The organism is Halovulum sp. GXIMD14794, assembly GCF_054457455.1.
The window spans coordinates 269,827-325,466 of record NZ_JBTLNF010000002.1 but is presented as its reverse complement, the minus strand read 5'-3'; the positions used below and the strand labels follow the sequence as shown (position 1 = coordinate 325,466).

Sequence of the window (55,640 nt, the reverse complement as noted above, 5' to 3'; positions counted from 1 at the left end):
CGGACGCTCTCTCGCGAAGTCACCAATCTGCCGGACGGGATCCGTACGGTGACAACATCATCCGACCCCGACGTGATGGAGGCACTTGTCAGCCACGTCATCGGAATGATCGGCCGAGTGGAAGCCGCGGACGATCCCCGGATCTTCATCCAGAGCCCGACGCTGGACATCTTCTTCGATCGCGGCGCTGAGATCGAGACCGAGATCGACGTCACCGACGAGGGCATTGTAGTCGTGCAGACCGCGAGCGACCCGGAACTGATCGAAGCGCTCCATGTCCACGCGGCCGAGGTCTCGGACATGGTCGACCGCGGCATGCAGGCGGTACACAAACGCATGATGGGGCGCGCCGGAAACTGAGCGTTCCTTTGCGACGGATCGGCCTCCCAATCGCCGAACCGCCGGCCTCGGTGATCATGTCACCTCCGAACCATTCCGACTCATGGCATGTCTCAGCGAAGCTGAAAGGAGACAGCCATGCGTACAGTCACCTCTCGTCCGGCGGACCAATGGTCTCCGCTCTACTTCCTTGCATCGGTCGGGGCTGGCGGCCTTGCCGTGACCTTCTTCATGTACCTGATGTTCTGGATACCGCATCCTGGCCGCCCTGTGCCGATTTTCGAAGATATCGCGGCAAGCTTCTCCACTGCGTCCCCCGCGTTAGGAACGGCCATCGTCATCGCGGTGCTCGGCATCGCCGTGTTCGGGGCGATGAACCTCTACTACTTGGCCTGGAACCTGCGGCGCACCCGCGGCTTCCAGCTGTCAGACCGGGGGATCGCGCTCGCGAGCTCAAACGGTCAGACGCAGATGATGGCCATGCCGCTGGCGTTCGCCATGTCGGTCAACGTCGGTTTCATCCTCGGGCTGGTGTTCGTGCCGGGGCTCTGGAACGTGGTCGAGTACCTGTTCCCGGCGGCCCTCGCGGCCTTTACCATCATCGGTGTGCTGGCGCTGCGTCAGTTGGGCGGGTTCGTCGCACGGGTCATCGGCTCGGGCGGATTCGACTGCCGCGCCAACAACTCCTTCGCACAGTTGCTGCCCGCCTTCACGCTGGCCATGGTCGGCGTCGGCCTTTCCGCCCCCGGCGCGATGAGCGGCACGGCCCTGACAGCCGGTATCTCGATCGTTCTGTCGACCTTCTTCCTGGTCTCGGCAGCCGTGATCGCCGCGATCGGAATCGTCCTCGGCCTGAGGGCAATGCTCGAGAACGGTGTCGCCGTGGAGCAGTCGCCGACACTGCTGATCGCTATCCCACTGATCACCGTGCTGGGCATCTTGTTGCTGCGACAGGACCACGGGCTGCATGTCCATTTCGACGGCCACGGCGCGGCGGGAGACATGCTGGTGCTGCTGACCCGTCTGTTGTCGGTCCAGGTCCTGTTCGCGCTTTTCGGACTGACTGTGCTGCGCGCCAGCGGGTACATCCGCCGGTTCGTCACCGGGCACGAGACCTCGCCCGGTAGCTACGCCCTGATCTGCCCCGGCGTTGCGCTCTCGGTGATGCTGCAGTTCTGGATCAACAAGGGCCTGGTCGGCGCCGGTCTCGTCGCAAAGTTCGGCGCGGCATACTGGACCGTCACCGGTTTCGCGCTGGTCGCGCAGGTCGGGATGGTCGTGCTGATGCTGGTCCTGAACCAACGCCACTTCGGACGCGGCCGGCAGCACGCTGTGCCAGCAGCGTGATCCCCGGTCGACCGGGCGGCTATTGAGAAAATTGTGGGCGCGGCCCGGGCTAGTATGTCCCAGCCACCGCTGAGCTTGCCCGGGCCAGAAGCCGGCTACAGCCCCCCTGCCCCAACGACCGACAGAGGATCCGCGATGACCACCACTGAACCAACAGGCGCCCCCGCCCCCACGTCGCGGCTCGAGCATTTCCCGATCAGCTTCTTCGGCGTCACCATGGGGATCTTCGGCCTCGCGCTCGCGCTGCGCGTTGGGGGCTTCGCCACAGCCTCGCAGATCATCGTCTGGATCGGGGCGACTGTGCTCGCACTACTGCTCGCCACCCTAGCGGCAAAGGCGTTGCGCTACCCTTCAGCCCTAGCCGCGGAGTGGCGCCACCCGGTGCGACTGGCCTTCTTCCCGGCAACCAGCATTTCGCTTCTGCTGCTTGCGACCGCACTCCGAACCGCCTGGCCCGGGGTGGCCGAGGTCATTTGGATCGTCGGCGCGACCATCCAGGCCGGTTTGACGCTGGTCGTCATCTCAACCTGGATCGGGCATACCGCCTTCGGCCCCGAACACTTGTCGCCCGCCTGGTTCATTCCCGCCATCGGCAATGTCGTCGCGCCGCTTGCCGGCGTGCCGCTCGGCCATGTCGAGCTGAGCTGGTATTTCTTCTCGGTCGGTCTGCTGTTCTGGCTCGTGCTGCTCACACTCGTCTTCAATAGGCTGGTGTTCCACGATCCGCTGCCGGGCAAGCTTCGACCCACGCTGGTAATCCTGGTCGCGCCCCCGGCGGTGGCCTTTCTTGCCTGGGTGCAGTTCAACGGCGGCACGGTCGATGCCGCGGCACGCCTGTTGATCAATGCGGCCTACTTCTTCGCAGCGCTGGTGTCGCTGCAAGTGCCCGCCCTTCTACGCCTGCCCTTCGCGCTGTCGTTCTGGGCGCTGTCTTTCCCGCTTGCCGCGTTGACGACCGCAAGCTTCCGCTTCGCGGAATTAAGCGGCTCCGGCCTCCACCACGGGCTCGGCCTGGGCCTCCTGGCATTGCTTGCTGCTGCCATCGCTTCGTTGGTGGCACGCACATTACGTGCGGCAAAGGCCGGAGAGATCTGCCAACCCGAGTGAACCCGACCCGGGAGGCGCCTTTCCGGAAAGGCGGAAAGCGCCTCAACTGACTCAGATCAAGGCCTTGGAGCATTGAGAGCTCTATTCCTCGTCCCCGGACCCGGCTTCGGGTCCTTCGCCATGGAGATTTCGATGAAGCACACCGTTCCCCGCCACTCCAGGAAGCGACAGCTTGCGACGGCCGCCACCAGTCTAGCCACGCTCGCGCTGGCGGCTTCCGGCCTTCATGCGCAGGTCCGGCCCTCCGCCGAGGATATCGCCGGGCTGCCCGAGACCTACTCACCCTATGTCGACGTTACCGCACGCGAAGGCGGGTTTGCCGAGAACCTGCTCTGGGGCGACACGCATCTGCATACGAGCTTCTCGATGGATGCGGGAATGATTGGCACGGCTCTCGGGCCCGAGGACGCCTACCGCTTCGCCCGCGGCGAGACGGTTACTTCCAACACCGGGCAGCGCGTGCGCGCGGTGCGTCCGCTCGACTTCCTCGTCGTCGCGGACCATGCCGAGAACCTTGGCGTTCCGCTGCTGCTGGCGGAAGGCAATGCGGCGCTGCTTCAGACGGAGTACGGCCGTCGTTTCTACGACCTGATCCAGTCCGGCGACGCCTACGGAGCCTACGATCTCTGGGGCCGTGAAGGGATGACGCAGTTCACCGACGTTATCGATGACGAGCGCATCCAGAGAACCACCTGGGATCGACAGATCGAGATCGCCGAGCGATACAACGAGCCCGGCACCTTCAGCGCGATGCTGGGCTTCGAATGGACGATGAGCGGCACGCTGCAGGATCCTGGCAACCTGCATCGCGTCGTCGTGTTCCGGGACGGCGAGGATCGCGTCTCCGAGGTGCTACCCTTCTCGCTCTTCGACGGGCAGGACGTCGAGGAACTCTGGGCCTACATGCAAGGTTACGAGAATCAGACCGGCGGCCAGGTCCTGGCGATTCCCCACAACGGCAACGTCTCGAACGGCAAGATGTTCGCGGTCGAGCGCATGAACGGCGAACCGATCGACGCGGACTATGCACGGATGCGCATGCGCTGGGAGCCGCTTGTCGAGAGCACGCAGATCAAGGGCGACAGCGAGGCTCATCCGCAGCTTTCGCCCGATGACGAATTCGCCGACTACGGCACCTGGGACAAGGCCGATATCGGCGGCATAATCCCCAAGACACCCGAGATGCTGCCCCATGAGTACACTCGGACGGCGCTGCAACTTGGTCTGCAGCAGCAGCAGAAGCTGGGCGAGAACCCGTTCAAGATGGGCCAGATTGGCGCCTCCGACAGCCATACGGCGCTGTCGACGACGCGGGACGAGAACTTCTTCGGCAAAATGTCTTCGGGCGAGCCGAGCCCCGAACGCTGGAAGAGCTACGTGATACAGGCGTTCGGTGGTGACGAAGCCCTCTCGACGTTCGAGTATGACGTGCTCGCCTCGGGTCTCGCTGGGGTCTGGGCGCACGAGAATACCCGCGAGGCGATCTTCGATGCCATGAAGCGAAAGGAGGTCTACGCAACCACCGGCACGCGCATCGCCGTCCGGTTCTTCGGCGGCTGGAACTACACCGAGGATGAGGTCTACAGCTCCGACGTGATCGCGACCGGTTACGCCAAGGGCGTTCCGATGGGCGGCGACCTGCCCGCCGCCCCGGACCGCGCCGCCGCTCCCGTCTTCATGGTCGGCGCGCTGAAGGATACGTGGTCGGGTAACCTCGACCGGATCCAGATCATCAAGGGGTGGGTCGATGCAGCGGGCGAGCGGCAGGAACGGATCTACGACGTCGCCGTCTCGGATGATCGCGAAATAGGCGAGGACGGCCGCGCGAGGACGCCCGTTGGAAACACGGTCGACGTCGAGAGCGCGACCTGGACCAACACCATCGGCGCCCCGGAACTCCGCGCTGTCTGGACCGACCCGGACTTCGATCCGTCTTTGCCGGCGGTCTACTATGCCCGCGTGCTTGAGATCCCGACCCCGACCTGGCAGGCCTATGACGAAGCGCGGTTCGACATGAAGATGACGCCCGAAGGCATCCCGCGCACGCATCAGGAGCGCGCCTATACCTCGCCGATCTGGTATACGCCTGAAGGCTAGGGGCGTTTGCGGGGCGAAGTGGGAAGGCCATCGCGAGCGCGCCTTCCTGCAACGGGGAGCGATTGATGGACGGATTGCGTTTCGCCGAAACGGTCGAGGTTTCAAGCTTCGCCGCCTTCACGCTCGGCATCATCGTCTACTTCATCGGCGCGCACCTGACCCGCGTCTTCCCGATCCTCGCCAGGTACAGCATCCCCGAACCGGTCAGCGGCGGCCTGATCGTTGCGCTGGCAAGCTTCGCCCTGTTCATCGTGACCGGTACCGAACTTACATACGACCTGCGGGCACGCGATTTCCTGCTGGTCTACTTTTTCACGACCATCGGGCTGAACGCCCGGTTGTCGGATCTGCGCAAAGGCGGGCCAATCCTCGCCCTGACGCTGGCGCTGACGGTCGGGTTCATGATCCTGCAGAACGCGGTGGGAATGGCGGGCGCCCTGATGTCGGGGATGCCCGCGCAGGCGGGTGTGCTTCTCGGCACCGCCGGTCTTATCGGGGGTCATGGAACCGCGATAGCCTGGGGGCCGGTCGTCGAGGAACGGTTCGGAATGGCCGGCGCAGCGGATCTGGGGATCGCGGCAGCGACACTCGGTCTGATCCTGGCAAGTCTGATTGGCGGACCGATCGCCCGGTTCTTGATAGAACGGCATGGGCTGAGCGCAACATCCGTTGCGGACGAGCTGGGGCCGACAGCGGCAGTACCCGAGCCGGGAAAGATGGACGGGATTACCCATGTCGACCTGATGCGCAGCATCCTCTGGATTCATGTCGCGATCGCCATCGGCTACATGATCTTCGAAGCGTTGCAGGCCGCCGGTGTCTTGCTGCCGCTTTTCGTGCCCTGCATGTTGTCGGGGATCCTGCTGTCGAACACGCTTCCGCTGCTGACGCGGGCGAAAAGTCCGGCGGGCAATCCGTCGCTCTCGCTGGTGTCAGAGTTCAGCCTGTCGGTCTTCCTGTCGATGTCCCTAATGAGCATGGAGCTTCAGACAATCGCGGGAAACGCCGGTGTGCTTATCCTGACGCTGGCGCTACAGGCGCTGGCCACCATCGCTTTCATCATCCTGGTGGTCTTCCGGTTCCTGGGCCGCGACTATTTCGCTGCGGTGATGTCCGCCGGCTTCGCCGGGTTCGCGCTTGGCGCCACGCCGACGGCAATCGCCAACATGACCGCGGTGACGCAGCGCTATGGCCCCTGCCAGTTGGCCTTCATCGTGCTGCCACTGATCGCCGCGTTCTTCGTAGACTTGGCGAATACGGTCCTGATCCAATGGACGCTGTGGCTCGGATCTGGGCTATGAAGGCGACCACGTCCTTGGCCGGACGAACGCTGGAGTCTCCGCGCCTTGCGATGGATCAAGGTCAACGACGCCGCGCCATTCCAACAACGCTCCACGAAGATGACGCCAACCCGGAGTTGGATCTGATCAACCCGAAGACTCCATAGTCATCGGGCGAAGCCGAGAAGGGACCTAAGGCATGCAGCAGGACAATCCGGCTTCTGAACGGGCTTATCTCCTGGACGCCGGGCGCGTTGCAGATGCCCTTGAAACGGATCTGCGGGACGGGCTGATCGCCGAAAAGGCCGTCAGCCGTCAATCAGCCTACGGACCGAACAAGCTGGCCGAGGGCAAGCGGACCACGGCGCTGGATCTGCTGCTGGAGCAGGCTAGAAACCCGCTTCTTATCATCCTGACCGTCGGCGCGATCATTTCTGCCTACACGGGGCATTGGGTCGATGCCATCGCGATCCTGATCATCGTGGTGATCAACGCCGCCATCGGCTTCTGGCAGGAATGGAGCGCCGAGCAATCCATGGCAGCGCTCTCCGAAATGTCCGCGCCCGGAGCCACGGTGCGCCGAGACGGCAACTGGAAAGACATCTCTGCGACCGAGGTCGTGCCCGGAGACATCGTGCGGCTCAAGGCCGGAGATATCGTCGCCGCCGACATGCGCCTGGCCGAGGCGGCGCGGCTCCAGATCGACGAGGCGGCGCTGACGGGCGAAAGCGAACCCGTCGACAAGCATGCCGATCCGCTGGCCCCCGAAAGCGAAGGCGACGTTCTGCTCGCGGATCGGCGGAACATGGCCTTCGCGAGCACACAGGTGGCAGGCGGCAGCGGTATCGGGATCGTCACCGCGACCGGCATGGCGACAGAAGTCGGGCATATCGCGAATCTCATGGCGTCGGCCGCAGAGCCGAAAACCCCACTTCAGGAGCGGATCGAAAGCCTTTCTCGGGTGCTGATGGGCGCGGCCCTTGCCGTGGTCGCAGTGGTCATCGGCATCGGCCTGAACACCGGCATGGACGCGATCGAGATGCTCAACACAGCCATCTCGCTGTCGGTCGCGGCGATCCCGGAAGGCCTGCCGACGGTCGTGACGATCGTGTTGACGCTCGGCAGCCAGACAATGGCGCGGAAGAACGCGCTCGCGCGCAAACTGTCCTCAGTCGAGACGCTCGGCACCACGACGGTGATCTGCTCGGACAAGACCGGGACACTGACGCAGAACCAGATGCAGGTGATGAAGGTCTGGGCCGGCGGACATACCTGGGAGGTGACCGGCGAGGGATTTGATCCGAGGGGCGCGTTCATCGGCGAGGACGGTGCTCCGGCACGGATCGAGGATCACGTCGACCTGCGGCGCATGCTCACCGTCTCGGCCTATTGCAACGAGGCCGAACTGACGGATATCGATGGCCGCCCCGGTGTGCAAGGCAATCCGACCGAAGGCGCCCTCGTGGTCGCTGCGGCCAAGGCGGGGATCGACCGGGCGGCACTCGAAAAGGAAGTCGGCATCGAGAAGCTGCAATCCTTTCCCTTCGACAGCACGCGCAAGATGATGAGTATCCTCTCGCGGGTGCCGAACATTGGCCACGCTCTCGGCGCCAAAGGCGCTCCTGATGTGATCCTGCGGCGCGCGAGCCACGTGCTGATCGACGGCGACATCGTCGAACTCGACGCTGCGCGGCGCGCCGAAATTGAAGCCGTGATCGCCAGGTTCGGCGCCGAGGCGCTGCGCACGCTCGCGGTTGCCTACAAGATCGTCGATGGGGATCCCTCGACCACGACAATGGACGATCACGAGACCGACGTGATCTTCCTCGGGGTCCATGGGATCATGGACCCGCCGCGCCCCGAAGTCGCGCCCGCCGTCGCCGATGCGACGAATGCAGGGGTTCGGACGATCATGATCACCGGCGATCATGCCGGGACGGCCGAAGCGATCGCGACCTCGATCGGGATCAAGACGAGACCCGAGCAGACTGTGCACACCGGTGCCGAGCTTGACCAATTGTCCGACGAGGAACTGCGCGAGGTGGTGCGCCATGCCGCCGTGTTTGCGCGCGTCACACCCGAGCACAAGCTGCGCATCGTCGAGGCCCTTCAGGCGAACGGCGAGGTCGCAGCCATGACCGGCGACGGCGTCAACGACGCGCCTGCCCTGCGCACAGCGGATATCGGCATCGCCATGGGGATCACCGGCACCTCGGTGGCGAAAGACAGCGCCTCGCTGATCTTGCTCGACGACAACTTCTCGACCATCGTCCGGGCGGTCCGCGAAGGCAGGCGGATCTACGACAACCTGCGCAAATTCGTACGCCAGGCGTTGACCGCGAACGTGGCGGAAGTTTCAGCGATCCTCTTCGCCTTCCTGCTGATGGGCGACGATCCGTTGCTGACGCTCGCACCGCTGATGATCCTCTGGATCAACCTGGTCTCGGACGGCTTGCCGGCCCTCGCCCTCGGCGTCGAGCCGGCGGAACTGGACGTAATGGCGAAAGCGCCCCGAGGTCGCGGAGAGTCGCTCTTTGCCGGGGGCCTCAAGGAGCGCATCCTGATACGAGGCCTGGCGATTGGCGGCCTCACCTACTATGCGTTTCAGGAGGCGCTCGGACAGGGCTACGAGGTGGCCTACGCCCAGACCGCCGCCTTCGCGACGCTGATATTCGCCCAGCTCTGGCACATCTTCGACTCGCGAACCGCCACGACGCTCTTCCAAAGCAATCCGCTCGAAAACCGGGTACTTCTGAGTGCCGTCGCGCTCTCTGCCGGCCTCTCCCTGCTGGCGATCTACACACCGCCGGGACATTTCGTGCTCGGCACGACGCCGCTGAGCGGGCAAGACCTGCTCGCCGCCTTCTTCCTCGCAGCCCTCCCAACCCTTGCGCTTTCGGGCCTCAAGGCGGTGTTCGGCTTCAGGTTCCTTTGAAAATTCGGGTTTATAGTGGCGCGGTCCAAGGGCGTCGATCCGATACCGCGGATATGCGTCTCACCACCGCAGCACCACGACAATTCCGAGCGTGGCAGGGTTTGAGCGGCCCTGAAATGCCGACTGCACATCGCGAATGACGCCAGACGACCCTAGTGAGTTAATAATGTGGTGTGGTTGGTGGGCCTAACGGGAGAAAGCTCGAACCAGCTTTTCCAGGCTCTTGAAGAGTGGAACCAGCATCTCGCACCTTTAGACTTCCATAGTCTGAGGTGCGAAGATGACACATTCGCGCCATAAATTCAATAAGATAGCTAAGCCAGAGGCGGAGAAGAAGAAGTATCCGCCGCCGTTCTCGCTGCGCCTTACCTATGAGGAGCGGGCGCGGTTGGATGCCGAACGGGGGGACAAGTCCCTTGCTGCCTATATCCGCGAGCGCCTGTTCGGCGCTGATGCTGCACCGCGCAAGCGGCGCGGCAACAGCCCTGTTCAGGATAAGGAAGCGCTTGGTCGTATGGCTGAGGCGCTCGGTCAGTCGCGGCTATCGCAAAACCTGAACCAGCTCGCCAAGGCCGTGAACTCGGGCTCGCTGCCCGTGACGCCCGAGACCGAAGCGGAACTCAAAGAAGCCTGCCGCGAAATTTAAGAGATGCGGGCTGAACTCATGGCGGCGCTCGCCAAAGCTCCAGGGAGTGAGCCATCCCCCTCCGCTAAAGCTACGGAGCGACTGCCGTGATCTTGAAAGCCAAAGAGCGCGGCAACACCCCGCAGCTCGCTCGCTACCTTCTGGCGATGCGGGATAACGAGCATGTCGAATTGCATGGCGTGCGCGGCTTCATCAGCGATGATCTGATCGAAGCGTTCGGCGAGGCCGATGCCATCGCGCGGGGTACACGCTGCGAAAAGCATCTGTTCTCGATGAGCTTCAATCCGCCCGAAGGTGCGAATGTCAGCATCGAGGATTTCGAGAAAGCCATCGAGCAAGTCGAAACAAAGCTCGGGCTGGAAAATCAGCCCCGCGCCATCGTCTTCCATGAAAAGGACGGAAGAAGACATGCGCATGCTGTCTGGTCACGGATCGACAGCGAGCGCATGCGAGCGCTGAACCTGAACCACTACAAGATCAAGCTGCGCGACGTATCGCGTCAGCTCTACCTTGAACATGGCTGGACTATGCCGCGCGGCCTGGAGGATTGCAGCTTGCGCGATCCGCTCGGATTCACGCGCGAAGAATGGCAACAGGCGAAGCGAGCTGGCCTCGATACGAAAGAATTGAAGGCTGTCTTCAAGACTGTCTGGGAGGCGTCCGACAATCGGGCAGCCTTCGAACAGGCGCTCAAAGAGCGTGGGTTTTGGCTCGCCAAAGGTGATCGTCGCGGCTTTGTCGCGGTCGATTATCGCGGCGAGGTCTATGCTGTCGCCCGCTACAGCGGCGTGAAGGCAAAGGACGTAGAAGCCAAGCTCGGCGATCCGCAAACGCAGCCGTCAGTCGAACAAGTGAAAGCTGAGATCGCGAGCGGCATCTCATACGAGCTGCAAGAATTCATCAAGGACGCGGAGCGCGATGCGAAGCGGCGCTCCGCGCAAATCGACTTCCGCAAAGCGGAGATCGTGCAACGCCATCGCGAAGAGCGCCGCCAGCTTACCGAATCCCATGAGAAGCGCTGGCAGGCCGAGACCCGCAGGCGGGCGGAGCGTCTGCCGAAAGGGTTCTCGGGCATCTGGCATCGCCTGACGGGCAAATATGCCAAGGTCAGAGCGCAGAATGAACATGAGGCGCTGGAAGCCCTACACCACGACCGCGCAGAGAAGGACGCGCTGATCTTCAAGCAGATTGAAGAGCGGCAGGCTGTTCAGCGGGATATTCGAGCGCAGAGGGAATCTGCTCAAGAAGACCTGCTATGCCTGCGCGAGGATGTTGCGCACTACATGCGCGATGATCGGCCTGATCCTGAGATCAGCCGTACTCGCAAACGTGAGAAGGATCGCGAGGAAGAAAGCCGCAAGCGCGAACGAGTCTCGCGCCCACGGCGCAGGCGTGGCTTCGAGCCTTAACATGAACAAATATCTGGAATGGCAAAGCCGCCGTATGCTTCCATTGGCAATGTAGCTTAATCTTCCGTGTATTGTCTGCTACTCGCTTTATTGGCTCACTGCTTAATATGTTATTCCAGTGTTTACTCGAAAAATTCCCACATCGCGCGGAGAACCCCTCACGGACGGCATCATCTATTTCTGCTTGGTATTCTTCAAACTTAGGAAAAATAAATGTTTAACTTCCTTCCATCGTGGCATTATGAATGCATTGATTTCTTTTTACCTCTCTCAATCATAGAACAAGTGCATCTCTCTTACTTCCATAACCCAGTCGCGTTTGGTAGAACTTAATAATATTCGGTAGCTCGTTCTGAATGTAGGTCTCACCTATAATCTGGAGGCCGCGGGTTATTAACGCCACTGCATCACGGTTGGCGGAAATGTAGTCCCCCTTCCGCCCAGGTAGATCAATTTCTGGTGATCCATACCAACGGTCAATCACATTTAGTGACGAAAAAGTAATTAAGGAATAGAAATTTCCACTTTTCGAGGATAACCATAGAAACTCTCACGCTGCTTGACAGGTGTTATCACTGTCATCCCCATTGCCGCGAGCATGATCGAGAACTCGCTTCTGAATCTTTGAGTGCTCTGTTTTTTATTTCTCGTCACGTCTTGATGACTCCGGTTAACTGCACTTTTGAGATGCCGATTCTTCTGAAAAACAGAGTCCGAATGGATTCACTGAAATCATAAAAGAGATCAAAATTAATACCTTGGTTATCGATTAATTATCGATAAATTCTTCATTAATCTGCTTTTTGTTTTACAACTTTATTAACCAGATGCCTTGAATTTCTTTAATTTCTTGTTTTAATTTGCAGGATCAGCAATGAGCATAACCGTTTTCCAAAGCTTTGTTGAATTGATAAAGGGCGCTCTAGGAGCACCCTTCCTCGTTTTGGGGTGGTGTATCATCCAGCGGGGCTCGCAGGACGATCCGTCCGTTGATCGGGCAAGTCTCAAGCTGATGCATGTCTCCAGGTCCTGCGAGTGGGTTGAGGGCGGCGCGATAGCCCCCTGATCGGGTTCAGCGCCGATGCGCTGGCGGCATCCAATCCGCGCAGGGTTGGTCAGGGTTCCAAGGGGCACGAAGGCTCAATGGTCGATGGGTTGGTTCCAAGGAAGGGTAGCGCGAAAGCTCCCTTCCTTTGGTCTCGATGAAGTCGCCTCCATGAAGTGGTCATGGGGGTATCGGGGGAGCAGGAACGCGCCCCTGATTGGTGATGCAAAGGCCAGACGGTGCGAGTGGTTTAAAGGGGCGCAATAGCCCTTTGATCGGTGGGTGCAGGGAGAGCGAAGTCTCCCGCGAGTGATTGAACGGCGATACGTTCTGCTGGCTCTGTATGGGGTCGATCCCCTGACTGAGCCATGGGCCGGAGGGATGCAACGGGAGCGCGCAGCGGGCTCCCTTGCCAAGATGGTTTTGTACTACAAAACACATCTTGCGGTTTCGCCTTACGGCTGCACTTTAGGCTTTGTACTACAAAGATTATTGCGGCGCATCAAGAAGCGCCAAGTCCATATGACAGCACCCTCAACTGGCGCTGAGGATGCTGGAAAGGCGCGGTTTCACCTTGTCCTTCAGGAGCGCCACAAGCTCGGGATCGCCCCGCTCATACTCGTCGGGGATGTGAAGCGTGATAATCCTGCTGTCGGCTGGGCGCTGCTTGTACTTCTTCCTGATGCGTTCGCGGTGGCGGGGCTCCATTGCGAAGATCAGATCGGCACTGGCGACAAGCTCCTTGGTCAGCAGTCGCGGCGCTTCGGCGTCCGCGCCTACTGACAGCGCCTCGATGCCAGGGACCCCCCCTGAACACGTCCTCGGCGGTCGGGCTCCGAAGCTTGTTGGCGGTGCAGACGAACAGGACCTTCATGAACGCAAACTTACCGCGTCGCGCGTGAACAAGGAATCCCCTACTCCGCGTTTTCGCCGTCGCCGATCCTGACCAGTTCGACCTGATAGTCGGGATGCAGAGGATCGGCGTGCGTCACATTGTATGTTCGCCCAATGCCGCCATTGAAGCTCAACTCGCCCCGCAGGGTCAGCGGCTCATCCGTAACCTCGAAAAGACGGTTGAGCCGTGTTTCCAGTACCGTTCGTGTCGTCATCAGATAGCGTGGCACGGCGCGGTCAGAGTACCCGAAGGCCACAAAGATCCCCGTATCGTGCTCGCGTGGCAGTTCCTTGGGAAAAGCGGTGATGTTTGGATTAAAGGAAATATTGACGATGGCTTCTGAAACCAGAAGCGCATCGGCCTTGGGCATGGGTTTCATCTCGATGATCGCATAGGCGATTTTCGAGGTCATTTCCTTTGGCGGCGGGGTCTCAAACTCGCCCACTGATTTAAGACAGTCATCTCTTTAAGACCGTCATCGGCCTCAGGTCGCCTATTCTCACTTACCCAGACTTGATAGCGTCCAATAAGCTCGTTGATCTCCACGGGGCGCGGGACGGTGCGCGCGAAGAAATGGGCAAGCATTGCCGCGCTCTGCTCGATATCCGGCGGCGGCACGCTCCCAAGATATTCGGCAATCGCGCCGATAAAGTCGTCAGTCTGGCGATGCGAAGCTTTTAGGAAGCGCTCCACCCGCTTTCGGCCACCATCGACGCTCATCGTATATTTTGTAGCGTCGGCGATGCGGTCAGCGAGTTGCTGCGGGCTCAGATCGAAATGCGCCGCATGATCGATAAGAGCGCTGCGCAGCCTGTCTCTATCATCATCTGAATAACTCGCCTTCGGGCCTGCCATCTTTTTTGCGTGTCCAGCTTGTGTCCAGGACAGGGCGTCCTGCGGTCCCTTTGTTGGAACCAGCACATCCATGTGCGCCAATCAAGGAGACCAGCACCATGACACCCCAAGAACAGCACGCTAAGCAAGTCGGTCAGAACGGCGGCACCGTTCCGACCAACGGCATGGCCCACCAGTAAAAAGAGCGCACCGATGCTGCTGTGAACAGCGGCAAGCAAGGCAAGTGATGCTCTCGGGCGCGGCGATCACCGCCGCGCCCAACTTCCCCAAAACCGATTTCCGCGAGAGACGACATGAGCAACGGTATGAACTCCAAGCCCACATCACCGACAGGAGCCCTGCTCCTGGGCGTGTCGTTCATCGCGCTTGGTCATTACACGCCCGCGCTGCTCGGCAGCACGAACGCAGCCGATGATCTCTATCTTGGCTTCTTCAAAGCCATTGGCAGCATCATCGCGCTCGGCGGCATGGCTGGCTACTACAACGTCTGGCGTCAGCGCGAGAAGTGCAAGGCCAGCGAACAGCCCTCGGGCATCTTCGGCGAAGCGCGCTTCGCTACGCTCGAAGACTGCGCCGACGCTGGCATGCTGACCATCCATCAGGCCTGTATCTCGGCCTGATGGATGGTCAGCCGCTCTTCCATAGCGGCAAGGCGCATCTTCTGACGGCTGCACCCGCCCGTCAGGGCAAAGGCATCAATGCCGTCTTCCCGAACCTGCTGCACTACACGGGCTCGGTCGTCGTCACCGATCCCAAGGGCGACCTGGCGGCGGTCACGGCGGCGCATCGCCGCGGGCGGTTCGGTCAGCGTGTGGTCGTGCTGAACCCGTGGGGGCTGCACGGCCTGCCGCAAGACCGCATCAATCCGCTGGAAAGCCTGATCGAACTTGCGGGCGATCCGGCGCGTCAGCGCGGCCTGACCGATGAGGTCAAGGCCACTGCGCTCCAGCTCCTGCCCGAGCCTGAGGACACGCGGAATTTCTATTTCCGCGAGGGCTCGCGCACGATCCTGCGCGGCGCGCTGCTGTATCTCGCGCTTTGTCAGCCCAAGCTTTGCACGCTTCCCGAGGCATGGTGCATCGTCGCCAACCCGAAGCGGCTAGCGCGTGCTGTCGATGCGATGTGCCGCAGCGATGCGCTCGGCGGTCTTCTGGCCGTGCTCGTCGATGATCTCGCCTCCCAGATCGACGGGAACCCCGACCAATTCGCCGACTTCCGCGCGGGTGCGGTGCAGGCGCTCGATATCTTCGAGCCTGGCGGCTACCTCGCCGATGCCGTCAGCTTCTCGGATATCGCCCTTGCCGATCTGAAGAGCGGTGATGTGTCGATCTATCTTGCCTTCCCGCAGGATCGGATCGCCTCGCACGGTGCCGCGCTCGGCCTGATCGTGAACAAGGCCATCACCGCCGTGGCCCGCTTTGATGAGCGCGGCGAGGTGCTGTTCATACTCGATGAGCTTGCCAACATGGGCAAGCTCACTGGGCTCGCCGAAAGCCTGACCGCGCTGCCAGGTCTGGGCGTCCGTGTCTGGATGTTCGTCCAGGAGCTTGCCGAACTGATCCGCATCTACGGCCCCCATACCGCGCGGACGCTGCTCTCGCAGGCCGAAGTCACGCAGTCCTTCGCCGTGCAGGATTTCGAACTAGTGAAAACCCTCTCGCAGGCGCTCGGCCAGAAGACCGTCAAGACGCGCAACTACAACCTTGGCCGTCTCGACACCGATGAGGTCGGCGAAAGCCTGTCCGAAACAGGCAAGCCGCTCATGGCTGCCGATGAAATCAGATTGATGGGGCGCGATGAGCAACTGCTGCTCGTTAGCGGCCTGCCACCTGTGAAGGCGCAGCGCGTGCCCTTCTGGTTCATCGCTCCCTGGGCTGAGTGGGCAACGGACAACCCGCTGGCACCGCCATACCCGACCGAAAAGCCGCTCGTGCAGCTCAGCTACGCCCTCGAAAGCAAGACGCGAAGGAGAGACCGATGAGCAAATTCGACATCAAGGTTCTCGGAACCAAGCCGCCCAAACGCCCTGAAGGCCCGATCAAGCGGCTGTGCCGCAAGCTCGGCGGCGCGCTCAAAGCCGTCTTGCTGCGCCCGAGAATGATCCTCGTCTCCGGTATTGCGGGCTTGGTGCTCTTCGTCGGCACCCCGCACGTGGGCTGGGATTACCAGTGCCGCCACGCAACGCGGGGCATCGGCACATGCAGCTCGGTTTCCTAGTGCGCTTACTACGGCATTCAGGGCCGCCGCATTGAAAGACCCGAATACGGCGAGCACTGCAAGCTCGTGACCTTCCTGCCCGTCGATTGGGACAAGCTGACGGAAGGAGTTCTGTAATGACCAAGCATGCATTCAAGAAAGAGCTGGGAGCCTACCACTGGAAAAAACTTGTCTGTCTTGCCGATTTCTACGGCCACGAAAACAAGAACGAATACGCAGTCTTGCTCCTGAAACGTGCCATTGAAGAGTCCGAAAAGCGGAGGCGTTCCGATCTCTACGCGAAACACGAAATAGAGATAAAGTAACTTGAAGAGTAAGAGGAGCGGATATTGCGTGATATCGAAACCAATACATCGCCAAACAGCGGAGATATTAACGACGACCTGCGAGAAGTGGTAAAATGAAGATAGCTAGAAATAACATTCTTCAGGAGGACAACGCCATGAAGGATGAGCTAGACTTCGCAGGTCGCGACCTGCAAGAACGCTTCGATGCGTCCGCAAGACCCGTCGTTCGCGTTGATGTTGAGAAATACCAAGCCTATCTCGACGGCTCCGGCTTGAGCGATGCGCAGAAGGAAGACTTTCTGCAAGCCCTCTGGTCCATCATGGTATCATTTGTCGAGCTGGGGTTCGGGGTCAGTCCACTGCAAGAAGTCTGTGGAAAAACTTCCGAGATCAGCCCTCAGGGTGCCAAAGACACCTTCAATGCAGTATCCTCAAGCGAACCCAACAACCACGATAACAAGAACGGATTCAGCCCCTGACGGCAGGCTGGAGGTACGATGAACTAGAAAAATCATAACAATCAGGATAACACGAAGGCAGTCATCTACTGCCGCGTGTCCTCAACCAAGCAGAAACGGGAAGGCGCGGGCTCGACAGCCAAGAGTTCCGCTGCCGCCAGTATGCTGAGTTGCAGGGCTATGCCGTCGAGGCGGTGTTCCCCGACGATGCCTCGGGCGGCGGTGACTTCATCAACCGACCAGGCATGGTCGCGCTGCTGAGCTACCTCGATGCACAGGCCGACAAGGATTACGTGGTCATCTTCGATGACCTGAAGCGCTTTGCGCGTGATACCGAATTTCACATCAAGCTGCGCCGTGAATTCCAGACGCGCGGCGCGCGCATCGAATGCCTGAACTTCGAACTCGATGACTCGCCCGAGGGCAAGTTCGTCGAGACGATCTTCGCCGCTCAAGGTGAGCTTGAGCGCGAACAAAACCGCCGTCAGGTCATCCAGAAGATGAAGGCGCGGGTCGAAAACGGCTATTGGGTCTTCGCCCCTCCTGTCGGCTACAAATACGCCGAGGATCGCGTCCACGGCAAAATCATGGTCCGTGATGAGCCGATAGCATCGATCCTGGCCGAAGCTCTCGAAGGCTTTGCCTCAGGGCATCTGCAATCGCAGGCCGAGGTGAAGCGCTTCTTGGAAGGCAAGCCTGCGCTCCCGAAGGATACGCCAGTGGGCGAGATTCGCTGGCAGCGCGTTCAGCGGATTCTCTCGCACCTTACCTACACAGCTTACGTCGAAGCCCCAAAATGGGGCGTGTCGGCGCGTAGAGGGCATCACGAGCCGATCATCAGCCTGGAGACGTTCGAACGCATTCAGGAGCGGGTTCAGGGCAAGGCGAAGGCTCCCGCCCGCAAAGATATCAGCGAAGACTTCCCGCTGCGCGGATTCGTGCTGTGCGATGACTGCGGCGAGCCAATGACTTCGTGCTGGTCGAAAGGCCGCTCGAAGCACTACCCCTATTTCGACACACTCATTGAAAGAGGCTTCATCCACTCCACGCAGCAGCCCTACCTCGGACCGTCAGGCATAGGGCAAACCGGGAAATGGGCATTGGAAGAGTTTCCAACAACCGGAATGAAGCTTGCCGGGAAAGCATTCATGCGCTGGCGCCCGCCATCGAAACTAAGATCCCCGCACAATGATTGTGCCAATCCGTCACAAAAAATGTGCCGTGAACCGAAATAACACCCGAAATTTCAGCAAGAAGGTCACAATTATTGTGACGCGAATACCGCGAAATCGTAACAGAGCGTCACAGAAAAAAGGACATATATACATCTAGCCATAGGCGTTGCGGTTACGCGCATCGCCTATGGCTCTCTATACCTATCCTTGAGGCCAATCTCACACCCAGCCTTAGTGCGATGCTAGGACAATCCTACGTATCCGGCGTGCCGATCACGAGATCAACCGGCTCGACGGACTGCTGCCTTGGCGATGGAAGCCGACGGCGGGGTAGACACACAGTACGCGTCAACTACCCGCCACCGCGGTAGCTATCAGGCTCCTACAACATAGCCAGATCTCTCGCAGGATCTCTTGAGGTTTAGAACGCTCGCGCTAAGGCTTCCGCCTGCTTGATGACCAGCTTGACTGCTTCAGCCTGAAGATCCGGAGGGTATCCGTATTCCCGAAGAATACGCTTTACCGCCACTCGCATCTTCGCGCGGACATCATCGCGTTGCCACCAATCAACACCTGAGTTTTCGCGAACCGACCTGACGAGTTCGGCCGCGATCACCTTGAGCTGGTCGTTGTCCATGACTTCCACCGCGCTCTCGTTCTGCGCCAACGCGTCGTAGAAGCTTCGCTCTGCCTCCGACATGTTGTCCTCGGGCTCGGCACTCAGGTCTTTCGCCATGCCGATCAGTTCCTGGATCACCTGAAGGGCGTCGACGCTGCGGTTGTGGTAGCGTGCGATAGCGTTCGTAAGACGCTCGGAGAACTTCTGGTTCTGCACAATGTTGCCTCGCGTCCGCGCCTTGATCTCCCCGTTCAAGAGCTTCTTCAGGGCTTCCACGGCGAGGTTCTTGTGCTGCATGTGCTGGATCTCCAGGAGAAACTCCTCTGACAGAACGCTTATATCAGGGCGATCGAACCCGCACGCCTCGAGGATGTCCACGACTTCGGTCGAGGCAACGGCTCGGTTAAGCAGCTGCTCGATCGCGAAGCCCGGTAAGGAACTCCGCCCCCCGCCGCCCGTCACATCAAGCTTCTGCAGGGCGGACCTCACCGCTAAGAAGAACGCGACCTCTTCGGCGTGCTTCTTGGCTTCCGGCGACCCGGCCGCCAGTTTGAAGGCCTTGGCGAGCGCTGCGACGGCATCGAGGAAACGCTTGCCGAAGTCCTTGTGGTCCTCCTGGCCATCGGCACGCGCCTGGTGAAGAATGTAGTTCGCTGCCGCCGGCAGGATCTCGATGCGATCCGCCGCGGTTCCTCCAAGCACCAAGGAATAGTCGAAGCCGTGGAACAATCCGCGCGCGACATCCAGTGCACTGAGGAAGGCCGCGACAGCCTCTCGTTCGTCAACGCCCGTTTGGGCCTGGTCTCCTTGTGAGTAGTGCGCGAGAGCCCTCTTCAGATCGGCTGCAAGGCCAATATAATCGACGACGAGACCGGCTGGCTTACCGGCAAAAACCCGGTTCACCCTGGCGATCGCCTGCATCAATCCGTGCCCCTTCATGGGCTTGTCGACGTAGAGTGTATGCATGCAGGGCGCGTCGAAGCCGGTGAGCCACATGTCACGGACAATGACGAGCTTCAGCGGATCGCCAGTATCCTTGTAGCGCTTCCTAAGCGCCTCCAGTTTCGACTTGCTCCGAACGTGGGGCCGAAAATTCTGCGGATCTGTGGCGTTTCCGGTCATGACGACCTTCACGGCGCCGGTCGCGTCGGTATCTGAATGCCAATCCGGGCGAGCTGTGACGATGCGCTCGTAGACCTCGACGCAGATCCGACGGCTCATGCAGACGATCATCGCTTTCCCGTCTATAGCATCGAGGCGGGCGTCGAAATGCTCGAGGATATCAGCGACAACGGCGTCCAGGCGTGGACCAGCGCCTACCAATTTCTCGATCTGCGACCACTTCTTGGCCGCAGCCCCTGCCTCATCCTCAGCCAGCGCCTCGGTCGCCTCGTCAAACTCCTCGTCGAGGCTGTCGCGTAGATCCTCGGCGATCTCGACGCGGGCCACACGCCCCTCGTAGTAGATCGGCACCGTTGCGCCGTCCTCGACCGCCTGAGCGATGTCGTAGACGTCGATGTAGTCGCCGAACACCGACCGCGTGTTTGCGCCTACCAATTCCACGGGCGTGCCGGTGAATGCGACGTATACGGCCCTCGGCAAGGCTGTGCGCAGGTGATGGGCCAGGCCATGACGAACCTCGCCGGACTTCTGGTCCAGTCTGGCTTCGAACCCGTATTGCGTCCGATGCGCCTCGTCGACCATGACGATGACGTTGGAGCGGTCGGTGAGCACCGGGAAGTTCTTGCCGCGCTCTGGCCGGAATTTCTGGATCGTCGAGAAAACGATGCCGCCGACCTGCCGGTTCATCAGCGTCTTCAGTTCCTCGATGCTGTCCGCCTGCACCGGCGTCTCGCCCAGCAGATCCTTGCACCGACCGAACGTGGCAAACAGCTGGTTGTCGAGATCGTTGCGATCGGTGAGGACCAGCACCGTCGGATTCTCCAGACCCGAGAGGTGCATCGCTCGCCCGGCGAGAAAGGTCATCAACAGCGACTTCCCAGAGCCCTGCGTATGCCAAATGACACCGCCCTTACCGTCGTCGCCACGCGCACCGAGGATCGACTCCATGGCCTTTCGCACCGCGTGGAACTGGTGATAGCCGGCCGCCTTCTTGATCGGCCCCTTTCCCTCGTCCTCGAAAACCGTGAACCAGCGCAGCATGTCTAGCAGAACAGACCGGTTCAGTAGCCCCTCTGTCAGTGTGTTCAGAGCGAGGCCTTCGCGCTCCGACAGGATGGTCTCGCCATCGATGGTTCGCCACCGCATGAACCGGTCGAGGCCTGCCGAGAGCGTTCCGTATCGCGCGTTCAGTCCGTCGGAGATCACCGAGAAGACCGAGGTCCGGAACAGGTTCGGGATGTCCGCCTTGTAGGTCTCTACCTGATTGAAGGCCGCTTCGATGTCGGCTCCCTCGGTGCCCTTCAGTTCCACCACGACAAAAGGCAGACCATTGAGGTAGATCACGATGTCGGGGATGCGCGGGTTCCGCCCAACCATGTCGACTTGGTTGAAGGCGTGCCAGGCGTTGTCCTGATCACCCCAGTCGACGAGGCGCGCACGCTCATGCCGCTCTTCCCCTTGGCTGTAGTAAGTGATCGGGACGCCGCCTGTCATCAGCCCGTGTAGGCGGCGGTTCTCGGCCATCAGATCGCCGACGAAGACCTCGTCGGTGACGCGGGCTATCACCTCCTGCACCGCACCGTCCGGAAGCTCTGGATTCAAGCGACGGACAGCTTTCTCGAAGACCTTCCGCAGAACCGCCTCGTGAAAACTGCGTCGCTCCGGGTCACGCTTCTCGGGCGATATCTCGGCCCCAGAGGCGGTGGCGTAGCCAAGCCCCGCAAGCTTCCCCATCATCCAGTCTTCGAGATCGGACTCGGATATCCAGGCCATCAGGCGCCTCCACCGGGCTTCATCTGAGCGGAGAGCGCTCGCACCCTCTCCGAGAAGGCCCGGTCCATCCTTTGGTAGTGGTCAACCAGCCAGGCGTTGATTTCCGGCCAGTTCTCCTTGCTGTGAGCCTGCACTGCGTACCTGCAACTCACTAAGCTTAGCTTCCTGTGATCCAGCCTCCTCCAATCGAGGTCCGCTTGAACCTTGGATTGGATTTCCTCTCGCGCCTCCGACAGCCGGTCGAACAGCCACTTGTTCTCACTCGCGTCCGAGCGCATCAACGCCAAGTCGACCCGCACCTCATCCCGAACTATGCAGATGTTGATCGAGCATCCGCTGACCCCGGTAGCAGATACCAGCCAGTTCTCCTTGGTCGGACTGATATTCTGCCATCTCTCGCACCCGGCTTCGCGAAGCTGCGGCAGCAGCTGTTCCCAGAATGCCAAGCGGATCTCATGGCGGGTACGCAGGGCGCCTTTGGCCGATTTCTCCTCGCTGTCCTTTTCGGCCATGCGGATCATTTAGTCGGCCGCCTCGGGCGTCGGGATCACCTGCTGGAGGTCGACGAAGATCTCCTCGCCGAACCGGTAAGGCACAACCTTCACGCAGCGCGCGTCAATCTGGTGTTCGCGCAGCCAGAGCACCGTCGCCGTTACCTCCCGCCGGAAATTGGCCGCGATGAAAACAATGCGCTGGTCGGTCCCGTCATTAAGGACGACTTCGTCCAGCGTATCCTCTCCGAGGAACTCGCAGATCAGGCCGGCCGCGTCCCCACCGCCTTGACGTTCGAGGTACTGCTGGAAGATCCCCACGATCTCGGCTTTCTTAAGGCTCGAGCAATAGGCGGCATACTTCAGCGCCTGCCAGACGACATCGCGACCGGAGTCGTCCAGCTTGTTCTCGATGACGACAAGCTGCCCGTTCCGATCAAGCGCCAGGAGGTCCAGCCGCTCCCGGGTGCCGTCGAACCCATCGAACTCCTTCTGGATGATCAGAAGGCTGTCCTCGCCCTCGCTCATCGCCTCGCAGAGCGCATCCGGCATAGAAGCCAGCCATTCCTGGAGATGCTCCCGCTCCCGAAACCCGACATCGGAGAAGCTGGTGCGTTCGAGCTTGCTCAGGCGGTTGCTGGTGCGGTCTATGCGGAACATGCCATGAATTACTCTTCTGAAAACCCGAAATAGGCGACGCCCTTCAAGCCTCGTCTCGTGAGATAGGATTGAAGGCCCGAACTATCATCAAAGAGTGCAGCTTCTTCCGGATGTAGGAGCATCGGCAACCATTCGGGCCGAGGGGTTTCAGATTGAAACTCCTGCTCGCTGCTCAATATTCTGAAAGCGTTCTGGGCGCCGCAGCCCGGCTCAAGCTTGAAGAAATGGTCCCATGGCATCATGTGCGGAATAAGAGCCGATAGTCGGTTGTCCATGAGATCGCGGACAGCGGTCGCCGTAGCCACAGAACACCCCCAATCGGTGCGGGCGCCAGGAAAGGTGCTGTGGGTCGCGGAGAACAGGTAGCGGTTCGCAACCCATGGGTGATTGTAGAAGACATAGATCGGATTGTAATTGTCTGCCCTCGCCGCGTTGATCAGATCTTTTGCTTGTTCACCGTCCTTCTTGAGGCCGGCATATATCCCTCTTGAGAGAGCCCTCCTGGATGGGGTTAACTCATAGGACAGCACCTTAGCCTGGATCCTGAAGCCGATCCGGCAATATGGCGTTTCAAAATACCATTCCCAGTCCGCACCAATTCCGACAATTCCATGCTGCGAACTTCCGCCTTCCTCTGTCTTATTGAACATCCGGATTTTCAAAGGAGACCCGACCGTTTCTCGTGCCATCCGTAGCAGCAGCATCTCGGTGATGGTCTCTTCCTGGAGTCTCAGGCCATAATGGAATGCATCGTCTTGCTCGGTCCAAACCAATTCCGCTAACTCACGGAGATAAGGTTGAATGATGTGTCGAGTTGATCGCATCAGAAAGGTTCCTCGACCAATTTTTCGACCGCTCGCACGCGGAGTTCGCCGGACATGAGGCGAGGGAGGAGGGTGTCGCGGAGTTCCGAAATGAGACCAGCCTCCGCCTCAACTTGATGCTTGCGTGCGAAAAGTGGCTGAGCACTAGCATCAAACGCAGTGATAATATCCCGCGGCGGGACCGCAGACGGCAGATTGTGAACATTATTTCGGTTCAAAGAGGGCACCGCCGATCCCGAGTTCAAAGCCTTCAAGTCCAGAGCCTCGAGAAGGAAATACGCGTAGTAAGGGGAACAGCCCCTAAACTCCTTGATCCACAAAGATGTGTTGAGCGGCCAGAAATCTTCGGGCACGAGATAAACTTGTCCGATGACGCCACTTCGGCCGGTGGTCACACCCGGGCCTTTCACTTTGAACTCGGAATGAGTGCCATGGAGCCCTCCGGCCGCCACCACCGGAAACGGGCCGTCTTGTCGTTCCTTCTTCGGTAAGTCGAATCCGCGCTGAAGCGTGATTAGATTGCCGACCTCTCCGCTCCGCCACCCCTTCGGCAGGCCGTCGGGGCCGAAGCTGTCGGGGAAGAGGGCGGCGGTGGTGGCGTCCATGTGGGCGGGGGGGTGCCCGAGGGCGCGGGCGTGGACGGGGTCGAAATCCACGAACCACGACCGATAGAGCGCCCGCGCCATCTCCTCCAGCGTCGCGCTCATCCGGCGGTTCAGATCGATCTTGTCGTCGAGGGCGCCGAGAAGTGCGGCGATGGCCTCTTGTTCCGCATAGCCTACGAGTGGCAGGGGTAGGTCTCGCAGCTGCTTCTGGCTAATGCCGAGAACCGTCGTCCCAGTGGCTCGTGCTTCCAGTCGCGCCTGAACCTCAGGACTCATGAGCAAAAATTTCAGGTATCCGTTGTGAAGGACCCCTGGCTTGCCACGCAGCGTCACGATGCGCTGTCCTAAGGCATAGCTGGAGGTGCGGGCATCAAGTTGCGCAACCTCCCCCATGGGCCCCTCGGTCGTCATTACGACATCGCCGATCTCAGGAAGTCCGCGCCGCATCCACTCATCGTAGTATTCAGGTGCGATGGTTTGCTCGATATTCTCGAGAATACGACCGGACTTGACGACTTTCGCAGAGATAACCGGGATTCCGGTTGCCGACTTTTTCGGCGACTTTCCCCGATAGTCTATCAGCTTCTCCACAACATCGTAGAGCGGGAGGTCGATGCGATCAGCCACGTTCCAGAGCCTCCAGCCGCGCCTCGATCTCAGTCTCCAGCCGCCGCCCCTCGGCGAACTGAGCCCGGAGCTCCACCGTGAGCCGGTCGAACTTCTCCTCGAAGGGCTCGCCGTCCTCCTCGGCCGCGCCGGCGCCGACATAGCGGCCCGGGGTCAGGACGTAGTTGTGCTTCGCGATCTCCTCCATTGAGGCCGCCTTGCAGAAGCCCGGCTCGTCGGCATAGACGCCCGCGTCCGGCTCTCCGCGCCAGGCATGGTAGGCGGTGGCGACGCGCGTGATCTCTTCGCGCGACAACTCCTTCTGCTTGCGCGAACCCTGAACCAGCGCGCCCATCTTGCGTGCGTCGATGAACAGCACCTCACCGCGCCGGTCGCGCAGCTTGGCGTCCTTGGCCACGCCGTTCGATTTGTCCTTTGCCAGGATCCAAATACAGGCCGGGATTTGGGTGCCGTAGAAGAGCTGCCCTGGCAGGGCAATCATGGCATCCACCGCCCCGCCTTCGACCATGGCGCGGCGGATGTCGCCCTCGCCCGAGGACATGGACGACATGGAGCCGTTGGCCATGACCACGCCCGCGATGCCGGTGCTGCCCAGCTTGTCGTAGATGTGCTGCATCCAGGCGAAGTTCGCGTTTCCAACCGGGGGCGTGCCATACGTCCAGCGCTTGTCCTCGGCGAGGATGTCACCAGCCCAGTCGGACACGTTGAACGGCGGGTTTGCCATCACATAGTCGAATTTCTCGTCCGGGAACGCGTCACGCAGAAGCGTGCCTTCGGCGTTCCACTGGATATTCGCAACGATACCCCGAATGGCGAGGTTCATGCGGGCCAGTCCGTAGGTCGTGTGGTTCCGCTCCTGCCCGTAGATCGCGAGGTCGGCGCGCCGGCCAGCGTGATGCTCCAGGAACCGCTCGGACTGCACCATGAAAGAGCCGGAGCCGCAGCAGGGCTCGTACAGGCGGCCCTTCATCGGCTCGATCATGTCGACGATCAGCTCGACCACCGGCTTCGGCGTGTGGAAGTCCCCGCCGCGCTTGCCCTCGTTCGAGGCGAACTCGGAGATGAAGTACTCGTAGATCCGTCCGATCAGGTCGAAGTCCTTGGGGGTGCCATCGAACTCGATGTTCGAGAAAAGGTCGATCAGACCGGTGACGATGGCAGGGTCGAGCGCTTCCCGCCCGAAAACCTTGGGCAGCGCCCCCTTGAGCTGTTCATTCTCGGCCTCGATCGCCCGCATGGCGTTGTCGACCTGAACACCGATCCCCTTGTCCTTGGCATTGGCGGATAGAGTGCGCCAACGCGCGGGCTCGGGAACCCAGAAAATACCATCAGCGAGGTACTCGTCCACATCCTCGGCGACGTCCTGTCCTTCCCGCAGCAATTCGTCGTACTTCCGCTGGAAGGCGACGCCGATGTATCTGAGGAAGAGCAGTCCCAACGCGACATGCTTGTACTCCCCGGGGTCCATCGACCCGCGCATCTTGTCTGCCGCCGCAAATAGCGTTTTCTCGATCGTCATGATCCGCCCTCATCTGGCGTTGGTTCGCCAGTCAGTTGAATTGTCGTCCGCTTCTACAGTCGGGCGCTCCGGCAGATCAATTGCGCGGATGTCCCGTAGGATGCCGACGCAGGGACGCAGAAGGTTTTCCTTGGGAAGTTGTCCGAAATGCGGCACTGCGGTCAATGCCATGCCGCCTGCACCTTTGAAGGAAACGGCCCTCGAGCTCACGGCCGCGCCCGCTGCCAATCCTATCAGTTGCAGTATGCAGCCTGATGTGAACGGCTGTGGGGCACTCGGACATTCATGCATGTCCGGTGATGCAGGCGCCGAACTGAACTCAATCTGCAAACTCGTGCAGAGCGAACCGAAGGCCCTTCGAAGGGCACTCAAGTCAACGAAACAGAGAGCCTATGCTCCGGATTGTGCCCTGTGCGCTTTCGGCGTGTGGCCGTATACACGCCGAAACTCACGACTGAAATGCGCAGCGTCCGAGAACCCCGCGTCTGCCGCAATACCCGAGATGCGGTCCATCGTGTGCGTCAGCCGCCATGCACCGTAGCGTAGCCTCATGTTCCGGTAGTAGGCTGCCGCGGTAACCCCAAGGGCCGCCTGGAAACGACGGTTCAATTGCCGCTCGCTGAGACCGACCCGCGCCGCGAGGAGCGCCACCGGAACGGGCTCGTTCAACTTCTGCTCCATGACCGTCACGCACCGCCGCACAACGTCATCGGTCACGCCCTGGACCTCGGCCACAAAATGCGCCTGCGGAAAAGTCGAGGCTCGTTGCTGACCCAGGATCATGTGCCTCAAGCTTTGCTGGGCGCGCTGCGGCCCGCAATGTCGGGCAATCAGGTGCAGCGCCAGGTCCGACGCCCCGGTCGACCCGGCACAGGTGATCCGATCTCCGCCATCCAGGAAGATCCGGTCCGATACCGCGTGAATGCCCGGAAACTGGGCACGAAACTCCTCGCGCACGTTCCAGTGCACGCAGGCCATCCGCCCCTCCAGCAAACCGGCCCGCGCGATGTTGAAAGTCCCGGTGCATAGCCCGATCAGCGGGGTTCCCTTGGCGTCCGCCTCCTGCAGGTAGGCATCGACCCATGAAGGTTGCACCCGCTTGTAGTAGTCATTGCCTCCGCTTACTGCGACGTAGTCTACCTCGGCCGGATCGACCGGCGGCCTATCAGGCGTGATCGTCAGCCCGCAACTCGCCCGCACGGTGCCATGGCCGGTAATCACCCAACCGCACTCGATCTGCCGGCTGCGTCCCCCCTCGTCCGCCGCCAGCCGCAGCGCATCGACAAAACCCGAAAAGGCGTTGAGCGTGAAGTTGTCAAGAACCAGCAGAGCGACTCGCAGCTTCTGGCGGGACGGGATTGGGGCGGCAGGCATCTCTGGCTCCGAGTAACATTCCGCCGGGAATGTCCGATTTATCCCACTACCTGTCCAGAGCGTCCTATGATGGGGCAGGAAACGGCGTTAATTTTTTCGCCAATGGCCGGCTGACAACGGCCAACAACGCCGACGACGCAACCACCAACAAGGAGAAGACCATGTCCCCTCTCGGACGCCGCATTCTTGCGACCAGCGCCCTGTGCGCAACCCTCGCTGTTCCGTCCTTCGCTCAGGAGCACTCGTTCCGGGTAAGTATGCCCGGCAACGAAGAATCGATCGCCTACCTCTCGGTCGAACGTTTCGACGAGGTGCTGACCGAACTCGCCGGAGGCGCAATTGAGCTGAAGCTGTTCCCCAACAGCGCACTAGGTGACCAGGAAAGCTCGCTCGAGTCGATGCAGACCGGCTTGCTGGACATGGCGACCATCGAGACCCCGATCACCAGTGTCGAGCCGGTGCTGGGCGCGACCGCCCTGCCCTACATTTTCTCGGGCCGCGAGCACGTGAAGGCCGCCATGGAAGGCGAGGCCGGGCAGATGATCGAGGACATGCTGGCTGCAAAAGGCTTGCGCGTTGTTGCCTTCCTGGAAGGCGGCTTCCGCCAGATCACCAATAACGTCCGCCCAATCGCCACGCCTGCGGATCTGGACGGCGTCAAGATGCGGACGCCTGGCAGCGCACTACGGATCAAGATCTTCAACCACTACGGCGCAAACGCCTCTCCGTTGCCGTTCAGCGAACTCTACTCGGCATTGCAGACCGGCGTGTTCGACGGCCAGGAAAATCCGGTAATCTGGGCCAAGTCGCAGCGCTTCTACGAAGTGCAGGACTACCTTTCGATTACCAACCACCTCTACACCGTCACTTACCTTCTGATCAGCGAGGACAAGTTCCAAGCCCTGACCGAAGAACAGCAGCGAGCCGTGATGGAAGCGGGTGAAGCCGCCGAGGCATACTCGGTCGAACTGGGCATCGCCGCGGATACCGAGATCACCGAGTTCCTTGCCGAACAGGGCATGAAAGTGAACGAAGCGGACATTCCCGCCTTCACCGAAGCCTCGGCCCAGATCTGGGAAGAATGGGCAGCCGAGCAGCCAGCCGAAGCGCAGGCACTGATCGACGCCATCGTCGCCGCGCGCCCCTGAGCCCAAAGGTCGGAAGTGATGATAAACCAAGTGCTTCGCGCGGTCATGGCAGCCCTGCTTGTCGCAGCGGTCGGGGTGGCGTTTACAGCAGTCGTCTACAGATACGCCCTCGGCTCAGCGCTGAGCTGGAGCTTCGAGGTTTCCCTCGCACTTTTGACCTACATCACCTTCATCGGCAGTTACCTTGCATTGCGCGAAGGAGCGCATTTGCGGGTGGACCTGCTGGTGCGCCGCCTGCCCGTCTGGGCGCGCGGCGCGACTTTCCTAGCGAACCAGGCGCTGATCGGCCTGATCGGTTGGATCATGGCCTGGTACGGCACCCGGCAGGTCCTGCGCTTTGCAGACCAGACCACCAACGTGCTCGAGATCTCGACTGCCTGGTACTACGCCGCGGTTCCGGTCGCTGGTGGTCTGATGCTGCTCGATGCCACCCTACGCCTGGTGCGCGGCGCGGCGATGCTGGCGCGGGGCGAGGATCCCGACCCAGCTCCTGCCGACACCGATCTGCCGACCGAAATCTGAGAGTGACTCCATGACCCTGCTACTCGTGCTCTGCATCCTGCTGGGGCTCATCGGTTTCGGTGTTCCCATCGCCTTCGCGCTGATCTCCATCGCCGTGGGCATCTTCTGGTTCGCCGATGTCGATCAACTGATCGTGGCGCAACGCCTCTATCGCGGGGTGCAGAGCTTCCCGCTGCTGGCGGTGCCGCTGTTCATCCTTGCGGGCCAGATCATGAGCCGAAGCGGCATCTCGGGCCACCTGGTCGAGTTCGCAAAGACCCTCGTTGGCCAGATGCGCGGCGGGCTTGCAGCCGTAAACGTCGTCACCTCGATGTTCTTTGCGGGGATGAGCGGCACCTCGATGTCCGACACCGCTGCCGTCGGCGGCATGATCATCGACCCGATGGTCAAACGCGGCTATTCACGCCCCTTCACCGCAGCCGTCACGGCCGCCTCTTCGACCATCGGCATCATCATTCCCCCGAGCGTTCCGATGGTGATCCTTGGCGCCTATCTGGGGATCTCCACCGGGGCGCTGTTCGCGGCCGGGCTGATCTCGGGGGTGGTGCTTGGCGCCGCGCTGATCCTGGTCGCCTGGGTGATCTCGATCCGCGAGGGCTATCCGGTCGAGGAAAGCTATTCGACCCGCCGTGCCGTTCGCGCCTTCGGTCGTGCCCTGCCCGCCCTGCTGATGCCTGCCATCATCCTGGGCGGCATCCTTGGCGGCGTCTTCACCCCGACCGAGGCGTCTGCCGTGGCCGTGGTCTACGGCACCGCCATCGGGGCCTTCTACTACCGCACCCTGACGCTGCGCGTACTCTACCAGACCACCTGCGAGGCAGCGGTCCTTAGCGGCGCGGTGATGCTGGTGACAGCGGCGGCGCACGTGATGGGCTTTGCCTTCACCTACGAGCAGTTGGCCGAAAGCATCCTGCGCCCGCTGGCCGAGATCGACCTGTCGCCCGTCATGTTCTTGGTGATGCTGAGCGTCATCATGATCATCGCCGGCACTTTCCTGGACGGTATTGCGATGATCTTCATCATCGTGCCGCTCTTCTTCCCCGCGATCGAGATGCTGGGCATTGACCCGATCCACTTCGGCATGGTCGTCGTGTTGTGCTGGGGTATCGGGCAGCAGACCCCGCCCGTCGGCGCAGCGCTGTTCATAACCAGCGTGATCGCAAAGGTCGACATGCTGTCGCTGACCCGCGCCAACCTGCCCTTCATCGCCGCAATGTTGCTAGTGCTGGCGGCGGTGATCCTCTTCCCCGAGACGCTGGTGCTGTCCGTGCCGCGGGCGCTCGGCCTCTAACCTCTCAATCCACTCCAGACAAAGGCAGACTTTTCAGATGATGACACCCAACCGTTTCATCGATGTGATCTACACCCACACCGATGGCGAGCCGACCTGCATCATCCCGGGCGGCATTCCGTACCCGCAGGGCCTGGACATCGTCGGCAAGCGCGACTTCATCCGCAAGAACTACGACTTCGTGCGTTCGGGCCTGCTGCACGAGCCGCGCGGCCATCACGACATGGTCGGTGTGTTCGTGACGCCGCCCTCCAGCCCGGAGTTCGACGCCGGGATGTTGTGGTGCGACGGCGACGACTTCATGGAGATGTGCGGCCACGGCACCATCGCCCTGTCTATGGCCATGGTCTCGCACGGCCTGGTGCATCACGGCGACGAAGAGGTGGTTAAAATCCGCTTCGAGACCCCCGCCGGTCCCGTGACCTCGGAAGTCGGATTCGAGGAAGGCCAGGTCGCCTGGACCCGGTTCCAGAACGTGCCGGCATTCGTCCTTGAACAGGACGTGCCGGTGATGCTGCCCGAAGTCGGTGAGGTCTTGGTTGACATCGCCTTCGGCGGCAACTTCTTCGCCGTGGTCAAGTGGCCCTATGCGGACCGGCCCATCGGTCCAGACAACGGGAAGATGCTCTCAGAACTGGGCGTGTCCGTCAAAGACCAGATCAACGCCAAGATGACCGTGGCACACCCGACCGAAAGTCACATTCAGGGGCTGAACTTCACCACCTTCTGGCAGGAGCCAGACCACGCTGATAGCCTATACCGGAACGTCCACGTCTTCAGCGACGGTAAGCTCGACCGATCGCCGGGCGGCACCGGTACGTCGATGATGATGGCGGTCTGGGAAGCTCGCGGTAAGATCGGCATAAACCAGAAGATCAAATCCGAGGGGCTGCTCGGCATTGGCCGCTTCGAGGGTGAACTGCTAGGCGAGACCATGCTGGGCAGCCAGCGCGCGGTAATTCCGACCGTCAAGGGCACTGCCAAGGTCATAGGCTATGCCAAGTGGCTGATCGACCCGAACGACCCGGTCGGCAGAGGATTCACCGTCCGTTAATGCAGAAGTGGTCGCTCGCGTTCCTCGAGCGGCCACCCGCCTATCGTTTCCCGACCGAAAGTGGTCGGCACCAGATGCTACCAAGTCCTCTGTCGGGTGGTGACCATATTAGAAGCGGCGGCCTTCGGGTGGCGCGACGGGATTGCTCCTCCAACCATCTTCTCTCAATTGCGCCGGCGCTATAGCTGGCATTCCCTGCAGCCCTACAGGCTCAAAAAGGGCGGTGGCATCGGTGCCGCCTGCGCGGCTGCCGTGTCAAAGTCGGACGCGGGGGCGTCGGTCAGGTCTTGGGTTTAACCCGGTTGATCGAGACGTGAATCCCCGCCTCGTGCGCCGCCTTGTGGATCTGCCGCTGCGCCTCGAGTTCCTCCGGCGTCAGCGCCGGTGTCGGCGGGCTTTGCCGGAAGATCGAGCAGATCGCCCTGGCTGCGCGCGCCATTGGCGTAGGGACCAGCATTTGTCGGCTGGGTTTCGCACTTTCCAGGGGGCATTTACATGCTTGGCCCGACACGTCAGCGCTTGTCTGAGAACCACTCCGGCTCTTGTATTTCAATTGTGTTCCGCCCCGAACTAGAGCCCAAAAAAAGGGTCCTCACGGGTCCACTTCGTATGCCGGTGAACCCACCCACTATAGGGGCTCCAAGTTTGAGAGGATCCCCGTCTCGGTCGCCTCCGAACAGCTTGTGATCCATATGACCTGCGAGTCAAATGCGGATTCCGGAGAGGATGCCGACCATAAGGAGTCCTCAAGTCGGGAGGGATGTAAGCCTCTTGGTTTAGGCTGCCCTTTGCGACATCCCATCCCCCGGGGGACTCAACCATCCACACCAGCGCGTTGGGAAGGATGTTGGGAAGCGCATTAAGTGCGGAAAGCAAAATCCCGTAAAAACAAACACTTGAAATTGAAGACTTGGTGGAGCCGAGGGGAATCGAACCCCTGACCTCGTCATTGCGAACGACGCGCTCTCCCAACTGAGCTACGGCCCCGAACCGGGCGCGGTTGTGCGCTTTCCGGGCAGAACTGTCAAGCGATCTCGGCGCTGGCCGGAAGGCTTGCTCGCGCAGTTTGTGGCGGCGCAATGGCCGACGGGGATGAAGTGCGGGAGTAATGCCCTGAGATTCATGGGATTTCACCGCCGCAAACCGAACCGGCATCAGGACCGCATCGCCAAAGTTACCCTCTTTCCCACCAATTGTGGCCGCAGCTCAACAGCATCCTGAGGTTGAAAGCAAAACCTACCAGAGGATTGCCCCCATGACCGCCACCGAGCAGCTCCGCTTTTCCAAGACCCTCCGCACCGACCTGAAGAAGGTCCCGACGCGCCCCGCCGGCGGCATCGTCCGGCTGCTCATGCCGAGCCTCGTCTGCCTCGCCTTCGTCGGCGCCACCGCGTTCGCCTCGGCGCAGTTCGCCCTCGCCTGATCCCGTCACGCAAGCTTGCCTTGCAGGCGGCACGCTTCTGATCCACCTTCCGGGTCCCGGACTGCCGGGACCATTGAAGGAGACAGACATGGCGCTGCGCATCAACGATACTGCACCGGATTTTACCGCCGAGACGACAGAGGGCACGATCCGTTTCCATGAGTGGATCGGCGACGGCTACGCGATCCTCTTCTCGCACCCCAAGGATTTCACCCCGGTCTGCACCACCGAACTGGGCGTGATGGCCGGCATGGCCGGCGAGTTCGCCAAGCGGAACTGCAAGATTATCGGCATCTCGGTCGATCCGGTCGAGGATCACATCCGCTGGAAGTCCGACATCCAGGCGGTTTCCGGCAACTCGGTCAGCTATCCCATGATCGGCGATCCGGACATGACCGTCGCCAAGCTCTACGACATGCTGCCGGCTGAAGCCTCAGGCGATCCGGCGAATCGTACCCCGGCTGACAACCAGACCGTCCGTTCGGTCTTCGTGATCGGCCCGGACAAGAAAGTGAAGTTGGTGCTGACCTATCCGATGACCACCGGCCGCAACTTCGACGAGCTGCTGCGAGCGATCGACTCGATCCAGTTGACAGCGAAACACCAGGTCGCGACCCCCGCGAACTGGAAGAACGGTGAGGACGTGATCGTGACCGCCGCCGTTTCGGACGAGGATGCCGAGGCGCGGTTCGGCAGCTTCGAGAAAGTGCTGCCCTACCTGCGGCGCACCAAGCAGCCGACCTGACACAACCGCGGGCGCGGCCGCACCGCTTGCCGCGCCCTAGCGCTCCAGTTCGGCAATCGCGTAGAGCTGCCGGAACTCCGCATCCCAGAGCAGCACGGCGCTGAAGCCCTGGGGGTCTAGTCCTTCGGGAAGCACGATCGTCTGATCGCCCGTGAAGCCCTGCAATGCCCCCGCATCAAGCACCTGCGCCAGCCTGATCTGATCGCCGTCCGGAACGCGATCCGCACGGCTCAGCAGCACCCGGACATCGGGGCCGGGGGTCATCTCGAAGTTGGTCAGGCGCAGGATCTGGATCCGGCCCGCGTCGAGCCATTGCGCCCGTCCCTGGGCCCGCCGCAAAGAATCCGCGCCGCGAATGTCGCCCGCCGCGAAGATACGCGCCGTGACCTCGGAAGGTACCGAGGCCTCCTCGGACCCGCGCAGCAGGTCCGGCGCGAACAGCTGCACCGAGATCACCCCGGCAACGAAGCCCGCCAGAACGCCCAGCAACGTGCTCAACAAGCTGAGGAGACCCTGGACCATCGCGCCGCCCCTATGCCGTTCCGGCGCGCTCGGCGGCAGGGATGCGCTGCATCAGCGGCAACAGCGCGCCCATGTCGGGCCCGTCGCCGCGCCCAGTCAGCGCCAGGCGCAGCGGGCGGAACAGTCCCTTGCCCTTGCGGCCCGTCGCGGCCTTCACCTCGGCCGTCCAGGCGCCCCAGGTTTCGGGTGTCCAGGGCCGCGGCGGCAGCAGCGCCAGCGCCTGCGCGATGAACTCGGCGTCCTCGTCGGCGATCTCGGGCTCGGCGCCGTCGCGGCACAGCGCCCACCAGGTCGCGATGTCCTCAACCCGGTCCAGGTTCTCGTGCGCGGCGGCCCAGAGGTCGGGCGCCACATCGGCCGGCACGCCCGCTGCCGTCACCCGCTTGGCAACCGCCTCGAACGGCAGCCCGCGCACAACCCGCGCCGAGAGTGCGTGCAGCTCGGCCGGGTCGAATTTGGTCGGTGCAGCGCCGAAGCGCGACAGGTCGAACTCCTCGGCCAGCGCGTCCAGGTCGGCCCCCGCCTCGATCGCCTGCCCGGAACCGAGCCGCGCCATCATCGACAGCAGCGCCTGCGGCTCCACCCCGGCCTCGCGCAGATCGCGCAAGGAGAGCGTGCCGAGGCGCTTCGACAGCGCCTCGCCGCCCGGCCCCGTCAGAAGCGAATGATGCGCATAACTCGGCGCCTCGCCGCCCAGCGCGCGCACGATCTGGATCTGCGTCGCGGTGTTAGTCACGTGGTCCAGACCGCGCACGACATGGGTGACACCCATGTCCATGTCATCGGTCACCGAGGCCAGCGTATAGAGCAGCTGCCCGTCCGCCCGGATCAGAACCGGGTCCGAGACCGAGGCCGCGTCGATCGACTGCGGACCCAGGATCCCGTCGTCCCACTCGATCCGCTCCTGGTCCAGCAGGAAGCGCCAGTGCCCGCCGCGCTCAGCGCGCAGCCGGTCCTTCTCGGGTTCGTCCAGCTTCAGCGCGGCACGGTCGTAGACCGGCGGCTTGCCCATGTTCAACTGCTTGCGGCGCTTGAGTTCCAGCTCCTGCGGGCTCTCAAACGCCTCGTATAGCCGCCCGGCGTCGCGCAACGTCTGCGCCGCCTCGTGGTAGCGTTCGAGCCGTGTCGACTGGCGCTCCTCGCGGTCCCAGGTCAGGCCAAGCCACTCCAGATCCTCGCGGATCGCGTCGACATATTCCTCCCGCGAGCGCTCGGCATCGGTATCGTCGATGCGCAGGATGAAGGTGCCGCCCGAGCGGCGGGCGATCAGGTGGTTGAACAGGGCCGTGCGCAGGTTGCCGACGTGTATGAAGCCGGTGGGCGACGGGGCGAAACGGGTGACGGTCATGCGGATCCCGGAAATTCTGGCGTACCGCCTGCTCTTAACGCGGATTCGGCGCGGGCAGAAGCCCGGCGTGTCACAAGCGTGAAACGCTGGCAAAGCGGCACCGCCCGGACTATCTGGCAGAAAGGCAGTGCAGGGAAGACCGATGAAGGAAGACAAGGGACCGACCGCCCCCGATCTCGCGACGATCGAGACCTACGCCCGCGACGCCATCGCGGCGCTGCCCGAACCGTTCCAGCCCGCCGCGCGCCAGGTGCTGCTGCGGGTCGAGGACTGGCCCGACGGCGAGATGCTGGACGACTTGCGGATCGACGACGAGTACGGGCTTACGGGCCTCTACGACGGCATCCCGATGACGCAGAAATCCGTTCTGGACGTGGCTCAGCAGCCCGATACGATCTGGCTTTTCCGGCGTCCGATCCTCGATGAATGGGCCGAGCGCGGAGACATCGGCCTGCGCGCCCTCGTCGCCCATGTGCTGGTGCACGAGATGGCGCATCACTTCGGATGGTCCGACGACGACATCGCCGCCATCGACCCCTGGTGGGAGTGAGTCCTAGCTGTTGTCCCGCCAGCGGTTGACGATCGGATAACGCCGGTCCAGCCAGAACGCCCGGCTGGTCAGGCGCGCACCGGGCGCGGACTGGAAACGCTTGTATTCGGATATATAGATAAGGTGTTCTATCTTCTTGACCGTTTCGCGCTCGAAACCTGCCTCGACGCAATCGGCGACCGAACTGTCCCCCTCGATCAGCATGCCCAGGATCGCATCCAGCGTCTCGTAAGGCGGCAGGCTGTCCTCGTCCTTCTGATCGGGGCGCAGCTCGGCCGAGGGCGGCTTGTCGATCACCCGCACCGGCATCGCCTGCCCCTCGGGGCCGAGCATCCAGTCGCGGTGGTTCTCGTTCCGCCAGCGGCAGGTGGCGAAAACACGCGTCTTGTAGAGATCCTTGATCGGGTTGTAGCCGCCCGCCATGTCGCCATAGATCGTGGCATAGCCCACCGCGACCTCGGACTTGTTTCCGGTGGTCAGCAGCATCTCGCCAAACTTGTTGGACAGGGCCATGAGCATCACGCCGCGCAGGCGGGACTGGATGTTTTCCTCGGTCACATCCGGGGCCATGCCGTTGAAGATCGGCGCAAGGCTCTCGGTGACCGCCGCACGCGCCGGGCCGATGTGCACCGTGTCCAGCTTGCAGCCCAGCATCCGCGCGACCGCCTCGGCGTCCTCGAGCGAATGTGCGGACGTGTACTCCGACGGCAGCATGACGCAGCGCACGTTCTGTGCACCGATCGCGTCGGTGGCAATGGTCGCGACAAGCGCGCTGTCTACGCCGCCCGACAGGCCCAGCACGACCTTCGAGAAACCCGCCTTGCGCAGGTAGTCACGCAGGCTTTCGACCATCAGTCGGTATTCCTGCTCGATAACCGGCGGGTGCACCGCCTTCTCACCGTCGCGGGCGATCCAGCCGTGGTTCGTCTCGTCGAAATCGACATGGGCGATGGCCTCGTCGAAGACCGGCAGCATCGCCGCCAGCTTCCCGCCCGGGTTCAGCACGAACGAGCCGCCGTCGAAGACCTGGTCATCCTGGCCGCCCACCATGTTCAGGTAGACCAGCGGCACCCCGTTCTCGACCACACGGGCGACCATGTGCCCCATGCGCCGGTCCAGTTTGTTCCGCGCATAGGGCGAGCCGTTTGGGATCAGCAGGATCTCGGCGCCGGATTCGACCATCGTCTCGGCCACGTCTTCGTGCCAGCTGTCCTCGCAGATCGGTGTGCCGAGGCGCACCGCGTCCATGCCGAACGGCCCGGACACCGGGCCCGAGGTATAGAGCCGCTCTTCGTCGAACACCGCGTAATTGGGGAGGTGATGCTTGCGCGCGACGCCAGCAACGGCACCATCGCGCAGGATGAAATAGGCATTATAGAGCCGCCCGGCCTCGTAGAGCGGCCCGCCGATCGCCAGCGCCGGGCCGTCGGCGCAGCGCTTGGCCAGTTCCTCGATATGGTGGCGGGCGTCCTCGACGAAAGCGGGCTTCAGGACCAGATCCTGGGTCTGGTAGCCGGTGATGAACATCTCGGGCAGCGCGACCAGGTCGGCCCCCGCGTCCCGGCCCGCGACCCAGGCCTCATGCGCCTTGTCGGCATTGTCCGAGAGCGCACCCAGCGTCGGGTTCAGCTGCGCCAGGGTGATGCGATAGGTCCGGGCCATGCGGCGCCCTCCTTCCAAGTCACCGCACACATATCCCACCGCCCGCGCGACGCAAGCCCGCTCTCGCCGCATTGCTGTGCGGATCGCGCCACGTGTTGGTCAAACTTCGGCACAAAAACCGTTGTAACGATTGCGCCCTATCCATAACATTCCCCGAGTTCAGGGGCTGGGCTGTGGACAACAGGCCGGGGGGAAACGTAAAGCGGCAAGGGGGCCGCGAATTCTCTCGGCACGATAACTTGAGGAACGGTGTTTTGAAGAAAACCCTGACGACAGCGTCTCTCGTCGCGCTACTCGCCGCAGGCCCGCTGCTGGCCCAGGACGGCGATGTGCAGACCAAGCAGTACGACACCGGCGGGGTCTACACGGGTGAATTCAAGGACGGCAAGCAGCACGGCCAGGGCCGTTACACGCTGCCGAATGGCTATGAATACGAGGGCGAGTGGGTCGAGGGCCGGATCGAAGGCCAAGGATCGGCGAAATTCCCCAACGGGTCTGTCTACACCGGCCAGTTCGTGAACGGCTCGCCCGAGGGCGAAGGCCAGATCGTGTTCTCGGACGGCGGCACCTACGAGGGCCAGTGGGCCGGCGGAAAGATCAACGGCACCGGCATCGCGGTCTACGCCAACGGCGTGCAGTACGAGGGCGAGTTCAAGGACGCGGTCCACCATGGCCAAGGCGTGATGACCTCGCCCAACGGCTACCGCTACGAAGGCGGCTGGGTGAACGGCGTCAAGGACGGCTCGGGCACGATCAACTACCCGGACGGCGCGACCTACGAGGGTGACATCGCCCAGGGCGTCCGCGAGGGTCAGGGTACGCTGAAAATGCCCGACGGGCTGACCTACACCGGCGAGTGGAAGGGTGGCCAGATCAACGGCACCGGCGAGTTGGTTCAGGCCAATGGCGACAAATACGTCGGCCAGCTTCAGAACGGCCAGCGACATGGCGAGGGCGTGGCAACCTATGCCTCCGGCGACGTCTACGAGGGTGCATTCCAGAACGACCAGCGCCACGGTCAGGGCACGTTCACCGGGACCGACGGCTACAAATACGTGGGCCAGTGGGTCGAGGGGCGGATCGAGGGTGAGGGCGAGGTTACCTACCCCGACGGCTCGGTCTATGTGGGCGAGTTCCTCAACGACGTGGCGCATGGCACCGGCAAGATCACCTATGCCGACGGCTCTTCCTACGAGGGTCAGTGGGCGAACGGTGTGATCGAGGGCAAGGGCATCGCCCGCTACGAGAACGGCCTCGTCTACGAGGGTGAGTTCCGCAACGCGCGGAACCACGGCTTCGGCACGATGACCTACGAGGACGGATTCACCTACACCGGCCAGTGGAAGGACGGGTTGCGCGACGGAACCGGAACCGCGACCTATGCGGACGGCACTGTCTACGAGGGCCAGTTTGTCGCCGGGCAGCGCGAGGGCGGCGGCAAGATCACGATGACCGACGGCTTCACCTACGAAGGTGGCTGGAAGGGCGGCGAGATCGATGGCGAGGGCGTCGCGACCTATCCCAACGGCGACCGCTACGAGGGTTTCTTCGCGAAAGGCCAGCGGCAGGGCCGGGGCAAGATGATCTACGCCAGCGGCGAGGAATACGACGGCTACTGGGCGCGGGGCGAGCAGGCCACGCAGGCCGAGGCCGAAGCTGCTGCTGCCGAAGACACTGCCGGGAACTGATCCCGCTTTCGGGAGAATATCGGGATGCGAAAGGCCCCCTGCGCGGGGCCTTTTTCACGCGCGGCCCAGAGCAGTTTGCAGCGTGAAATCCGATGATTTCATCGTGAAAACCCCCTTAAGACCCTGAAATATATAGCGTTCCAATTGTGAAAACTTCGTAAACGGCATTGAACGGCCGCCATCCCGGCCGGCGCAAACATCGGCAAGTGGGCCCCCGCTGCGCGCCGCGATCCGAGGTATCCGCTCCGCCGCCGCACCGCCACCTGCAACCTCACCGCAACCCGAATCCCGCAATAGGATCCGGGTTGCACGCGGAGACGGCAGTGGCGTCAGCCTGCCTGCGTCGGATCGAACTGGTCGGCCGCGAACACGGTGTGGATGACGTGGCCGTCGAACATCTCGAACAGCTTCTTCGAGGTTTCCTTGCTCTCCCACCGGGTGGGCGAGGCAAGCGCCTCTTCGATGTCGGCGCGCGACGCGAATTTCATCGCCATCGTCAACGGGAACGGGCTGTCGGGGTCGTCGCTTTCGACCTCTCGCAGCACGCGCAACTCAAGCAGCTTCGGAAACGCGGACCAGAGCGGCACGAGGTTTTCCTGCCAATGGGCGTGAAAGGCCTCCTCCATCCCTGGCTTGATCTTGCCTTTGAAAAACGCACAGCGAATGAACATGACAGCCTCTTCTGATTGCCCGGAGAACAGAGCACACAGGGCGCTCTCGGTATTATCACTAGCTCTGCGACAGGTTTCTGCAAAGCGAAATACCGTTTAGTCTCGCACGCTTGAGCACCGCGACGCCGGACGTCTACCCAACGAGAGACATCCCTCGATGCCCGCGATCTATGACACCATCGGCTTGAACTACGCCGATCTGCGCCGCCCTGATCCGCGTATCGCGGCGCGGATCGCGCAGGCGCTGGGAGAGGCGCGGACTGTCCTGAACGTGGGCGCCGGGGCCGGCTCCTACGAACCGCCGGGGCGCGAGGTCACCGCGCTGGAGCCCTCGGCCGAGATGATCCGGCAGCGCCGGGCTCCGGCGGCGCACATCGTGCAGGGCGTGGCCGAGGTCCTGCCCTTCGCCGACGGCAGTTTCGACGCCGCGATGGCAGTTCTGACCGTGCATCACTGGACCGATAAGCGCCGGGGCCTCTCGGAGCTGGCGCGGGTCTCCCGCGGGCCGGTGGCGATCCTGACCTACGACCCCGGCTTCCGGGGCTTCTGGCTGGCGGACTACCTGCCCGAACTGGTGACACTGGACGAGGGACAGATGCCGCCGCTGGACCTCTACGCCGAGGTGCTGGGCCCGGTCGAGATCGCGCCGGTGCCGGTGCCCCATGACTGCGCCGACGGGTTCCTGGCGGCCTACTGGCAGCGGCCGGCGGCCTATCTGGACCCGAAGGTGCGCGCGGCGATGTCGTCGTTCTGGGCGCTGGGGGACGTCTCGGCGGCATTGGAGCGGCTGCGCGCAGACGTCGAGAGCGGTGCTTGGGCTGCGCGTTACGGAGACTTGTTGAACAGAGACGAACTCGACTGCGGCTACCGGCTGGTCACGAGGCGCTGACGGCCTCGTAGGCCGCCTGAAGGCGCTCACGGACCATGGGGCCGTCGCGGCGGCGGGGCGTGCCGAGATGCTCGTGGCGCAGGTCGTCCATGAAGTCCCGCCAGAGCTCGGGGCCACCCTGTTCCAGCAGTTCGGCGCGGATCGCAAGCTCCTGCGAGACCGGCAGGAACTGCCGCCCCCAGGCGCCGAGCGCGGCCATGACGGGGACGAGCGCGATGGATTTTTCGGTCAGGCTGAGAATCTGGCGCTGCTTGTGCGAGGGATCCGGGGTGCGCGTCAGCATGCCTTCGGCTTCGAGCCTGTTCAGCCGTGCGGCAAGGATGTTGGTCGCGATCCCCTCGAGCGAGTGCGCCTTCAGTGCGCCGAAGCTGCGCTGCCCGCCGAAGATCATGTCGCGCAGGATCACAAGCGACCAGCGGTCGCCGAGCACCTCGACGGCGAGGTTTATCGGGCAGGTCGAACGAGAGTCCACGGGCACCTCCGGCAAACCAGTTGCAAGTTAAAAGTGGTTGAGGCAGGGTTCAACCAGTTGCAGGTCGCAAGTGGACTCATTTGGGGGGCAATTCCATTTTGGGGGGCAGTTCCATGCGCAAGCTCGTCATTTCCATGTTCCAGAGCGTCGACGGGTTCATCGAAGGCCCCGGCGGGCAGTTCATCGCGCCGGAATGGTCACCGGATCTCGATGACTGGACCACGACCCTCACGGAGCGGTTCGACCTGATGATCTTCGGCTCGATCGCCTTCCGCTATATGGCCGCCTACTGGCCCGAAGCGGAAGCTGCACCCGAAACGCCGGAGCCTCAGCGTAACGTCGCGCGATTCATGAACGGCACACGGAAGATCGTGTTCTCGCGCAACTACGCGCTGGCCGAGACCTGGACGAACAGCGAGGCGGCGCAGGGCGAGCCCGATGCGGTGCTGGCTGCCGAAAGGAAGAAGGACGGCAAGGACATCGTGCTGTTCGCGGGCGCCCGCATGGCGCAGTCGGCGATGCGGACCGGGCTGGTGGACGAATGGTCGATCCTGACGATCCCGGCGCTCTTCGGCGGGGGCACGCGGCTGTTCCAGGACCACGGCGGGCCGGTCGACCTGAGGCTGGCCGAGAACCGCACCATGGACACCGGCGCGATACTCGCGCGCTATGTCCGCGCCTGAGACTATGCGCGCCCGGCGCGAGATGCTATGCGCCTCGGGATAGCTCCCGGGGTTCCCCATGCATTTCATGCTCTATGCCTTCGCCGCCGTCCTGCTGGGCGCGCTCGTCGCGATGCAGCCGCTGATCAACGCCGTGCTGGCGGCCGCCGTGGGCAGTCCGGCCGTCGCGACGACCATCTCCATCTTCGTGGCCTTCCTGGGGGCGCTGATGCTGCTTGCCGTCATGGGCACCGGAGCGGGGCTCAGCCGGGCGGCGCTGGCGAGCGTGCCGTGGTGGGCCTACCTCGCCGGGTTCATCGGAACGCTCTTCGTGGGCGGGGCGATCGTCATCGCACCGGTCACCGGGGCGCTGGTGTTCTTCGTGTGCATCGTCGCGGGCCAGTTGGTCGGCGCAACTCTGGCCGATCATTTCGGCGCCTTCGGGCTGGAGAACCGGCCCGTCTCGGCGCTGCGGATCGCCGGGCTGGCGCTGGTACTGATCGGCGCGGTGATGGTTCAGAAAGGCTGAGGCCTCGCGTCACAGTTGTCGCATGGTCACCTGTGACGTACCCTTCCCGAAGGGGATTTTGGGGGAAGGTCACATGAAAAAGCTCGTCGCCGCCTGTACTGCCCTGCTCGCCGTTTCCGGTGCTGACGCCCATGCCGCCGACGCCGATCTCGCACAGCAGTTGTCGAACCCGGTCGCGGACCTGATCAGCGTGCCGTTCCAGCTGAACTACGACCAGGACATCGGGCCGAACGACGACACCGACCGCTGGACGCTGAACATCCAGCCTGTCATTCCGATCTCGATCAACGAGAACTGGAATTTGATCTCGCGGACCATCGTTCCGGTGATCGGAACCAACGGCCCGGGCACCGATGCGTTCGGCGTTGGCGACATCGTGCAGAGCGCGTTCTTCTCGCCCAAGGAGCCCACCGCTGGCGGCTGGATCTGGGGCGCGGGGCCGGTGTTCCTGATCCCGTCGGGCGATGACGACTTCTCGGCCAAGACCTTCGGCATCGGCCCGACAGCGGTGGCGCTGAAGGTGCAGGGGCCATGGACCTATGGCGGGCTGGCGAACCACATCTGGTCTGTCGGCGGTCAAGACATCAGCAATACTTTCCTGCAGCCGTTCGTCGCCTACACCACCCCGAGTGCCTACACGTTCTCGCTGAACAGCGAGTCGACCTATGACTGGGAGAACGACCAGTGGTCGGTCCCGATCAACGCGATCGCCAGCAAGGTCCTGACCATCGGCAAGCAGCCCGTCAGCGTCGGCATCGGCGCACGCTACTGGGCCGAGTCGGCTCCGGGCGGGCCGGAGGGCCTGGGTGCGCGCCTCCTGTTCACGATGATCTTCCCGAAGGGCTAGACGCGCTTCCCCGCGTCGAGGCGGTCCAGAATCGCTTTCGCGCTTTCCAGCGTCTCTCTCTTCGTGTCATCCTTCATCCGCTCCCAGGTCCGGTACATCTGACCCATACGGGGGTTGCCTGAAAGCTTGTCCCGGTTGCGGTGCAGGAAATCCCAGTAGAGCGGGTTGAACGGGCAGGCCCCCTCTCCTCGTTTCGTCGAGACGGAATAGGCGCAGTCGCCGCAATAGTCGGACATGCGGTCGATATAGGCGCCCGACGCGGCATAGGGCTTCGAGCCCAGAAGCCCGCCGTCGGCGAACTGGCTCATGCCGATCACGTTGGGCGCCTCGACCCATTCATAGGCGTCGGCGTAAACCTCGAGATACCATTCGTGGACCTGATGCGGATCGATCCCCGCCAGCAGCGCGAAGGTGCCGGTGATCATCAGGCGCTGGATGTGGTGGGCATAGGCGTGTTCCATCGTCTGCGCGACAGCAGCGCGGACGCAGGCCATGTCGGTGGCCTCGGGGTCGTAGTAGAATACGGGGAGGTCGCGGCTGGCGTTCAGTTGGTTGCGCGCCGTGTAGTCCGGTCCCTCACGGTCGTAGATGCCGCGCACGTATTCGCGCCAGCCGAGGATCTGTCGGATGTAGCCCTCGACGGCGTTGAGCGGCGCGTTGCCCTGCCGGTACTGCTCTTCGGCTTGCCGACACAGGTCGAGCGGGTCCAGAAGACCGGCGTTCAGGTAGACCGACAGGATCGAGTGATAGAGGAACGGCTCGCCGCGCAGCATCGCGTCCTGGTAGTCGCCGAAACGTGGCAGGGCCTCTTTCATGAACTTGGTCGCCGCGCGCTTCGCCGCCGTCGCATCGGTGGCGAACCAGAACGGGCGCAGGTCGCCGGGGTTGTCGGGGAATTCGCGCTCGACGAGGTCCAGCACCTCGTCGGTGATCTCGTCCGGCGTGTGCCGCATTGGCTCCGGCATGAAGAGGTCGGCCTTCGCGGGCTTGCGGTTGTCCTTGTCGTAGTTCCATTGCCCGCCTTCGGGATCGTCACCGTCCATCAACAGGCCGGTGCGGCGGCGCATCTCGCGGTAGAAATACTCCATCCGCAGGGACTTGCGGCCCTCGGCCCAGTCGTCGAAGGCCCCTTGCGGGGTGATGAACCGGTCATCTGGCAGCGTCTTGACCGTCACCGGGCAGTTTTCCAGCGCGTCGCGCAGACGCCACTCGCCGCAGAGGGTGGTCAGAACGTGATCGGCGTCATGCTCTTTCGCGCGGCGCATCAGTTCGGCACAGATCGAGCGGCCTGTCTCGGGATCGTCAAAGCGCGAATAGGCGACGGCCCAGCCGTCCTGCCGCAGGGTTTCCGCGAAATGGCGCATGGCGGCGAAGGTGAAGGCGATCTTCTTCTTGTGGTGGCGAACGTAGGTCGCCTCGTCGCGGACCTCGGCCATGACCACGACGTCGCGCTCGGGGTCGCCCTCGCACAGGGCCGAGAGCGTGGGCGTCAGCTGGTCGCCCAGCACGAGGATCAGGCGCGTCACCAGGGGATTTCCTTGAAGGCGTAGTCGAAGAAGCCGCCGGTGTGCTGCGGTCGCAGGGCGTGGAGCACGCGGAGCAGGTTGGCGGCGGCCACATCGGGCGGGGTCGCCTTTTCCCCCACGTATTTGTGGGTCAGTGGGGTCTGCACGGTGCCCGGGTGCAGGGCAACGACGATGCTTTCCTTGTTGCGGCGCGTCATCTCGATAGACGCGGTGCGCACGATCTGGTTCAGCGCCGCCTTGGAGGCGCGGTAGCTGATCCAGCCGCCCAGCCGATTGTCCCCGATGGAGCCGACCCGGGCCGAGAGCGTGGCGAAGACCGCCCTGCCCTCCCGGCTTAGTTTCGGGCCGAAATGCTTGAGCAACAGCGCCGGGCCGATGGCATTGAGCGCGAACTGGGCGGCCATCGCCTGCGGGTCGATCTGGGAGAGCGCCTTTTCCGGCCCGTGACCGTCGATCTCGAGCGCGCCAGTGGCGTCGAAGATCAAGTCAAACGGGCCGTCAATCCGCTCGGCCGCGGTGGCGATGCTGGCCTCGTCGGCCAGGTCGAGCCCGTCGGCGGAGCGGCTGAGCGTCGTCAGTTGCGCCGTTCCAAGGGCCTTGGCCAGGGCACGGCCGATACCGCCCGAGGCACCGATCAGAAGCACGCGTATGTCCGGTCTCAATTCCATGAGCAGCAAAGATGGCGCGACCCATTGCCGTTTCCAGCGCGGCTGCTAGCGTGCCGCACCGGAGGACCCATGCGACCGATCATCTACCACATTCCCGTCTGCCCGTTCTCGCAACGGATCGAGATCCTGCTGGAACTCAAGGGACTGCGCGACGCGGTCGAATTTCATGTCGTCGACATCACGAGGCCCCGGCCGGACTGGCTGGTCGCGAAAACCAACGGCTCGGTGCCGCTGCCGGTGCTGGAGACCGAGGACGGCCGAATCCTGCGCGAGAGCCTGGTGATCCTGCGCTATGTCGAGGAACGCTTCGGCGGGACGTCGGTCGCCCGCGAAGATGCCTTCGAACGCGGCGTGGAGCGGCTGATGATCGCCCGCGAGGCAGCCTTCGTGACCACGGGCTACACGATGGTGATGAACCGGGACCGTGCGCGCACCGCGGGGTTCCGTGAAGAGATGCTCGGCCACTACCGCTGGCTGAACGATTTCCTCGAACAGCGGAACCCCGGCGGGCTGTGGCTGTTCGACCGGTTCGGGCTGGCCGAGGTCGTGTTCACGCCGCTGATGATGCGGTTCTGGTTCCTCGACTATTACGAGGATTTCGCGCTGCCCGAGGGGCCGGAGTATGACCGCGTGAGGCGCTGGCGTGAGGCCTGCCTGGCCCACCCGGCGGCGCAGCAGGTGACCCCGGAGCGGATCGTGAAGCTGTACTACGACTATGCCGTGGGCGCCGGGAACGGGGCACTGCCCGAGGGGCGGACGGTGTCCAGTTTCACCTTCGATCCGGACTGGCCCGCGCGCCCGATGCCGCCCAAGGACAAGTACGACAGGATCGCCAGCGACGCGGAACTGGGGCTGGTGTAAGGGGCCGGACGGAACCGGCCCCGACGGCTCATTCGGCGAACGCCTTCCGCAGCATGCCCATGTGCAGGTCCCACCCCTCGTCGAGATGGCCCAGCAGCGGCAGATGCTCGGCGTGTTCGGGCACGACACCGCTATGGGTCATGGTCAGCCGCGTGCCCCCGGCGACAGCGGCGAGGTCCCAGGCGACGGTGGTTTCGCGGCCTTCGAGCGGCTCGACGATGAAGGTCGTGACCAGCCGCGCGGGCGGATCCCATTCCAGCACCTTGCCCCAGACGACCCGCTTGCCGGTCTTTTTCGAGGTCAGCGCGTAGGGCGCGCCCGGAGCCAGATCGGCCTCGGCCGGGTTGTACCATTTTCCCAGGTGCGCCTTCAGCGTCAGGTAGTCCCAGACTGTGCCGGGATCGGCCTTGATAAAGATCGTCTTGACGAGGTCGGCGGTCTGCATGGTGTCCACGAGTGTATCAGGCATTTCCGTTTCCTTTCTCGATTTCCGCTTTCAGGCGGCCCAGCCGGGCGGTCCAGAAAGCGTCGATGTCAGCCAGCCAGCCGGTGACGGCGGCGAGGCCGGGCTGGTGGAGGCGCGTCACCCGTTCGCGGCCGCGCGGTTCCACCCGGATCAGGTTCCCCTCTTCGAGGATGGCGAGGTGCTTGCGGACCGCAGGGCGCGTCATGTCGAAATTCTCGGCCACCGCGCCGATGGTCAGGTCCTGTTGCGCCAGCAGCGCGACGATGGACCGGCGGGTCGGGTCGGCCAGCGCGCGGAAGGCGGCATCCGCTGTCTGGTGCATTCGGACTCCTTTCGACTCACATGAAACCATTTGGCTTCATTTTATATGAAACCGATAGGTATCATGTCAAGGGCGTGCCATTCGGGCTTTCCCTTCGTGATGCCTGCCGCTATGATCCGCGCCATGACGCAGATCACCGCCATCCAGGCTTCTGCCCTTCTTCTCCTTAGCCGCCTCTGAGCGTGCCGGGATAACGGCGCGCGCGCTCAGAGGAGTATCGCCCGCGCCGGACACATCATCCCGAACTCAAGGCTGAAGGACCAAACATCATGGCACAGAACCCCGAACAGGACCGCGTCCTGATCTTCGACACCACGCTGCGTGACGGCGAGCAGTCCCCCGGCGCGACGATGACGCTGGAAGAGAAGCTGGAAATCGCCCGCATGCTGGACGAGATGGGCGTCGACATCATCGAGGCCGGTTTCCCCATCGCATCCGAGGGCGATTTCGAGGCGGTCAGCAAGATCGCCCAGCAGACCGAGAACGCGGTGATCTGCGGGTTGGCGCGCGCCAACCCCAAGGACATCGACCGCGCCTGGGAGGCCGTGCAGCACGCCAAGCGCCCGCGCATCCACACGTTCATCGGCACCTCGCCCACGCACCGCGAGATCACCCAGCTGGACATGGACCAGATGGCCGAGCGGATCCACGACACCGTCAGCCACGCGCGGAACCTGTGCGAGAACATCCAGTGGTCGCCGATGGACGCAACCCGGACCGAGCCCGACTACCTGCTGCGGGTCTGCGAAATCGCCATCGCCGCCGGGGCCACGACGATCAACATTCCCGACACCGTGGGCTATACCGCCCCGCGCGAAAGCGCCGACATCATCCGGATGCTGCGCGAGAAGGTGCCCGGCGCGCATGACGTGATCTGGGCGACGCACTGCCACAACGATCTGGGCATGGCGACGGCGAACAGCCTGGCTGCGGTCGAGGCCGGCGCGCGGCAGATCGAGTGCACGATCAACGGCCTGGGCGAGCGCGCGGGCAACACCGCGCTGGAAGAGGTCGTCATGGCCCTGCGCGTGCGCAACGACATCATGCCCTACCGGACCGGGATCGACACCCGCAAGATCATGCAGATCAGCCGCCGGGTCGCGGCCGTCTCGGGCTTCCAGGTGCAGTACAACAAGGCCATCGTCGGCAAGAACGCGTTTGCGCATGAAAGCGGCATCCACCAGGACGGGATGCTGAAGAACGCCGAGACCTTCGAGATCATGCGCCCCGAGGATGTCGGCCTGACCGAGACCAACCTGGTCATGGGCAAGCACTCGGGTCGGGCGGCGCTGCGTGCCAAGCTAAGCGACCTGGGCTTCGAGCTGGGCGACAACCAGCTGAAGGACGTCTTCGTGCGGTTCAAGGCGCTGGCCGACCGCAAGAAGGAGGTCTACGACGACGACCTGATCGCGCTGATGGCCGACAGCACCAGCGCCGGGGAGGGCCTGGTGAAGGTCAAGTTCCTGCGCGTGATCTGCGGCACCGAGGCGCCGCAGTCCGCCGACCTGACCCTGACCATCGACGGCGAGGACCGGCAGATCACCACCCAGGGCGACGGGCCGATCGACGCGGTCTTCAACGCGATCCGCGCGCTGGTTCCGCACGAGGCGACGCTGGCGCTCTATCAGGTGCATGCAGTGACCGAAGGCACCGACGCGCAGGCGACGGTGTCGGTGCGGCTGGAGGATGACGGCCGGATCTCGTCGGCGCAGGCGTCGGATACGGACACGGTCGTGGCCTCGGCCAAGGCCTATGTCGGCGCGCTGAACCGGCTGATCGTCAAGCACAAGCGCACGACCGAGGCGACGCTCTACTCGGCCTGAGGATCTGCGCCGCGCCCGGGCATCGGGCGCGGCGCTGTTCATCCACTTGTCGTTCTACACTTGATTTCTTCAAGGTTTTTGGCGGCTAGGTGACCTTGTGCCGGTAGAACTTGGCCTGTTGCGGGCGGCGGCGCCGTGATCTGACCGTTCGCCCCGTTCATGCGCCGGATGCCTCCGGCGGGGATATTTGGGGAACATGGAAGACCGGGCCTCAGCCCCAGGGCGTGCCGTCGGCGCGGTAGCCGGCTTCACCTAGCAGCGCGACATCGTCTGTGGCGCGAAGGTGGACGACCAGTTCGTCCCAGTTGGCGACCCGCTCGTGCAGGCGGCCCGAGGTCTGCCGGTAGAAGCTGCTGGACAGCTGCTCGGGCGTCGCGCTCGAGCCGAGAAATTTCAGCAGGCGGGCCATGACCTCGGGGTTGCCGACCTCTTCGTAGCGGATGTCGAAGACCGGTTTGCCCGGGACCTCGCGCAGCGCGCGCGCGTGCTTGCGGAACCGGTGCAGCACGCCGCGCACCTTGCGCAGTTCGTCGGGTCCGACGGTGACTTGTACCCGGTCGCGGGGTGCGTCCGGGTCACGCTGGACGAATTTCTCGGTCGCCTGCGCCGTGAGCAGCGAGACGCAGATCTCGAGGAAGGCGCGGGACAGGATCACCACCGGGCGGGCGGGGTCGTTGAGATGCGCCTCGAGGAAGGGTTTGTCCTGAAGGTGCTGAGGAAACAACTTGAAGCCGACCGCCTGCCCCGGATGCCGGGCGGAGAGGCGGGCCAGCAGGTCGGGTCCAAGCGCGTCGCGGCCCTCCGTGTCCTTCGGTCGCAGGCCGAATTCCTCGCGCACCTCGGGCGGCAACTCGACCCAGCGCGGTTTGTAGATCTCGGAATAGCAGACCAGATCGGGCGCGGAATCGAGCAGGCTGACGAGGTTGTAGGAGCCGGTTCGAGGGGTGGCGAAGACGATGAAATCGCTGGACATCGGCGGTTGCGGCTTTCCGGTTCGGATCTGTGCAGCCGACGGGGTAGCCGCCGCGGGGCCGCGCTGTCCAGCCCAATCCTTGTGCAGCCAGCGGCGAAACCCGCAAGATTCCGCCCAATCCTTGCGTCACCCGGCCCATCCGCCCTTTACCTTTCGGGTACCAGCGGCGTATACCGACGCTGCTGTGCGCGGCGGACGTGGCCGAGCGGACGTATTGGGCGCACGGCCAAGCGCAGGCAAATCACGGAAAGCGTACTGGATGTTTGGGGCACTTTCGGGGCTGTTCTCGGCCGACATGGCGATTGACCTCGGCACGGCGAATACCCTGGTCTACGTCAAGGGCAAGGGGATCGTGCTGAACGAACCCTCGGTCGTCGCCTATCAGATCAAGAACGGCAACAAGCAGGTTTTGGCCGTCGGCGAGGACGCGAAACTCATGCTGGGGCGCACCCCCGGCTCGATCCAGGCGATCCGGCCGATGCGCGATGGCGTCATCGCCGATTTCGACGTCGCCGAGGAAATGATCAAGCACTTCATCCGCAAGGTGCACAAGGGCGGGTCCTGGGCGAAGCCCAAGGTCATCGTCTGCGTGCCTCACGGCGCGACGCCGGTGGAGAAGCGGGCGATCCGCGAATCGGTACTGTCGGCGGGCGCGCGCAAGGCGGGCCTGATTGCCGAGCCCATTGCGGCGGCCATAGGCGCCGGTATGCCGATCACCGATCCGACCGGCAACATGGTCGTGGACATCGGCGGCGGCACCACCGAGGTCGCCGTGCTGTCGCTGGCCGACATCGTCTATGCACGCTCCGTCCGCGTCGGCGGCGACCGCATGGACGAGGCGATCATCAGTTATCTGCGCCGGCAGCATAACCTGCTGGTCGGCGACGCCACCGCCGAGCGGATCAAGACCTCGATCGGATCGGCGCGGATGCCGGACGACGGCCGCGGCGCCTCGATGGAGATCCGGGGCCGCGACCTTCTGAACGGTGTCCCGAAAGAGACCGAGGTCACCCAGGCGCAGGTCGCCGAGGCGGTGGCCGAACCGGTGCAGCAAATCTGCGAGGCGGTGATGACCGCGTTGGAATCGACCCCGCCGGACCTGGCCGCCGACATCGTCGACCGCGGCGTGATGCTGACCGGCGGCGGCGCGCTGCTGGGCGATCTGGACCTGGCGCTGCGTGAGCAGACCGGGCTGGCGATCTCGATCGCGGACGAGACGATGAACTGCGTGGCGCTGGGAACCGGCAAGAGCCTGGAATACGAACAGCAGCTCGCGCATGTGATAGACTTCGGCAACTGACGGAGTCGCGGGCCGGATCAACCGGCCCGTTCAGAGGGAGCAGACGGGCGTGTCACGCGGAAATGACGATGCCTCGGCCATGTGGCGCTCGGTCCGCCGGGTGTTGCTGGCGGGCATTTGCGTGCTGTTCCTGGGCCTGTTCCTGCTGTGGCGGATCGACAATCCGCGGGTTGAGCATCTGCGGATGACGCTGATGGACCGGCTGCTGCCCAGTTTCGACTTCACGATCAGCCCGGTAACGACGCTGACGCGGATGATCTCGGAATACGAGACCCTGGACCGCGTCTACGAGCAGAACCGCGAACTGCGCCGGGAGCTTCAGCGAATGAAGGGCTGGCGCGAGGCCGCGCTTCAGCTCGAGGAAAAGAACGCCCGGCTGCGGGCGCTGAACAACGTGCGGCTCAGCCCGCGCATCGGCTTCATCACCGGCGAGGTGCTGGCCGACAGCGGCAGCCCCTTCCGGCAGTCGGCGCTGCTGAACATCGGCCGGATCGACGGTGTGGCCGACGGTTCGGCCGCCGTGGACGGGCTGGGGCTTGTGGGCCGGATCTCTGGCGTGGGCGACCGGACCGCGCGGATCATCCTGCTGACCGACATCAACAGCCGCGTGCCGGCGGTGATACAGCCTTCGGGGCAGCGGGCGCTGGTCACGGGCAACAACACCAACGCGCCGCTGCTGGAGTTCGTCGAGGACAGCGCCGCCGTGCGACCGGGCGACCGGGTCGTGACCTCGGGCGATGGCGGCATCTTCCCCTCGGACCTGCTGGTGGGCACGGTGGCGCTGGACCAGTCGGGGCGGCAGCGCGTGCGCCTCGCCGCCGACTATGGCGCCCTCGAGTTCATCCGTGTCCTGCGCCAGGCCCCGACCGAGCAGATCCCGGGCACCGGGGAGTTGATCGGCCCGCCGGTTCCGCCGCACCTACTGGAGGAAAGCGCCGCACCCGATGCGCTGGACGAGACCGCAGAGGCTGCGGAATGAGCGGGCGAAGCGCCTCCCCGCTGCACACGGTGCTGTTCGTGGTCATCAGCTTCTGCGTGATCCTCTCGCAGCTGCTGCCGTTGCAATTGCAGGCCGAGCACATGGTGCAGCCGGACCTCCTGCTGGCGCTGGCCGCCGCCTGGATCGTGCGCCAGCCGGAAAACATGCCGCTGCTGCTGCTCGCACCGGTCCTGCTGCTGGCGGATCTGCTGCAGGACCGGCCCGTGGGGCTCTGGGCGCTGGCGAGCCTGCTGCTGGTCGAGGGGATGGCCTCGCAGCGGGCGGGGTTGATCTCGCGGCCCTTCATCTTCGAATGGGCGGCCTTCACCGGGCTGCTGGCGCTGGCGCTGATCGGCCAGTCTCTGGTGCTGGCCTTGGCGCTGGTGGAGCGGCCCACTGGCGGGATCACCGTGCAGTTGTTCGCGACCACGGCGGCGGTCTATCCTCTGGTGGCGCTGCTGCTGCACTATGTGCTGCGCGTGCGGGCGCCGAAGCCCGCCGAAAGGTCGCGCAGGTTGGGACGGGTGGCATGAAGAAGCCGACGATCAACATGCAGGGACGGATGACCCGCCGCGGGCTGATGCTGATCGGCGCGCAGCTTGCGGTCGCGGGCGGGCTGGGCTGGCGGATGCGCCAGTTGCAGGTCGAGGAGGCCGACAAGTACCGCCTTCTGGCCGAGGAGAACCGGATGAACATCCGGCTGCTGGCCCCGGCGCGCGGGTTGATCCTGGATCGCAACGGTATCGCCCTGGCCGAGAACCGACAGAACTACCGCGTCGTCATCATCCGCGAGCAGGCCGGAGACGTGGCGCAGGTGCTCGACAAGCTCTCGCGGCTGATCCCGCTGTCCGAGGACCGCAAGGACAAGGCGCTGAAGGAGATCATGCGCCGCTCGGCCTTCGTGCCGGTCACCGTGACCGAGCACCTGACTTGGGAAGAGGTCGCCCGTGTCGCCGCCAACGCCCCTGCCCTGCCCGGCGTGCTGCCCGAGGTGGGCCTGACACGGCACTATCCGCAGCATGACATCGGCGCGCATGTGGTCGGCTATGTCGGCCCGGTCAGCGAACGGGACCTGGAAAGCATCGAGGACCCGGACCCGCTGTTGCAGATCCCTGATTTCCAGATCGGCAAGTCCGGCGTCGAGGTCCGGGAGGAAGAGAATCTGCGCGGCTCGGCCGGGGCCAGCCGCATCGAGGTGAACGCCCTTGGCCGGGTCATGCGCGAGCTGGACCGGCGCGAGGGCGCGCCTGGCCAGGACCTGCACCTGACCATCGACAGCGAACTTCAGGCCTATGCGCTCGAGCGGATGGACGGTCAGAGCGCCGCCGCCGTGGTCATGGACGTGCGCTCAGGCGAGATCCTCGCTTCGGCCTCGTCACCCAGTTTCGACCCGAACGCCTTCGTCTTCGGGATCAGCTACGACAACTGGAACACGCTCCTGAACGATCCTTACCGGCCACTATCGAACAAGGCCGTCTCGGGCGCCTACCCGCCCGGCTCGACCTACAAGATGGTGGTCGCGCTTGCTGCACTCGAGGCCGGGGTCGTGGACTCGAAGAGCACCGTCTGGTGCCCGGGATACTACACGCTGGGAAACCGGCGCTTCCACTGCTGGAAGCGCGGCGGGCATGGCCACGTGAACCTGCGCGACAGCCTGAAATCCTCCTGCGATGTCTATTACTACGACACCGCGCGCGAGGTCGGGATCGAGAAGATATCCGAGATGGCGAACCGCCTGGGTATCGGGATCAAGCACGATCTTCCGATGCCCGCGATCACCGCCGGATTGACGCCGACCAAGGCCTGGAAGCAGGCAAGCTATGACGAAGGTTGGCGCGTTGGCGACACGCTCAATGCCGGGATCGGACAGGGGTACGTGCTGGCCTCGCCTCTGCAACTGGCGGTGATGACGGCGCGTATCGCGACAGGCCGCGCGGTCGAGCCGACGCTGATCCGTGCCAAGGATGGGCGCCCGGAGGACCGACCGGAGCCAGCGGACCTGGGGTTGAGCCCGGCGGCGCTGAATTTTGTGCGGGACGGCATGTACCATGTCGTCAACAATCGCAGCGGCGGCACCGCCTACCGTGCGCGCATAGCCGATCCCGAGAACGAGATGGCCGGCAAGACCGGTACCAGCCAGGTCCGCAACATCACCGCCGACGAGCGCGCCCGCGGCGTCTTCCGCAACGAGGACCTGCCCTGGAACCGGCGCGACCACGGACTTTTCGTGGCCTATGCCCCCTACAACAACCCGCGCTACGCGGTGGCCGTGGTGGTCGAGCATGGCGGCGGCGGTTCGACCGCGGCGGCTCCGGTCGCGCGGGACATCATGATGCGCGCGCTTTACGGACCGACGCCGCCGCTGGCGGCATATCCGCCCGGCGAGCGGCAGGAAATCGAGCGCCTGCGCGCCGAGGAGCCGCAGCCTGAGGGTCCAGAGCGTCCGTCGGGCGGGAGCGACCGCGCATGACCGTCATCGACCGCACGCAGCGGCAGGCACCTACCGGCCTGATGAAGCTGGTCCACATGAACTGGGCGCTGGTGGTGTTGCTGTCGACGATCTCGGCGGCGGGCTTCCTGATGCTCTACTCAGTCGCGGACGGCTCGTTCGATCCGTGGGCGAACCGTCAAATGGTGCGCTTCGGCATCGGCATGGGCCTGATGCTGCTGGTGGGGATGGTGCACATCAGGTTCTGGCGCTCGGTCGCGCCGCTGGTCTACATAGTCTGCCTGGTGATGCTGGTGATCGTCGAACTGTTCGGCACCGTCGGCATGGGCGCGCAGCGCTGGATCGACCTCGGCTTCATGCGCCTGCAACCCTCCGAGCCGATGAAGATCGCGTTGGTGATGGTGCTGGCGCTTTATTACGACTGGTTGCCGCCCGAGAAGGTCTCGCGCCCGCAATGGCTGCTGCCGCCGATCTTCCTGACGCTGATCCCGATGGGGCTGGTGCTGACCCAGCCGGACCTGGGCACGGCAATCCTTCTGGCCGC

55 protein-coding genes and 1 tRNA gene (2 of these 56 only partly in view) are annotated in these 55,640 nt (G+C 63.2%); 34 read left to right on the top strand and 22 right to left on the bottom strand.

Features of this window, described 5'->3' with window-relative positions; all coding sequences use genetic code 11:
- The 9 genes from ACW9UR_RS02305 to ACW9UR_RS02265 all read left to right on the top strand — a co-directional run.
- A protein-coding gene (locus tag ACW9UR_RS02305; protein ID WP_458915284.1) for a hypothetical protein crosses the window boundary here: on the top strand, positions 1 to 360 show its 3' portion. 228 nt of this gene lie to the left of the window's left edge; only the last 360 of its 588 coding nucleotides appear in the window; its start codon lies beyond the left edge, outside the window; it ends in the stop codon at positions 358 to 360.
- A gap of 117 nt (positions 361 to 477) precedes the next feature.
- Positions 478 to 1,686 carry a TsoY family (seleno)protein gene (locus ACW9UR_RS02300; protein ID WP_458915283.1) on the top strand — a complete coding sequence of 403 codons (1,209 nt, stop codon included), beginning with the start codon at positions 478 to 480 and terminating at the stop codon, positions 1,684 to 1,686.
- Between the two features lie 135 nt (positions 1,687 to 1,821).
- On the top strand, positions 1,822 to 2,793 hold the full coding sequence (locus tag ACW9UR_RS02295) for an SLAC1 anion channel family protein (protein WP_458915282.1): 972 nt from the start codon (positions 1,822 to 1,824) through the stop codon (positions 2,791 to 2,793).
- A gap of 132 nt (positions 2,794 to 2,925) precedes the next feature.
- Positions 2,926 to 4,890, top strand: coding sequence for a DUF3604 domain-containing protein (locus ACW9UR_RS02290; RefSeq protein ID WP_458915281.1), 1,965 nt, complete (start codon positions 2,926 to 2,928; stop codon positions 4,888 to 4,890).
- Between the two features lie 65 nt (positions 4,891 to 4,955).
- Complete coding sequence (gene gltS / locus ACW9UR_RS02285; protein ID WP_458915280.1) at positions 4,956 to 6,191, top strand: sodium/glutamate symporter; 1,236 nt, start codon at positions 4,956 to 4,958, stop codon at positions 6,189 to 6,191.
- Positions 6,192 to 6,369: 178 nt separating this feature from the next.
- Complete coding sequence (locus ACW9UR_RS02280) at positions 6,370 to 9,105, top strand: cation-translocating P-type ATPase (RefSeq protein ID WP_458915279.1); 2,736 nt, start codon at positions 6,370 to 6,372, stop codon at positions 9,103 to 9,105.
- A gap of 280 nt (positions 9,106 to 9,385) precedes the next feature.
- Complete coding sequence (locus ACW9UR_RS02275; RefSeq protein WP_458915278.1) at positions 9,386 to 9,751, top strand: hypothetical protein; 366 nt, start codon at positions 9,386 to 9,388, stop codon at positions 9,749 to 9,751.
- An 86-nt stretch (positions 9,752 to 9,837) separates the two neighbouring features.
- Positions 9,838 to 11,160: a relaxase/mobilization nuclease domain-containing protein gene (locus tag ACW9UR_RS02270; protein ID WP_458915277.1), complete on the top strand. Its 1,323-nt coding sequence runs from the start codon at positions 9,838 to 9,840 to the stop codon at positions 11,158 to 11,160.
- A 1,426-nt stretch (positions 11,161 to 12,586) separates the two neighbouring features.
- Positions 12,587 to 12,988, top strand: coding sequence for a hypothetical protein (locus tag ACW9UR_RS02265; protein WP_458915276.1), 402 nt, complete (start codon positions 12,587 to 12,589; stop codon positions 12,986 to 12,988).
- A gap of 131 nt (positions 12,989 to 13,119) precedes the next feature.
- On the opposite strand, the gene ACW9UR_RS02260 is transcribed toward ACW9UR_RS02265, so the two are convergent.
- Positions 13,120 to 13,512 carry a hypothetical protein gene (locus ACW9UR_RS02260; protein WP_458915275.1) on the bottom strand — a complete coding sequence of 131 codons (393 nt, stop codon included), beginning with the start codon at positions 13,510 to 13,512 and terminating at the stop codon, positions 13,120 to 13,122.
- On the bottom strand, positions 13,509 to 14,027 hold the full coding sequence (locus tag ACW9UR_RS02255) for a hypothetical protein (RefSeq protein ID WP_458915274.1): 519 nt from the start codon (positions 14,025 to 14,027) through the stop codon (positions 13,509 to 13,511). Before ACW9UR_RS02255 ends, ACW9UR_RS02260 begins: the two co-directional genes overlap by 4 nt.
- Positions 14,028 to 14,248: 221 nt before the next feature.
- Here ACW9UR_RS02255 and ACW9UR_RS02250 point away from each other — a divergent pair, with 221 nt between their 5' ends.
- From ACW9UR_RS02250 to ACW9UR_RS02225, 6 genes are all read left to right on the top strand, one after another.
- On the top strand, positions 14,249 to 14,575 hold the full coding sequence (locus ACW9UR_RS02250) for a hypothetical protein (RefSeq protein ID WP_458915273.1): 327 nt from the start codon (positions 14,249 to 14,251) through the stop codon (positions 14,573 to 14,575).
- Positions 14,461 to 15,936, top strand: a complete 1,476-nt coding sequence (locus ACW9UR_RS02245; protein WP_458915272.1) for a type IV secretory system conjugative DNA transfer family protein — start codon at positions 14,461 to 14,463, stop codon at positions 15,934 to 15,936. The genes ACW9UR_RS02250 and ACW9UR_RS02245 overlap by 115 nt, the downstream gene beginning before the upstream one ends.
- Positions 15,933 to 16,172 carry a hypothetical protein gene (locus ACW9UR_RS02240; RefSeq protein WP_458915271.1) on the top strand — a complete coding sequence of 80 codons (240 nt, stop codon included), beginning with the start codon at positions 15,933 to 15,935 and terminating at the stop codon, positions 16,170 to 16,172. Before ACW9UR_RS02245 ends, ACW9UR_RS02240 begins: the two co-directional genes overlap by 4 nt.
- Before the next feature lie 116 nt (positions 16,173 to 16,288).
- The gene (locus ACW9UR_RS02235) at positions 16,289 to 16,477 is read left to right on the top strand and encodes a hypothetical protein (RefSeq protein ID WP_458915270.1); all 189 of its coding nucleotides are present in this window, start codon (positions 16,289 to 16,291) and stop codon (positions 16,475 to 16,477) included.
- A 137-nt stretch (positions 16,478 to 16,614) separates the two neighbouring features.
- The gene (locus tag ACW9UR_RS02230; protein WP_458915269.1) at positions 16,615 to 16,938 is read left to right on the top strand and encodes a hypothetical protein; all 324 of its coding nucleotides are present in this window, start codon (positions 16,615 to 16,617) and stop codon (positions 16,936 to 16,938) included.
- A gap of 149 nt (positions 16,939 to 17,087) precedes the next feature.
- Entirely contained in the window at positions 17,088 to 18,152 is a 1,065-nt protein-coding gene (locus ACW9UR_RS02225; protein ID WP_458915268.1) for a recombinase family protein, read from the top strand.
- A 361-nt stretch (positions 18,153 to 18,513) separates the two neighbouring features.
- On the opposite strand, the gene ACW9UR_RS02220 is transcribed toward ACW9UR_RS02225, so the two are convergent.
- The 8 genes from ACW9UR_RS02220 to ACW9UR_RS02185 all read right to left on the bottom strand — a co-directional run bounded on the left by ACW9UR_RS02220 (position 18,514) and on the right by ACW9UR_RS02185 (position 27,706).
- Positions 18,514 to 21,606, bottom strand: a complete 3,093-nt coding sequence (locus tag ACW9UR_RS02220) for a type I restriction endonuclease subunit R (protein WP_458915267.1) — start codon at positions 21,604 to 21,606, stop codon at positions 18,514 to 18,516.
- Positions 21,606 to 22,127: a DUF4268 domain-containing protein gene (locus ACW9UR_RS02215; protein WP_458915266.1), complete on the bottom strand. Its 522-nt coding sequence runs from the start codon at positions 22,125 to 22,127 to the stop codon at positions 21,606 to 21,608. The genes ACW9UR_RS02220 and ACW9UR_RS02215 overlap by 1 nt, the downstream gene beginning before the upstream one ends.
- Complete coding sequence (locus ACW9UR_RS02210) at positions 22,128 to 22,757, bottom strand: hypothetical protein (RefSeq protein ID WP_458915265.1); 630 nt, start codon at positions 22,755 to 22,757, stop codon at positions 22,128 to 22,130. It abuts the gene before it with no gap.
- A gap of 8 nt (positions 22,758 to 22,765) precedes the next feature.
- Entirely contained in the window at positions 22,766 to 23,581 is an 816-nt protein-coding gene (locus ACW9UR_RS02205) for a DUF6615 family protein (RefSeq protein WP_458915264.1), read from the bottom strand.
- Positions 23,581 to 24,813: a restriction endonuclease subunit S gene (locus ACW9UR_RS02200; RefSeq protein ID WP_458915263.1), complete on the bottom strand. Its 1,233-nt coding sequence runs from the start codon at positions 24,811 to 24,813 to the stop codon at positions 23,581 to 23,583. Before ACW9UR_RS02200 ends, ACW9UR_RS02205 begins: the two co-directional genes overlap by 1 nt.
- A complete protein-coding gene (locus ACW9UR_RS02195) occupies positions 24,806 to 26,332 on the bottom strand; it encodes a type I restriction-modification system subunit M (RefSeq protein WP_458915262.1) in 1,527 nt (508 codons plus the stop codon). Before ACW9UR_RS02195 ends, ACW9UR_RS02200 begins: the two co-directional genes overlap by 8 nt.
- Positions 26,333 to 26,341: 9 nt before the next feature.
- Positions 26,342 to 26,503 carry a hypothetical protein gene (locus ACW9UR_RS02190; protein ID WP_458915261.1) on the bottom strand — a complete coding sequence of 54 codons (162 nt, stop codon included), beginning with the start codon at positions 26,501 to 26,503 and terminating at the stop codon, positions 26,342 to 26,344.
- Positions 26,504 to 26,722: 219 nt separating this feature from the next.
- Positions 26,723 to 27,706 (bottom strand): GlxA family transcriptional regulator, encoded by a 984-nt coding sequence (locus ACW9UR_RS02185; protein ID WP_458915260.1) that lies wholly within the window; start codon positions 27,704 to 27,706, stop codon positions 26,723 to 26,725.
- A 161-nt stretch (positions 27,707 to 27,867) separates the two neighbouring features.
- On the opposite strand from ACW9UR_RS02185, the gene ACW9UR_RS02180 reads away from it, so the two are divergent.
- The 4 genes from ACW9UR_RS02180 to ACW9UR_RS02165 are packed head-to-tail and all read left to right on the top strand — an operon-like array spanning position 27,868 to position 31,721.
- Complete coding sequence (locus ACW9UR_RS02180; protein ID WP_458915259.1) at positions 27,868 to 28,854, top strand: TRAP transporter substrate-binding protein; 987 nt, start codon at positions 27,868 to 27,870, stop codon at positions 28,852 to 28,854.
- Positions 28,855 to 28,872: 18 nt separating this feature from the next.
- The gene (locus tag ACW9UR_RS02175; protein WP_458915258.1) at positions 28,873 to 29,376 is read left to right on the top strand and encodes a TRAP transporter small permease; all 504 of its coding nucleotides are present in this window, start codon (positions 28,873 to 28,875) and stop codon (positions 29,374 to 29,376) included.
- A 10-nt stretch (positions 29,377 to 29,386) separates the two neighbouring features.
- Positions 29,387 to 30,667 (top strand): TRAP transporter large permease, encoded by a 1,281-nt coding sequence (locus ACW9UR_RS02170; protein WP_458915257.1) that lies wholly within the window; start codon positions 29,387 to 29,389, stop codon positions 30,665 to 30,667.
- A gap of 37 nt (positions 30,668 to 30,704) precedes the next feature.
- Positions 30,705 to 31,721 (top strand): proline racemase family protein, encoded by a 1,017-nt coding sequence (locus ACW9UR_RS02165; RefSeq protein WP_458915256.1) that lies wholly within the window; start codon positions 30,705 to 30,707, stop codon positions 31,719 to 31,721.
- Between the two features lie 280 nt (positions 31,722 to 32,001).
- On the opposite strand, the gene ACW9UR_RS02160 is transcribed toward ACW9UR_RS02165, so the two are convergent.
- Positions 32,002 to 32,178: a hypothetical protein gene (locus ACW9UR_RS02160; RefSeq protein ID WP_458915255.1), complete on the bottom strand. Its 177-nt coding sequence runs from the start codon at positions 32,176 to 32,178 to the stop codon at positions 32,002 to 32,004.
- A gap of 454 nt (positions 32,179 to 32,632) precedes the next feature.
- Positions 32,633 to 32,708, bottom strand: a tRNA-Ala gene (locus tag ACW9UR_RS02155).
- Positions 32,709 to 32,976: 268 nt separating this feature from the next.
- Here ACW9UR_RS02155 and ACW9UR_RS02150 point away from each other — a divergent pair.
- Positions 32,977 to 33,144, top strand: coding sequence for a hypothetical protein (locus ACW9UR_RS02150; protein ID WP_458915254.1), 168 nt, complete (start codon positions 32,977 to 32,979; stop codon positions 33,142 to 33,144).
- Between the two features lie 88 nt (positions 33,145 to 33,232).
- Positions 33,233 to 33,889, top strand: coding sequence for a peroxiredoxin (locus tag ACW9UR_RS02145; protein ID WP_458915253.1), 657 nt, complete (start codon positions 33,233 to 33,235; stop codon positions 33,887 to 33,889).
- A 36-nt stretch (positions 33,890 to 33,925) separates the two neighbouring features.
- On the opposite strand, the gene ACW9UR_RS02140 is transcribed toward ACW9UR_RS02145, so the two are convergent.
- Together ACW9UR_RS02140 and gltX are read right to left on the bottom strand one after the other, a co-directional pair.
- A complete protein-coding gene (locus tag ACW9UR_RS02140; protein WP_458915252.1) occupies positions 33,926 to 34,411 on the bottom strand; it encodes a DM13 domain-containing protein in 486 nt (161 codons plus the stop codon).
- Positions 34,412 to 34,421: 10 nt separating this feature from the next.
- Positions 34,422 to 35,759: a glutamate--tRNA ligase gene (gene gltX, locus ACW9UR_RS02135; protein ID WP_458915251.1), complete on the bottom strand. Its 1,338-nt coding sequence runs from the start codon at positions 35,757 to 35,759 to the stop codon at positions 34,422 to 34,424.
- A 142-nt stretch (positions 35,760 to 35,901) separates the two neighbouring features.
- Between gltX and ACW9UR_RS02130 the strand changes: the two genes are divergently transcribed.
- On the top strand, positions 35,902 to 36,309 hold the full coding sequence (locus tag ACW9UR_RS02130; RefSeq protein ID WP_458915250.1) for a metallopeptidase family protein: 408 nt from the start codon (positions 35,902 to 35,904) through the stop codon (positions 36,307 to 36,309).
- 3 nt (positions 36,310 to 36,312) lie between these two features.
- On the opposite strand, the gene ACW9UR_RS02125 is transcribed toward ACW9UR_RS02130, so the two are convergent.
- The gene (locus ACW9UR_RS02125) at positions 36,313 to 37,971 is read right to left on the bottom strand and encodes an NAD+ synthase (RefSeq protein WP_458915249.1); all 1,659 of its coding nucleotides are present in this window, start codon (positions 37,969 to 37,971) and stop codon (positions 36,313 to 36,315) included.
- A gap of 254 nt (positions 37,972 to 38,225) precedes the next feature.
- On the opposite strand from ACW9UR_RS02125, the gene ACW9UR_RS02120 reads away from it, so the two are divergent.
- Positions 38,226 to 39,659, top strand: coding sequence for an MORN repeat-containing protein (locus tag ACW9UR_RS02120; protein ID WP_458915248.1), 1,434 nt, complete (start codon positions 38,226 to 38,228; stop codon positions 39,657 to 39,659).
- A 329-nt stretch (positions 39,660 to 39,988) separates the two neighbouring features.
- Here the strand turns inward: ACW9UR_RS02120 and ACW9UR_RS02115 are convergent, their stop codons facing one another.
- On the bottom strand, positions 39,989 to 40,330 hold the full coding sequence (locus ACW9UR_RS02115; RefSeq protein ID WP_458915247.1) for an EthD family reductase: 342 nt from the start codon (positions 40,328 to 40,330) through the stop codon (positions 39,989 to 39,991).
- A gap of 157 nt (positions 40,331 to 40,487) precedes the next feature.
- Between ACW9UR_RS02115 and ACW9UR_RS02110 the strand changes: the two genes are divergently transcribed.
- On the top strand, positions 40,488 to 41,219 hold the full coding sequence (locus ACW9UR_RS02110; RefSeq protein WP_458915246.1) for a class I SAM-dependent methyltransferase: 732 nt from the start codon (positions 40,488 to 40,490) through the stop codon (positions 41,217 to 41,219).
- Here the strand turns inward: ACW9UR_RS02110 and ACW9UR_RS02105 are convergent.
- The gene (locus ACW9UR_RS02105; protein WP_458915245.1) at positions 41,206 to 41,691 is read right to left on the bottom strand and encodes a winged helix-turn-helix transcriptional regulator; all 486 of its coding nucleotides are present in this window, start codon (positions 41,689 to 41,691) and stop codon (positions 41,206 to 41,208) included. The two genes, ACW9UR_RS02110 and ACW9UR_RS02105, sit on opposite strands and share 14 nt — an antisense overlap.
- 113 nt (positions 41,692 to 41,804) lie before the next feature.
- On the opposite strand from ACW9UR_RS02105, the gene ACW9UR_RS02100 reads away from it, so the two are divergent.
- From ACW9UR_RS02100 to ACW9UR_RS02090, 3 genes are all read left to right on the top strand, one after another.
- Positions 41,805 to 42,374, top strand: a complete 570-nt coding sequence (locus tag ACW9UR_RS02100; RefSeq protein WP_458915244.1) for a dihydrofolate reductase family protein — start codon at positions 41,805 to 41,807, stop codon at positions 42,372 to 42,374.
- A 58-nt stretch (positions 42,375 to 42,432) separates the two neighbouring features.
- Complete coding sequence (locus ACW9UR_RS02095) at positions 42,433 to 42,882, top strand: DMT family transporter (protein WP_458915243.1); 450 nt, start codon at positions 42,433 to 42,435, stop codon at positions 42,880 to 42,882.
- 73 nt (positions 42,883 to 42,955) lie between these two features.
- Positions 42,956 to 43,729: a transporter gene (locus ACW9UR_RS02090; protein ID WP_458915242.1), complete on the top strand. Its 774-nt coding sequence runs from the start codon at positions 42,956 to 42,958 to the stop codon at positions 43,727 to 43,729.
- On the opposite strand, the gene ACW9UR_RS02085 is transcribed toward ACW9UR_RS02090, so the two are convergent.
- Positions 43,726 to 45,258 (bottom strand): cryptochrome/photolyase family protein, encoded by a 1,533-nt coding sequence (locus ACW9UR_RS02085; RefSeq protein WP_458915294.1) that lies wholly within the window; start codon positions 45,256 to 45,258, stop codon positions 43,726 to 43,728. The genes ACW9UR_RS02090 and ACW9UR_RS02085 overlap by 4 nt on opposite strands.
- Entirely contained in the window at positions 45,252 to 45,899 is a 648-nt protein-coding gene (locus tag ACW9UR_RS02080) for an SDR family NAD(P)-dependent oxidoreductase (protein ID WP_458915241.1), read from the bottom strand. The genes ACW9UR_RS02085 and ACW9UR_RS02080 overlap by 7 nt, the downstream gene beginning before the upstream one ends.
- 93 nt (positions 45,900 to 45,992) lie before the next feature.
- On the opposite strand from ACW9UR_RS02080, the gene ACW9UR_RS02075 reads away from it, so the two are divergent.
- Positions 45,993 to 46,784, top strand: coding sequence for a glutathione S-transferase family protein (locus ACW9UR_RS02075; RefSeq protein ID WP_458915240.1), 792 nt, complete (start codon positions 45,993 to 45,995; stop codon positions 46,782 to 46,784).
- A 28-nt stretch (positions 46,785 to 46,812) separates the two neighbouring features.
- On the opposite strand, the gene ACW9UR_RS02070 is transcribed toward ACW9UR_RS02075, so the two are convergent.
- Together ACW9UR_RS02070 and ACW9UR_RS02065 are read right to left on the bottom strand one after the other, a co-directional pair.
- Positions 46,813 to 47,253, bottom strand: coding sequence for an SRPBCC family protein (locus ACW9UR_RS02070; protein WP_458915239.1), 441 nt, complete (start codon positions 47,251 to 47,253; stop codon positions 46,813 to 46,815).
- A complete protein-coding gene (locus tag ACW9UR_RS02065) occupies positions 47,246 to 47,572 on the bottom strand; it encodes an ArsR/SmtB family transcription factor (RefSeq protein WP_458915238.1) in 327 nt (108 codons plus the stop codon). The genes ACW9UR_RS02070 and ACW9UR_RS02065 overlap by 8 nt, the downstream gene beginning before the upstream one ends.
- A 269-nt stretch (positions 47,573 to 47,841) precedes the next feature.
- Between ACW9UR_RS02065 and ACW9UR_RS02060 the strand changes: the two genes are divergently transcribed.
- Positions 47,842 to 49,395, top strand: a complete 1,554-nt coding sequence (locus ACW9UR_RS02060; RefSeq protein WP_458915237.1) for a 2-isopropylmalate synthase — start codon at positions 47,842 to 47,844, stop codon at positions 49,393 to 49,395.
- 211 nt (positions 49,396 to 49,606) lie between these two features.
- Here the strand turns inward: ACW9UR_RS02060 and ACW9UR_RS02055 are convergent, their stop codons facing one another.
- A complete protein-coding gene (locus tag ACW9UR_RS02055; protein ID WP_458915236.1) occupies positions 49,607 to 50,368 on the bottom strand; it encodes a hypothetical protein in 762 nt (253 codons plus the stop codon).
- A gap of 259 nt (positions 50,369 to 50,627) precedes the next feature.
- Between ACW9UR_RS02055 and ACW9UR_RS02050 the strand changes: the two genes are divergently transcribed.
- The 5 genes in view from ACW9UR_RS02050 to rodA are tightly spaced (at most 49 nt apart) and all read left to right on the top strand, a layout consistent with a single transcriptional unit that may run on beyond the window.
- A complete protein-coding gene (locus ACW9UR_RS02050; protein WP_458915235.1) occupies positions 50,628 to 51,668 on the top strand; it encodes a rod shape-determining protein in 1,041 nt (346 codons plus the stop codon).
- Positions 51,669 to 51,717: 49 nt separating this feature from the next.
- Positions 51,718 to 52,647, top strand: coding sequence for a rod shape-determining protein MreC (mreC, locus tag ACW9UR_RS02045; protein WP_458915234.1), 930 nt, complete (start codon positions 51,718 to 51,720; stop codon positions 52,645 to 52,647).
- A complete protein-coding gene (locus tag ACW9UR_RS02040; protein ID WP_458915233.1) occupies positions 52,644 to 53,180 on the top strand; it encodes a hypothetical protein in 537 nt (178 codons plus the stop codon). The genes mreC and ACW9UR_RS02040 overlap by 4 nt, the downstream gene beginning before the upstream one ends.
- A complete protein-coding gene (gene mrdA / locus ACW9UR_RS02035) occupies positions 53,177 to 55,117 on the top strand; it encodes a penicillin-binding protein 2 (RefSeq protein ID WP_458915232.1) in 1,941 nt (646 codons plus the stop codon). The genes ACW9UR_RS02040 and mrdA overlap by 4 nt, the downstream gene beginning before the upstream one ends.
- On the top strand, positions 55,114 to 55,640 hold the beginning of the coding sequence (rodA, locus tag ACW9UR_RS02030; protein ID WP_458915231.1) for a rod shape-determining protein RodA. Its footprint extends 619 nt past the window's final position; only the first 527 of its 1,146 coding nucleotides appear in the window; its start codon is at positions 55,114 to 55,116; the stop codon falls past the right edge of the window. The genes mrdA and rodA overlap by 4 nt, the downstream gene beginning before the upstream one ends.

Excerpts from the sequence above, each read along its gene's own strand:
- ACW9UR_RS02300 (WP_458915283.1), top strand. The coding sequence starts at position 478 with ATGCGTACAGTCACCTCTCGTCCGGCGGACCAATGGTCTCCGCTCTAC.
- ACW9UR_RS02295 (WP_458915282.1), top strand. The coding sequence starts at position 1,822 with ATGACCACCACTGAACCAACAGGCGCCCCCGCCCCCACGTCGCGGCTC.
- ACW9UR_RS02290 (WP_458915281.1), top strand. The coding sequence starts at position 2,926 with ATGAAGCACACCGTTCCCCGCCACTCCAGGAAGCGACAGCTTGCGACG.
- gltS (WP_458915280.1), top strand. The coding sequence starts at position 4,956 with ATGGACGGATTGCGTTTCGCCGAAACGGTCGAGGTTTCAAGCTTCGCC.
- ACW9UR_RS02280 (WP_458915279.1), top strand. The coding sequence starts at position 6,370 with ATGCAGCAGGACAATCCGGCTTCTGAACGGGCTTATCTCCTGGACGCC.
- ACW9UR_RS02275 (WP_458915278.1), top strand. The coding sequence starts at position 9,386 with ATGACACATTCGCGCCATAAATTCAATAAGATAGCTAAGCCAGAGGCG.
- ACW9UR_RS02265 (WP_458915276.1), top strand. The coding sequence starts at position 12,587 with ATGCAACGGGAGCGCGCAGCGGGCTCCCTTGCCAAGATGGTTTTGTAC.
- ACW9UR_RS02260 (WP_458915275.1), bottom strand. The coding sequence starts at position 13,512 with ATGACCTCGAAAATCGCCTATGCGATCATCGAGATGAAACCCATGCCC.
- ACW9UR_RS02255 (WP_458915274.1), bottom strand. The coding sequence starts at position 14,027 with ATGGATGTGCTGGTTCCAACAAAGGGACCGCAGGACGCCCTGTCCTGG.
- ACW9UR_RS02250 (WP_458915273.1), top strand. The coding sequence starts at position 14,249 with ATGAGCAACGGTATGAACTCCAAGCCCACATCACCGACAGGAGCCCTG.
- ACW9UR_RS02240 (WP_458915271.1), top strand. The coding sequence starts at position 15,933 with ATGAGCAAATTCGACATCAAGGTTCTCGGAACCAAGCCGCCCAAACGC.
- ACW9UR_RS02235 (WP_458915270.1), top strand. The coding sequence starts at position 16,289 with ATGACCAAGCATGCATTCAAGAAAGAGCTGGGAGCCTACCACTGGAAA.
- ACW9UR_RS02230 (WP_458915269.1), top strand. The coding sequence starts at position 16,615 with ATGAAGGATGAGCTAGACTTCGCAGGTCGCGACCTGCAAGAACGCTTC.
- ACW9UR_RS02220 (WP_458915267.1), bottom strand. The coding sequence starts at position 21,606 with ATGGCCTGGATATCCGAGTCCGATCTCGAAGACTGGATGATGGGGAAG.
- ACW9UR_RS02215 (WP_458915266.1), bottom strand. The coding sequence starts at position 22,127 with ATGATCCGCATGGCCGAAAAGGACAGCGAGGAGAAATCGGCCAAAGGC.
- ACW9UR_RS02210 (WP_458915265.1), bottom strand. The coding sequence starts at position 22,757 with ATGTTCCGCATAGACCGCACCAGCAACCGCCTGAGCAAGCTCGAACGC.
- ACW9UR_RS02205 (WP_458915264.1), bottom strand. The coding sequence starts at position 23,581 with ATGCGATCAACTCGACACATCATTCAACCTTATCTCCGTGAGTTAGCG.
- ACW9UR_RS02195 (WP_458915262.1), bottom strand. The coding sequence starts at position 26,332 with ATGACGATCGAGAAAACGCTATTTGCGGCGGCAGACAAGATGCGCGGG.
- ACW9UR_RS02190 (WP_458915261.1), bottom strand. The coding sequence starts at position 26,503 with ATGGCATTGACCGCAGTGCCGCATTTCGGACAACTTCCCAAGGAAAAC.
- ACW9UR_RS02185 (WP_458915260.1), bottom strand. The coding sequence starts at position 27,706 with ATGCCTGCCGCCCCAATCCCGTCCCGCCAGAAGCTGCGAGTCGCTCTG.
- ACW9UR_RS02180 (WP_458915259.1), top strand. The coding sequence starts at position 27,868 with ATGTCCCCTCTCGGACGCCGCATTCTTGCGACCAGCGCCCTGTGCGCA.
- ACW9UR_RS02175 (WP_458915258.1), top strand. The coding sequence starts at position 28,873 with ATGATAAACCAAGTGCTTCGCGCGGTCATGGCAGCCCTGCTTGTCGCA.
- ACW9UR_RS02170 (WP_458915257.1), top strand. The coding sequence starts at position 29,387 with ATGACCCTGCTACTCGTGCTCTGCATCCTGCTGGGGCTCATCGGTTTC.
- ACW9UR_RS02165 (WP_458915256.1), top strand. The coding sequence starts at position 30,705 with ATGATGACACCCAACCGTTTCATCGATGTGATCTACACCCACACCGAT.
- ACW9UR_RS02160 (WP_458915255.1), bottom strand. The coding sequence starts at position 32,178 with ATGCTGGTCCCTACGCCAATGGCGCGCGCAGCCAGGGCGATCTGCTCG.
- ACW9UR_RS02150 (WP_458915254.1), top strand. The coding sequence starts at position 32,977 with ATGACCGCCACCGAGCAGCTCCGCTTTTCCAAGACCCTCCGCACCGAC.
- ACW9UR_RS02145 (WP_458915253.1), top strand. The coding sequence starts at position 33,233 with ATGGCGCTGCGCATCAACGATACTGCACCGGATTTTACCGCCGAGACG.
- ACW9UR_RS02140 (WP_458915252.1), bottom strand. The coding sequence starts at position 34,411 with ATGGTCCAGGGTCTCCTCAGCTTGTTGAGCACGTTGCTGGGCGTTCTG.
- gltX (WP_458915251.1), bottom strand. The coding sequence starts at position 35,759 with ATGACCGTCACCCGTTTCGCCCCGTCGCCCACCGGCTTCATACACGTC.
- ACW9UR_RS02130 (WP_458915250.1), top strand. The coding sequence starts at position 35,902 with ATGAAGGAAGACAAGGGACCGACCGCCCCCGATCTCGCGACGATCGAG.
- ACW9UR_RS02125 (WP_458915249.1), bottom strand. The coding sequence starts at position 37,971 with ATGGCCCGGACCTATCGCATCACCCTGGCGCAGCTGAACCCGACGCTG.
- ACW9UR_RS02115 (WP_458915247.1), bottom strand. The coding sequence starts at position 40,330 with ATGTTCATTCGCTGTGCGTTTTTCAAAGGCAAGATCAAGCCAGGGATG.
- ACW9UR_RS02110 (WP_458915246.1), top strand. The coding sequence starts at position 40,488 with ATGCCCGCGATCTATGACACCATCGGCTTGAACTACGCCGATCTGCGC.
- ACW9UR_RS02100 (WP_458915244.1), top strand. The coding sequence starts at position 41,805 with ATGCGCAAGCTCGTCATTTCCATGTTCCAGAGCGTCGACGGGTTCATC.
- ACW9UR_RS02095 (WP_458915243.1), top strand. The coding sequence starts at position 42,433 with ATGCATTTCATGCTCTATGCCTTCGCCGCCGTCCTGCTGGGCGCGCTC.
- ACW9UR_RS02090 (WP_458915242.1), top strand. The coding sequence starts at position 42,956 with ATGAAAAAGCTCGTCGCCGCCTGTACTGCCCTGCTCGCCGTTTCCGGT.
- ACW9UR_RS02075 (WP_458915240.1), top strand. The coding sequence starts at position 45,993 with ATGCGACCGATCATCTACCACATTCCCGTCTGCCCGTTCTCGCAACGG.
- ACW9UR_RS02070 (WP_458915239.1), bottom strand. The coding sequence starts at position 47,253 with ATGCCTGATACACTCGTGGACACCATGCAGACCGCCGACCTCGTCAAG.
- ACW9UR_RS02065 (WP_458915238.1), bottom strand. The coding sequence starts at position 47,572 with ATGCACCAGACAGCGGATGCCGCCTTCCGCGCGCTGGCCGACCCGACC.
- ACW9UR_RS02060 (WP_458915237.1), top strand. The coding sequence starts at position 47,842 with ATGGCACAGAACCCCGAACAGGACCGCGTCCTGATCTTCGACACCACG.
- ACW9UR_RS02055 (WP_458915236.1), bottom strand. The coding sequence starts at position 50,368 with ATGTCCAGCGATTTCATCGTCTTCGCCACCCCTCGAACCGGCTCCTAC.
- ACW9UR_RS02050 (WP_458915235.1), top strand. The coding sequence starts at position 50,628 with ATGTTTGGGGCACTTTCGGGGCTGTTCTCGGCCGACATGGCGATTGAC.
- ACW9UR_RS02040 (WP_458915233.1), top strand. The coding sequence starts at position 52,644 with ATGAGCGGGCGAAGCGCCTCCCCGCTGCACACGGTGCTGTTCGTGGTC.
- mrdA (WP_458915232.1), top strand. The coding sequence starts at position 53,177 with ATGAAGAAGCCGACGATCAACATGCAGGGACGGATGACCCGCCGCGGG.